The 56,367-nt window shown below is 71.4% G+C and carries 52 protein-coding genes (1 of these 52 running past the window's edge); 17 read left to right on the top strand and 35 right to left on the bottom strand.

From position 1 onward, the window contains the following. Together AB0I42_RS19910 and AB0I42_RS19905 are read right to left on the bottom strand one after the other, a co-directional pair. On the bottom strand, positions 1-128 hold the start of the coding sequence (locus AB0I42_RS19910; protein WP_357539012.1) for a GNAT family N-acetyltransferase. The gene continues 634 nt to the left of window position 1, outside the view; the window shows 128 of its 762 coding nt (coding positions 1-128); the start codon lies at positions 126-128; its stop codon lies off the left edge, out of view. Between the two features lie 403 nt (positions 129-531). After that, positions 532-1,431 (bottom strand): hypothetical protein, encoded by a 900-nt coding sequence (locus AB0I42_RS19905; RefSeq protein WP_357539011.1) that lies wholly within the window; start codon positions 1,429-1,431, stop codon positions 532-534. A gap of 258 nt (positions 1,432-1,689) precedes the next feature. Between AB0I42_RS19905 and AB0I42_RS19900 the strand changes: the two genes are divergently transcribed. Beyond that, a complete protein-coding gene (locus tag AB0I42_RS19900) occupies positions 1,690-2,364 on the top strand; it encodes a cytidylate kinase family protein (RefSeq protein ID WP_357539010.1) in 675 nt (224 codons plus the stop codon). Positions 2,365-2,455: 91 nt separating this feature from the next. Here the strand turns inward: AB0I42_RS19900 and AB0I42_RS19895 are convergent, their stop codons facing one another. After that, on the bottom strand, positions 2,456-3,340 hold the full coding sequence (locus tag AB0I42_RS19895) for a LysR substrate-binding domain-containing protein (protein ID WP_357539009.1): 885 nt from the start codon (positions 3,338-3,340) through the stop codon (positions 2,456-2,458). A 101-nt stretch (positions 3,341-3,441) separates the two neighbouring features. Between AB0I42_RS19895 and AB0I42_RS19890 the strand changes: the two genes are divergently transcribed. Both AB0I42_RS19890 and AB0I42_RS19885 read left to right on the top strand, forming a co-directional pair. After that, positions 3,442-3,807, top strand: a complete 366-nt coding sequence (locus AB0I42_RS19890) for a nuclear transport factor 2 family protein (protein ID WP_357539008.1) — start codon at positions 3,442-3,444, stop codon at positions 3,805-3,807. 114 nt (positions 3,808-3,921) lie between these two features. Then, positions 3,922-4,599 carry an HAD-IA family hydrolase gene (locus AB0I42_RS19885; RefSeq protein WP_357539007.1) on the top strand — a complete coding sequence of 226 codons (678 nt, stop codon included), beginning with the start codon at positions 3,922-3,924 and terminating at the stop codon, positions 4,597-4,599. A gap of 238 nt (positions 4,600-4,837) precedes the next feature. Here AB0I42_RS19885 and AB0I42_RS19880 read toward each other — a convergent pair whose 3' ends face one another. Continuing rightward, a complete protein-coding gene (locus AB0I42_RS19880; protein ID WP_357539006.1) occupies positions 4,838-5,518 on the bottom strand; it encodes a hypothetical protein in 681 nt (226 codons plus the stop codon). An 84-nt stretch (positions 5,519-5,602) separates the two neighbouring features. After that, positions 5,603-6,013, bottom strand: a complete 411-nt coding sequence (locus tag AB0I42_RS19875; RefSeq protein WP_357539005.1) for a hypothetical protein — start codon at positions 6,011-6,013, stop codon at positions 5,603-5,605. Between the two features lie 748 nt (positions 6,014-6,761). Here AB0I42_RS19875 and AB0I42_RS19870 point away from each other — a divergent pair. From AB0I42_RS19870 to AB0I42_RS19860, 3 genes are read left to right on the top strand one after another with little or no spacing between them, the layout of a single operon-like run. Further along, positions 6,762-7,121 (top strand): GntR family transcriptional regulator, encoded by a 360-nt coding sequence (locus AB0I42_RS19870; protein ID WP_357539004.1) that lies wholly within the window; start codon positions 6,762-6,764, stop codon positions 7,119-7,121. Continuing rightward, a complete protein-coding gene (locus AB0I42_RS19865) occupies positions 7,118-8,023 on the top strand; it encodes an ABC transporter ATP-binding protein (protein WP_357539003.1) in 906 nt (301 codons plus the stop codon). Before AB0I42_RS19870 ends, AB0I42_RS19865 begins: the two co-directional genes overlap by 4 nt. Beyond that, positions 8,020-8,712, top strand: a complete 693-nt coding sequence (locus AB0I42_RS19860; protein ID WP_357539002.1) for an ABC transporter permease — start codon at positions 8,020-8,022, stop codon at positions 8,710-8,712. Before AB0I42_RS19865 ends, AB0I42_RS19860 begins: the two co-directional genes overlap by 4 nt. 79 nt (positions 8,713-8,791) lie before the next feature. On the opposite strand, the gene AB0I42_RS19855 is transcribed toward AB0I42_RS19860, so the two are convergent. Both AB0I42_RS19855 and AB0I42_RS19850 read right to left on the bottom strand, forming a co-directional pair. Then, the gene (locus AB0I42_RS19855; RefSeq protein ID WP_357539001.1) at positions 8,792-9,121 is read right to left on the bottom strand and encodes a TraR/DksA C4-type zinc finger protein; all 330 of its coding nucleotides are present in this window, start codon (positions 9,119-9,121) and stop codon (positions 8,792-8,794) included. A 299-nt stretch (positions 9,122-9,420) separates the two neighbouring features. Next, positions 9,421-9,864 carry a MarR family transcriptional regulator gene (locus AB0I42_RS19850; RefSeq protein ID WP_357539000.1) on the bottom strand — a complete coding sequence of 148 codons (444 nt, stop codon included), beginning with the start codon at positions 9,862-9,864 and terminating at the stop codon, positions 9,421-9,423. Positions 9,865-9,939: 75 nt separating this feature from the next. Between AB0I42_RS19850 and AB0I42_RS19845 the strand changes: the two genes are divergently transcribed. Beyond that, on the top strand, positions 9,940-10,482 hold the full coding sequence (locus AB0I42_RS19845) for a hypothetical protein (RefSeq protein WP_357538999.1): 543 nt from the start codon (positions 9,940-9,942) through the stop codon (positions 10,480-10,482). Positions 10,483-10,625: 143 nt separating this feature from the next. Here AB0I42_RS19845 and AB0I42_RS19840 read toward each other — a convergent pair whose 3' ends face one another. From AB0I42_RS19840 to AB0I42_RS19810, 7 genes are all read right to left on the bottom strand, one after another. After that, entirely contained in the window at positions 10,626-12,710 is a 2,085-nt protein-coding gene (locus AB0I42_RS19840) for a hypothetical protein (RefSeq protein WP_357538998.1), read from the bottom strand. A gap of 95 nt (positions 12,711-12,805) precedes the next feature. Continuing rightward, positions 12,806-13,753, bottom strand: a complete 948-nt coding sequence (locus AB0I42_RS19835; protein WP_357538997.1) for a carbohydrate ABC transporter permease — start codon at positions 13,751-13,753, stop codon at positions 12,806-12,808. Beyond that, positions 13,750-14,691, bottom strand: a complete 942-nt coding sequence (locus AB0I42_RS19830) for an ABC transporter permease subunit (protein WP_357538996.1) — start codon at positions 14,689-14,691, stop codon at positions 13,750-13,752. Before AB0I42_RS19830 ends, AB0I42_RS19835 begins: the two co-directional genes overlap by 4 nt. A gap of 8 nt (positions 14,692-14,699) precedes the next feature. Continuing rightward, complete coding sequence (locus AB0I42_RS19825; RefSeq protein ID WP_357539065.1) at positions 14,700-16,310, bottom strand: extracellular solute-binding protein; 1,611 nt, start codon at positions 16,308-16,310, stop codon at positions 14,700-14,702. A 5-nt stretch (positions 16,311-16,315) separates the two neighbouring features. Continuing rightward, complete coding sequence (locus AB0I42_RS19820; RefSeq protein ID WP_357538995.1) at positions 16,316-19,771, bottom strand: hypothetical protein; 3,456 nt, start codon at positions 19,769-19,771, stop codon at positions 16,316-16,318. A gap of 6 nt (positions 19,772-19,777) precedes the next feature. Next, the gene (locus AB0I42_RS19815; protein ID WP_212817712.1) at positions 19,778-21,307 is read right to left on the bottom strand and encodes an FAD-dependent oxidoreductase; all 1,530 of its coding nucleotides are present in this window, start codon (positions 21,305-21,307) and stop codon (positions 19,778-19,780) included. Between the two features lie 34 nt (positions 21,308-21,341). Next, complete coding sequence (locus tag AB0I42_RS19810) at positions 21,342-23,030, bottom strand: FAD-dependent oxidoreductase (RefSeq protein WP_357538994.1); 1,689 nt, start codon at positions 23,028-23,030, stop codon at positions 21,342-21,344. Positions 23,031-23,286: 256 nt separating this feature from the next. Between AB0I42_RS19810 and AB0I42_RS19805 the strand changes: the two genes are divergently transcribed. Continuing rightward, complete coding sequence (locus tag AB0I42_RS19805; protein WP_357538993.1) at positions 23,287-24,843, top strand: FAD-dependent oxidoreductase; 1,557 nt, start codon at positions 23,287-23,289, stop codon at positions 24,841-24,843. A 17-nt stretch (positions 24,844-24,860) separates the two neighbouring features. After that, complete coding sequence (locus tag AB0I42_RS19800; RefSeq protein ID WP_357538992.1) at positions 24,861-25,922, top strand: LacI family DNA-binding transcriptional regulator; 1,062 nt, start codon at positions 24,861-24,863, stop codon at positions 25,920-25,922. Positions 25,923-26,045: 123 nt separating this feature from the next. On the opposite strand, the gene AB0I42_RS19795 is transcribed toward AB0I42_RS19800, so the two are convergent. The 18 genes from AB0I42_RS19795 to AB0I42_RS19710 all read right to left on the bottom strand — a co-directional run bounded on the left by AB0I42_RS19795 (position 26,046) and on the right by AB0I42_RS19710 (position 44,304). Then, positions 26,046-26,912 (bottom strand): CoA ester lyase, encoded by an 867-nt coding sequence (locus AB0I42_RS19795; protein WP_357538991.1) that lies wholly within the window; start codon positions 26,910-26,912, stop codon positions 26,046-26,048. 5 nt (positions 26,913-26,917) lie between these two features. After that, on the bottom strand, positions 26,918-28,378 hold the full coding sequence (locus AB0I42_RS19790) for a dihydroorotase family protein (RefSeq protein ID WP_357538990.1): 1,461 nt from the start codon (positions 28,376-28,378) through the stop codon (positions 26,918-26,920). Next, positions 28,375-29,811 (bottom strand): MmgE/PrpD family protein, encoded by a 1,437-nt coding sequence (locus tag AB0I42_RS19785; protein WP_357538989.1) that lies wholly within the window; start codon positions 29,809-29,811, stop codon positions 28,375-28,377. The genes AB0I42_RS19790 and AB0I42_RS19785 overlap by 4 nt, the downstream gene beginning before the upstream one ends. Further along, entirely contained in the window at positions 29,804-30,649 is an 846-nt protein-coding gene (locus tag AB0I42_RS19780; RefSeq protein WP_357538988.1) for a cyclase family protein, read from the bottom strand. The genes AB0I42_RS19785 and AB0I42_RS19780 overlap by 8 nt, the downstream gene beginning before the upstream one ends. A 105-nt stretch (positions 30,650-30,754) precedes the next feature. Continuing rightward, a complete protein-coding gene (locus AB0I42_RS19775) occupies positions 30,755-31,969 on the bottom strand; it encodes a CoA transferase (protein ID WP_357538987.1) in 1,215 nt (404 codons plus the stop codon). Between the two features lie 81 nt (positions 31,970-32,050). After that, positions 32,051-32,911, bottom strand: coding sequence for an IclR family transcriptional regulator (locus AB0I42_RS19770; RefSeq protein ID WP_357538986.1), 861 nt, complete (start codon positions 32,909-32,911; stop codon positions 32,051-32,053). A gap of 49 nt (positions 32,912-32,960) precedes the next feature. Then, positions 32,961-33,941, bottom strand: a complete 981-nt coding sequence (locus AB0I42_RS19765) for an EamA family transporter (protein WP_357538985.1) — start codon at positions 33,939-33,941, stop codon at positions 32,961-32,963. Continuing rightward, on the bottom strand, positions 33,928-34,392 hold the full coding sequence (locus AB0I42_RS19760) for an Ohr family peroxiredoxin (protein ID WP_357538984.1): 465 nt from the start codon (positions 34,390-34,392) through the stop codon (positions 33,928-33,930). Before AB0I42_RS19760 ends, AB0I42_RS19765 begins: the two co-directional genes overlap by 14 nt. A 135-nt stretch (positions 34,393-34,527) precedes the next feature. Next, complete coding sequence (locus AB0I42_RS19755; RefSeq protein ID WP_357538983.1) at positions 34,528-35,358, bottom strand: alpha/beta fold hydrolase; 831 nt, start codon at positions 35,356-35,358, stop codon at positions 34,528-34,530. Continuing rightward, on the bottom strand, positions 35,355-36,716 hold the full coding sequence (locus tag AB0I42_RS19750) for a M20/M25/M40 family metallo-hydrolase (protein ID WP_357538982.1): 1,362 nt from the start codon (positions 36,714-36,716) through the stop codon (positions 35,355-35,357). The genes AB0I42_RS19755 and AB0I42_RS19750 overlap by 4 nt, the downstream gene beginning before the upstream one ends. Positions 36,717-36,740: 24 nt before the next feature. Next, positions 36,741-37,547 carry an SDR family oxidoreductase gene (locus AB0I42_RS19745; protein WP_357538981.1) on the bottom strand — a complete coding sequence of 269 codons (807 nt, stop codon included), beginning with the start codon at positions 37,545-37,547 and terminating at the stop codon, positions 36,741-36,743. Beyond that, positions 37,544-38,410, bottom strand: a complete 867-nt coding sequence (locus tag AB0I42_RS19740; RefSeq protein WP_357538980.1) for an ABC transporter permease — start codon at positions 38,408-38,410, stop codon at positions 37,544-37,546. The genes AB0I42_RS19745 and AB0I42_RS19740 overlap by 4 nt, the downstream gene beginning before the upstream one ends. 12 nt (positions 38,411-38,422) lie before the next feature. Beyond that, positions 38,423-39,247 (bottom strand): ABC transporter ATP-binding protein, encoded by an 825-nt coding sequence (locus tag AB0I42_RS19735; RefSeq protein WP_357538979.1) that lies wholly within the window; start codon positions 39,245-39,247, stop codon positions 38,423-38,425. Between the two features lie 26 nt (positions 39,248-39,273). Then, complete coding sequence (locus tag AB0I42_RS19730) at positions 39,274-40,386, bottom strand: ABC transporter substrate-binding protein (RefSeq protein ID WP_357538978.1); 1,113 nt, start codon at positions 40,384-40,386, stop codon at positions 39,274-39,276. Positions 40,387-40,400: 14 nt separating this feature from the next. Beyond that, positions 40,401-40,796 carry a nuclear transport factor 2 family protein gene (locus AB0I42_RS19725; protein ID WP_212817729.1) on the bottom strand — a complete coding sequence of 132 codons (396 nt, stop codon included), beginning with the start codon at positions 40,794-40,796 and terminating at the stop codon, positions 40,401-40,403. Next, complete coding sequence (locus tag AB0I42_RS19720) at positions 40,796-41,107, bottom strand: hypothetical protein (RefSeq protein WP_357538977.1); 312 nt, start codon at positions 41,105-41,107, stop codon at positions 40,796-40,798. Before AB0I42_RS19720 ends, AB0I42_RS19725 begins: the two co-directional genes overlap by 1 nt. Beyond that, positions 41,107-42,180, bottom strand: a complete 1,074-nt coding sequence (locus AB0I42_RS19715) for a class I SAM-dependent methyltransferase (protein ID WP_357538976.1) — start codon at positions 42,178-42,180, stop codon at positions 41,107-41,109. The genes AB0I42_RS19720 and AB0I42_RS19715 overlap by 1 nt, the downstream gene beginning before the upstream one ends. Before the next feature lie 99 nt (positions 42,181-42,279). Then, entirely contained in the window at positions 42,280-44,304 is a 2,025-nt protein-coding gene (locus AB0I42_RS19710) for an FAD-dependent oxidoreductase (protein ID WP_357538975.1), read from the bottom strand. A 606-nt stretch (positions 44,305-44,910) separates the two neighbouring features. Here AB0I42_RS19710 and AB0I42_RS19705 point away from each other — a divergent pair. From AB0I42_RS19705 to AB0I42_RS19695, 3 genes are all read left to right on the top strand, one after another. Further along, positions 44,911-46,116 carry a S8 family peptidase gene (locus tag AB0I42_RS19705; protein ID WP_357538974.1) on the top strand — a complete coding sequence of 402 codons (1,206 nt, stop codon included), beginning with the start codon at positions 44,911-44,913 and terminating at the stop codon, positions 46,114-46,116. Between the two features lie 214 nt (positions 46,117-46,330). Then, positions 46,331-47,314, top strand: a complete 984-nt coding sequence (locus AB0I42_RS19700) for an SRPBCC family protein (protein ID WP_357538973.1) — start codon at positions 46,331-46,333, stop codon at positions 47,312-47,314. 17 nt (positions 47,315-47,331) lie between these two features. Next, a complete protein-coding gene (locus AB0I42_RS19695) occupies positions 47,332-48,507 on the top strand; it encodes a zinc-dependent alcohol dehydrogenase (protein WP_357538972.1) in 1,176 nt (391 codons plus the stop codon). Between the two features lie 51 nt (positions 48,508-48,558). Here AB0I42_RS19695 and AB0I42_RS19690 read toward each other — a convergent pair whose 3' ends face one another. Then, positions 48,559-50,184 carry a glycoside hydrolase family 43 protein gene (locus AB0I42_RS19690; RefSeq protein WP_357538971.1) on the bottom strand — a complete coding sequence of 542 codons (1,626 nt, stop codon included), beginning with the start codon at positions 50,182-50,184 and terminating at the stop codon, positions 48,559-48,561. A gap of 260 nt (positions 50,185-50,444) precedes the next feature. Between AB0I42_RS19690 and AB0I42_RS19685 the strand changes: the two genes are divergently transcribed. From AB0I42_RS19685 to AB0I42_RS19665, 5 genes are all read left to right on the top strand, one after another. After that, on the top strand, positions 50,445-51,728 hold the full coding sequence (locus AB0I42_RS19685; RefSeq protein WP_357538970.1) for an extracellular solute-binding protein: 1,284 nt from the start codon (positions 50,445-50,447) through the stop codon (positions 51,726-51,728). Positions 51,729-51,785: 57 nt separating this feature from the next. Further along, positions 51,786-52,781 (top strand): sugar ABC transporter permease, encoded by a 996-nt coding sequence (locus tag AB0I42_RS19680; RefSeq protein WP_357538969.1) that lies wholly within the window; start codon positions 51,786-51,788, stop codon positions 52,779-52,781. After that, positions 52,778-53,608, top strand: coding sequence for a carbohydrate ABC transporter permease (locus AB0I42_RS19675; RefSeq protein WP_357538968.1), 831 nt, complete (start codon positions 52,778-52,780; stop codon positions 53,606-53,608). The genes AB0I42_RS19680 and AB0I42_RS19675 overlap by 4 nt, the downstream gene beginning before the upstream one ends. Positions 53,609-53,709: 101 nt before the next feature. Further along, on the top strand, positions 53,710-54,777 hold the full coding sequence (locus tag AB0I42_RS19670; RefSeq protein WP_357538967.1) for a LacI family DNA-binding transcriptional regulator: 1,068 nt from the start codon (positions 53,710-53,712) through the stop codon (positions 54,775-54,777). 150 nt (positions 54,778-54,927) lie between these two features. After that, the gene (locus AB0I42_RS19665; protein WP_357538966.1) at positions 54,928-55,224 is read left to right on the top strand and encodes a hypothetical protein; all 297 of its coding nucleotides are present in this window, start codon (positions 54,928-54,930) and stop codon (positions 55,222-55,224) included. 196 nt (positions 55,225-55,420) lie between these two features. Here the strand turns inward: AB0I42_RS19665 and AB0I42_RS19660 are convergent, their stop codons facing one another. Together AB0I42_RS19660 and AB0I42_RS19655 are read right to left on the bottom strand one after the other, a co-directional pair. Further along, the gene (locus tag AB0I42_RS19660) at positions 55,421-55,639 is read right to left on the bottom strand and encodes a hypothetical protein (RefSeq protein ID WP_357538965.1); all 219 of its coding nucleotides are present in this window, start codon (positions 55,637-55,639) and stop codon (positions 55,421-55,423) included. 54 nt (positions 55,640-55,693) lie between these two features. Beyond that, on the bottom strand, positions 55,694-56,221 hold the full coding sequence (locus AB0I42_RS19655; RefSeq protein WP_357538964.1) for a deaminase: 528 nt from the start codon (positions 56,219-56,221) through the stop codon (positions 55,694-55,696). Positions 56,222-56,367: the final 146 nt, after the last annotated feature.

Here is a 56,367-nt window from a genome sequence, read left to right as displayed (position 1 = left end):
GGTGCGACGTTGAGCAGGTCGTCGACCGCGTCGGCGCGCTGTGCGGGAGTCGCGTCAGGCGCAATGTGCAGGGATACTTCCGCAGGCTGATCGGACGCTTCGGACCACCACACATCCGCGAACCCCACGAGGGGATCACCCCAGGCGAGGGTGGCATCAGGAACCACACTGCCGTCCCCACGGGCGTGGGCCCAAGCGACATTGCCGACGTGCAGACGCTGCCGAGGGTTCCACGTTCGTTGGACGCAAGCCAGACGTTCATCGAGATCGGTCCTGTTCACGCAGCAAGTTGGCCCGGGTGGGAATCGTGTAGTCAAGCAGATTTATCCGTACGGCGACGAGGTTTCCACGAGCCGATCGAGCGTCACCTCGGCCTGAACGAATCCGGCCCGGAGCGGGTCGGCCCCACGCCGACGGCGGAAGCCCCTGGACCCCGTTCTTCCGATCACGGATTCGCGGTACGGCCCGCCACCGGGGGCAGCTCCAGATCGGATCGAGCCGGCGAGCGGACGGCAGCATCGGCGCGCCGGCCTACTCGATCGACGTGCCCGTCGCCCTGCGCCCGGGCTTTGCCGCCGGCGCGGTCTGGTTCGTCGCCGGTATGTCCCAGCCGGTGATGTCGCACTGACCGTGCTGGTTGTTGCCGGCGGCGACGACTGTTCCGTCCGCGCGTAGTCCGAGGGTGTGGGTGGACCCGGCCGCAACAGCGACGACATCCCGCCAGTCGGCCACGTCGCACTGGCCCAGATCCGTACTTCCCACGGCCACGACCCGGCCGGTCGCGGTGACGCCCACGGTGTGATAGCTCCCGGCCGCCACCGCCACGACGTCGCGCCAGGCACTGACGTCACAGGCTCCCGCCGATTGATCCCCCACCGCGAAGACGCGCCCGCCGTTGGTGAGACCGACCGTGTGAAGGTAACCGGCAGCAATGGCGGCCATGTCACACCAGGCGGCAACCGCGCACTGCCCGCGGCGATCGTTCCCGACCGCAACGGCAGTCCCGTCGGCTCTGAGGCCGACGGAATGCCAGTCACCACAAGCCAACGCGACAATCTCACGCCACTGGCCTACGTCGCATGCTCCCTCGCGAAGCCGTCCCGTCGCCAGCACGGTGCCGTCACCAACCAGCCCCAGGGTGCGGCGCCAACCCGCGGCGACAGAGGTCACGTCGCGCCAGGACGCGACGTCACACTGCCCGTCACCGTTCCACCCCGTCGCGATCACGGTTCCATCCGCGCGCAGGCCGATGCTGTGGGACCGCCCGGTGTTCGACGCCGCATGCACGTTGCCCGCCGCCACGGCGACCACGTCGACCCAGTCCTCGACGCGACACTCGCCAGAGGTCCCGTTGCCGGCCGCGACGACGGTGCCGTCGGCACACAGCCCCAACGAGTGCCGTCGTCCAGCGGCGATGACAGGACCCCTCATGAGCACATCATTCCGGATCACCTGCCCCCGGGCAGGTCCAGCCCGCTCCATGCCCCTAGCTGATGAGCGTCACCCCTGAAGCCGTCGAGAGCCCGGCGCCGCAGAACGCACCCATCGACATGCTGATAATTGTTCGGTCATGGCTGAGGATCAACCGAGCGCGGTTCGGCGCAGACTTCCAGAGGGAACGCGGGTCGCGGAAGCGGTCATCAGGTATCCCGCGGGTGTCGGCCGAGTGGGTGTAGGACGGGGCAGGACATGGACCAGGGGACTCGCGACGAGTTGCTCGGCCGGCTGGCTGAGGCGGTCGGGTCCGTCACCGTCACACACCCGACGCGGGTTGCCATCGACGGAGCGCCCGCCGCCGGCAAGACCACGCTCGCCGACGAACTGGCGGTCGTCTTGCGCACACAGGGCCGCGACGTCATCCGCGCCACGATCGACGATTTCCTCTTCCCCCGGGCACAGCGCTACCCGCGCGGCGAGTACTCGGCCGAAGGCTGCTACTTCGACACCCACGACCACGACGCGCTGAACCGGGTCCTGCTCGATCCGCTCGGCCCGGGCGGAGATCGACGCTTCCAGCACGCGGTCTACGACCGCACGGCGGATACCGCGCTGTCCCCGCCGGTCATGACTGCCCCCGCCGACGCCGTGCTGGTCTTCGACGGCGTCTTCCTCATGCGTCCGGAACTGATTGACCGGTGGGACCTGCGCATCTTCGTGTCGACCGCGCTCGAGAAGACCGTGGATCGTGCCGTGATCCGAGAGCGCCGGGTGTCATCCAGGGCCGAAGTCGAACGGCGCTGGCGCGAGCGTTACATCCCCTCCCAGCAGCTCTACTTCGCTACGGTCCGCCCGACCGATCACGTCGACATCATCGTGCACAACGACGAGCCCCAGCAGCCGGTCTGGGCGACCCAAACACACTGACCGCACCGGCCCGGGAGCGTCGCTACAGCCGCTGTGGGCCGGTCACCTGCTGGGCCCAGAGGAGTCAGTCGGCGGGTGGTCGGACGTCGGCTCAGGTGCCCCCGCCGAAGGCCGTGCGCCCGTAGCGGACGAGTTCCTGCAGTGCCGGATTCGTCGTGGTCGGCCAGATCAGGGCCAGTACGGCAGGCGTCTCCACGTCGTCGATCATCAGTACGGACAGGCGCTCCCGGTGCGGTACGGCCATGGACTCGCTGAGGATCGCGACCCCGAGGCCACGCGCGGCGAGGTCCATGATGGCGCCCGGCGCGCTGGCCTGCAGGGCGATGTCGGGCTTCACCCCACCGTCGGCGCAGGCCTGGTCGAACACCGTCCGGATGCCGGTTCCCGGTGGCAGGCACACGATGGGGAACTCGGCGATCTCGGCCAGGGAGGCTCCGCGGCGCCCTGCCAGCGGATGGCCGTCGGCCACGATCGCGATGAGCCGCTCGCTGACGATCGGCATGGCCCGGACACCGTCCGGAGTGCCGGCGGCCGTGCCCACGAGGGCCAGATCGGCGCTGCCGGTAAGTACCCCCTCGATGAGCCGGTCGGAGTTGTCCTCGAACAGGACCAGTTCGACACCCGGGTGCGCGAGGTGGAACGCCGCGAGGGCGTCGAAGAACGGCGTGACCGTGCACGCGGTGACCATGCCCACCACGAGCCGGCCGCGGATCAGCCCGTTCACGTCGTCGACCGCCCGTCGCAGCGCCTGCGCGGAGGAGAGGACGGCCCTGGCGTGTTCGAGCACGACCGCACCGGCAGCGGTCACGGTCGCGCGGCGTCCCGACCGGTCGATAAGAGTGGCGCCGAGGTCGTGCTCGAGTTGACGGATCTGGGCACTGACGCCCGACTGGCTGATCCGTACCCGTTCGGCGGCGCGGGTGAAGTTGGCTTCCTCGGCCACCGCTACGAAGTACTCGAGCTGCCTCAGTTCCATAAGCAGAAACTCTAGCTACGAGTAGTAGAAGCTGTTGGACTTCTAGTTCGTCGTCGTGCAGGCTGAGGAGAGCTGCCCGACTTGATGCAAAAGGGATACTTATGTCCGCCAATGAGAAAGCAACGAAGCCTGAAGACCTGACTCGCCTCTTCGTAGAGTGCGCCAACGCCGGGGACGCGGCCGGCATTGCCGCGCTCTACGAGGAGGAGGCGGTCATGGCCTACCCGCCGGGCCAACAGACGGTCGGCCGGGAAGCCATCCGGGCGCTGTGGGAGAAGATGCTGGCGAGCGCGCCGCGCTTCGAACCGGAGCCGCCACTGCCGACCCTGACCAGCGGCGACATCGCGCTCACCTCCACCCCGCCCAAGGACGGCGCCGGAGCCCGAGCGCAGGTGGTTCGCCGACAGGCCGACGGCAGCTGGCTACGCCTGCTCGACCAGCCCGAGTTCGTCACGCCGAAGCACTGACCGGCCCGGCTGTCTCGTTCGAGAAGTGGCCACGTGCCGGACCGCCCGACGGATCCGGGCGTTGACCGATCCGCCAGCCGCCGGCCGCGGAGACCGGGTTGGGATACTGCCGCGATGACGGTCAAGGCTCTCATCTTCGACTTCGACGGCCTGCTGATGGACACGGAGACCACGCTGCTGGAGAGTTGGCGTTGGGAGTGGCGGCGGCACGGCCTGGAACTCGATCCGGTCGGGTTCTTCGCCGACCATGGCGGTGATGCGAACGAACCGCGGTATGCCGCGCTTGCCGCGACGGTCGGATCGGCGTACGACCGCGAGTCCAGCCACGCGTTGCGGATGGCGCACCGGGCGGAGCTGAACGCGGCGCTGGAGCCGGCGCCGGGCATCGTCGGCTGGTTGGACCGGGCCGCGGAGTTGGGGCTGCGGTTGGCGGTGGCGAGCAGTTCCCCGGTCACCCATGTGGGGGCGATGCTCGATCAGGCCGGGCTGCGGGGGCGGTTCGAGGTGTTGGCGACCGGCGAGGAGGTGGACGCGCACAAGCCGGATCCGGCCGTGTATCTGCTGACGTTGCGGCGGCTCGGGCTGGCGGCGGGGGAGGCGGTCGCGTTCGAGGACACCGCGCACGGGGTGGCGGCGGCGCACGCGGCCGGGCTGCGGTGCGTGGCGGTGCCGAACCCGCACGCGGACAGCGCCCGCTTCACGGCTGCGGACCTGCTGCTTACCAGTGCCGCGGACCTGTCCCTGGACGCGGTCATGGCCGTACTGACCGGGCACGCGGGCCACCGCCGTTGAGCGGATGCGGCGGAGGCCGGCCGTGTTTTCCGTGGGCAGCCCGCAGCCGGATACGCCAGATCGGCCAGGGATCGTCCTCATGCGACGATTCCGCGCGGCACCTGCTGAAGGCGGGAGTGACCGAGTCGCACCCTGACCGGAGTGCCCGTGCCACTTGGCTGTCGATGGTGTACGCCAGCCCACGAGCGCGCGTCGGCGGCCTGGGCGTGCACCTTATCGAGCGCGGTCGTCGAGTCGGTCAGGGGAGAAGGCGGCGTCCCTCCCAGGTTCCGTGTTCGGACAGTGGGCGGAACCGCATGAACGCGGATTCGTGGTGGAAGTTCCGGCGGTGCTGTTCGGCCATGGCGACAGTGTGTGTATGGGTCTGTGGGACGGGGCTGCGGCCGTGGACCATGTCGGTCATCGCGCGGACGCTGTGCCAGATCGTGAAGGTGGAGAATGTGCGGGGCGGGCGTATCGCCGCGGTGGCGAAGGTGGTGCCGGGGTGGTGGGCGACCAGGCGTTCGACCGGCCGTCCCCATTTGAGGAACCGGGGGAGTTCGGGGAGTTTGAGCCGGGCGAGGGTGACGGCCACGATCGGCTCGTCCGGATCCCACTCGCCCGCCTGCACCGGCAGGCCGGCGAGTGCGGCCACCTCGCCGTAACGTCGCAGGTACTGCAGTCGCACATGCCAGCCGTCGTTGAGCCGTCGTCCTAGATCGTCGTCTGCGAGGAACCGTTCCAGCGCCGATTCGTCGTCCCATTCGGCGAACATCGCGAGGCGTCGCAGCTGCATCCGTTCCACCGACAGTGCCGGGGAGCCGAGTCGCATGAGCGCGAGGCATTCGGCGTGCCGTAGCCCAGCCGCCTGAGGCCGGCGACGCAGTGTGCGCATGGTCATGGCCGGCGGAAGCAGTGCGAGATGGAACGAATGCAGCATCGGCCCATCATCCCAGTTGCCCATGCCCGCGACGTGGCAGCCTTTGTCACCACCGTCGCCGTCTGACGCGTGCTCGGCCAGGTGCTATTCGCCTTCCAGCCGACCGGGGTTGCCGCGGTACGGCCGTCCTCCGTCGGTCGTCGGTAGGGCTGCGATTCTCGCAGCCCAGTGGTCGACGTAGGTCTTCACGCCGTCGGCATTGCGCGGAATGCTCAACCAGTCCCAGGCAGCGTCGCGAATCTCCCGTTGGGCGATCATCTCGGTGCCGTCGCCGTAGTGGAACGGGTAGCCGTCGACGATGTCCGACAGGTCCGCGTAGATGCCGTACAGCCCGCCGGCATTGCCCACGTCGTCCCTGAGGAGCAGTTCGACCAGTGCGGACTTCAGTTCCTCGACGACCCCCACCGGATCTTCTCCGCCGTTCAGCACCCGATGCATGTATCCATCGATGAGGTCGATCACGGCAGTCAAGGAAGCCGATACGGCGTTGGTCACCCTCCCATGGTCGCTCGCCGTGTCACCCGCGCCGCTCCGGCCCCGGCAGCGGGAAACGTAGTAGAGCAACGGCTGCCTAAACCGTCGCGCTCTCCAGCCTCCGGACCGGCCGGGCGGCCAGCGGCGCGAGAGCCGCCACGGCGAACGCGATTCCGCACCACAGCGCCACGGTCGTGCCACCCCACCGTGCCGCCAGCGGACCGACCAGCACCTGGCCGACCGGGATCGCCGCGAACGACAGCAGGTCGTCGATCGACGAGACCCGGGCGAGCGCGGCCTTGTCGACATGCCGTTGCAGCGTGGTATCCCAGGTGATCCCGGAGGCCGCGAAGCCGACACCACAGAGGAACGCGAACGCCGCGAGCCAGTACGTGTCGAGCCCCAGCCCGAGCGCGATCAGTGAACTGGCGCCGAGGGCGCCGGCGAGCCGGCCGAAGCGCAGGGATGGCGGACGACGAGCCGGTACATGACCGCGCTCATCAGCAGCAGCCCGACGGCACGCAGGCTCAGCACGACACCCCAGGCGGCCTCGCCGTCGCGCCGCCCGGTCAGCGCCGGCCCGAGGATCTGTCTACCGCCTCACCGGACGGGGTGAGGGGCTACTCGACCTTCTCGATCGCACCCCGTCCGCGTCGCCGTAGCCGGTGCAGCCGGCTTGACAGGGGAGCCTCATTGCCTCCATGGTTAGTTGCATGAGTAATGAACCAGCGAACCTGGATCGGTCGGATCCCGGGGGCCGGTGCCGGTGATGGACGACGGTCGGCCGATCTTTCTCCAGATCGCCGAGCTGCTGGAGAACTCGATACTCGACGGCTCGCTGGTCGAGGACACCCAGGTGCCGTCGACGAACGAACTGGCCGCCTTCCACCGGATCAACCCGGCGACCGCGGCCAAGGGCGTCAACCAACTGGTCGACGACGGAACGCTCTACAAGAAACGAGGGATCGGGATGTTCGTCGCCCCGGGCGCCCGCGAACGGCTACGGGGCCGACGCCGTGAAGAGTTCGCCCGCCAGTACGTCCAGCCGCTGCTCGCCGAGGCCCGCAAGCTCGGCATCGACCCGACCGAACTGAAGAAGATGATCGACACCTGGGAGGGGCGGCGGTGAACACCATCGTCACGGTCACCGACCTCGGCAAGCGCTACCGGGGCGTGACCGCGCTGGACGGGGTCAGCTTCGGCCTGACCGAGAACCGGATCTACGGCCTGCTCGGCCGCAACGGGGCGGGCAAGACGACGCTGATGCAGTTGCTCACCGCGCAGAACATGGCCACCTCCGGCGACATCGCCGTGTTCGGCGAGCACCCGTACGAGAACGACCGGGTCCTCGCCCGCACCTGTTTCGTCAAGGAGAGCCAGACCTACCCGCAGAGCATGAGGGTCGGGCACGCGCTGCAGGCGGCCCGGCTGCTCCATCCCAACTGGGACCAGCGGTTCGCCGACTCCCTGCTGGAGGAGTTCCAGCTTCCGCCGCAGCGGATGGTCAAGAAGCTCTCCCGGGGCATGCTCTCGGCCCTGGGCATCATCATCGGGCTCGCCTCCCGGGCACCGCTGACCTTCTTCGACGAGCCGTACCTGGGGCTCGACGCGGTCGCCCGCCAGCTCTTCTACGACCACCTGCTGGCCGACTTCGCCGAGCATCCCCGCACCGTGGTCCTGTCCACCCACCTCATCGACGAGGTCAGCGACCTGATCGAGCACGTCCTGCTGATCGACCACGGTCGGCTCCTGCTCGACCAGGACGTCGACGAGCTGCGCGGCGACGTCGTCACCGTCTCCGGGCCCGTCGCCGCGGTGCACGACATCACCGTCGGCCGTACCGAACTGCACGGCAATCTGCTCGGCGGCACCGCCCGGGTGACCGTCCGGGGGCGGCTGACCGAGGCGGAGCAGGTCCAGGCCCGCGTCCTCGGTCTCTCCGTGGAGGCCGTCTCGCTCCAGGAACTCGTCGTACGCCTGACCACCGGCGCCGGGAGGACCTCGCCGACCACCAAGGAGCCCGTCCGATGAACCGTGTCCTGCCCGCCGCCCGACTCCAACTCGTCACCTGGCACAGCATGGTCGGCTGGCCCTGGGGCATGCTGGCGGCCGCCTTCGCCGTCAACGTCGCCTTCTACGCGAGCATGGGTGACCTGGGGCGGACGACGGTCACCGGCGGCCTGGTCACCATCTACATGGTGGTGCTGGCCGCCCTGGTCCAGTCGGTGACCCAGTGGTTCCCGTTCGCGCTCGGGCTCGGCGTGACCCGGCGGGCCTTCTACCTGTCGCACCTGCTGCTGCTGGCGGCCCAGGCGCTGCTCTACGCCGTGGTGCTCCATCTGCTGAGCATCGTCGAGGAGCTGACCGACGGCTGGTGGATCAAGCTGCGCTTCTTCGGCATCCCGGCCCTGTTCCTGGACAACCCGGTGCTCCAGCTTCTCGGCTACGCGGTCCCGTTCCTGCTGCTGGGCATGCTCGGTACGGCCGTCGGGGTGGTCTTCAAGCGCTGGGGGAGCACCGGCCTGCTCCTCCTGGGTCTGGTCGGCATCCTGGTCGGCGGCGCGCTGGCGACCCTGCTCACCTGGCAGGGCTGGTGGAGCGCGATCGGCTCCTGGTTCGCCGGCCAGGGCGCGACCGCGCTGATCCTCGGCTGGCCGGCCCTGCTGGCCCTGCTGCTCGCCGTCGCCGTCTATCCGGTTATTCGCCGGGCCACCCCGTGAGTCGTCGTCCGGTCTGATGTGGAGCGGGCGGATCCGGGCCGTCGTGCCGCGGCGCGCGACGCGACGGCCCGGACCGGGGTCAGCCGGCGCGGCCGTGCTTCTCCTGGCACGGCACGCAGAACCGGGCGTGCGGCAGGATCTGCAACCGCTCGGCCGGGATCTGCTTGCCACAGTGGACGCAGCGGCCGTAGGTGCCGGCGTCGATCCGGCCGAGCGCGGCGCTGATCTGCTCCAGGCTCTGCCGGGTGGCGGCGATGAGCGCGGCCCGGGTGGGTTCCTGCGCCGGATCTCCGGTGTCCGCGGTGAGTTGGGTGAGCCTGGTCGTCTGTGCATCGAACTCGCCGGTCAGGTTGGTTCGCAGGTCGCCGAGCCAGTCCCGGCCCGAGACGTCGTGCAGGTCGGTACTCATTGGTCGCTCCTCAAAAAGAAAAGGGCCGAAGCTGGATAGCTTCGCCCTGGTGGCCGTTCGTCGGGTGAGGAGCGGCACCGGAGGGCTACGACCGGTTGGCGCGGGGATCACGGCCCGGTTGCCGCGCGGGGTGCGGACGTGCGCCCCGACCGGCCGGGGCGCGGCAGTCGGGCACGTAGGGGTCGGCCGTGCCGTCGACAGGCTGACGGCACCGCCCACCTGACGCCCGGCCGGATGCATCAGGCCACCGTAGGCGGCCCTGCTACCGGAAGCAACCAGGCTTCGGGTGGTGGCGCGGCTCAGTCCTCTTCGGCGAGTCGGGCGGTCTGGGTCTTGAGGACCCGGATGGTGTTGGTGATGTAGTCGACCACCGCGGCCATCTCGCGCTCGTCGTAGCGGCCCATGAAGGCGCCCATCTCCCGGCCGAGGTCGGCGAAGATGCCGGTGAGGTCGGGGGTTCGGGTCGGGTCCGCGGCGACGAGGACCCGGCGCCGGTCGGCGGGATCGGGCTCGCGGCGTACGTATCCGGCCCGCTCCAGCCGGTCGACGATCCCGGTGACCGCGCTGGCCCCGACACCGAGCAGCGGCGCGAGCGCGCCGGTGGGCAGGGGGCCGGAGCGGATGATCATCCCCAATGCCTTGTGCTCGGCGGCGTTGAGTCCGAGGCGGCGCGCGATCGCCTCGTGGAACAGCACGACCGCGGTGCTCAGTTCCCAGCCGAGATCTGTCGGGTTCCCGCCCATTGCTTCCTCCCGGTGAATAGTTCACTATCGAGGATAGTTCACTAAAGTGAAGTATAACGGCAGGAGGTTGGATCGATGCGCACGGGGCTGGCACTCAGCGTGGCGGCGGCACGGTGGGCCACGCACTTTTACGCCAGGCACTTCTGGCTGGTTTTCGGACTCTCGATGATCCCGACGGTGCAGCGGTTCGTCGCGGTCCGGTACGGCGACGACCTGCCGGCCGCCGTCGGCGTCGGTGGTGAGATCGTCACCGGACTGTCCCGGCTGCTCCTGGTCTACGCCGTCCTGCGGATGGTGTTCCGGGAACCCGACCTGTCCGGCCTGACGCCCGGGCAGCGGTGGCGGCGCCTGGCGGCCGGGATCGACGCCGACGTCCGCGCCTTCTGGACCCAGTTCCTGGTGCTGGCGGTGGCCTTCGTGCTGCTGGACGTCGTGCCGAACACCGCCATCGCCGTACTCGTGCCGGACGGGCGGCAGGAACTGGTGACCTCGGTACTGGTCAGCGTGAAGAACCCGACCGTGATCGCCTTCACCGTCCTGTGGATGGTCGGTGTCGGGCGGACCCTCATGGTCGAGGGCCGACGGGTCGGCGCCGTCGGTGAGTCGGCCGCGGTCTGACGCGCGGGCCGGCGAGCCCACGGACCAGGCCCGCCCGGTCCCACCAGCCGCGCCCGGCCGGGAGTACGACGGAAGGGACGCCCCGGCCGGGGCGCGGGCGTACCCGCTGGTCGAGCGGCGCTGATCGACCAGCGGGGCGACGGTCAGCTCACCAACTGGTAGCCGAACTGGACCTCGAGGTCGGTCACGCCCGACGCGCCGAGCACCCTGGCCCGGAGCCGGCGCGGACCGCCGACCCCGTCCACTGTGAACGGGGTGACGAGGCTGGTGGTCAGCACGGCGGTGGTGGCCGTGACGGCGGTGCCACCGGCGCTCGCGCCGTCGGCGTCCAGCCGTACGTCGCAGGTGCCGGAACCCACGACGCGGGTCACCCGGACCACCCGGATCCGCTGCGAGTCGAGGTAGAGCAGATTGCCGAAGTCGAACAGGCCGTCGGCCACCGGACCGGACACCCGGGCGGTCAACCAGCCGTCGATCTGCTCGACGCCCTTGTTGCCGGTGATCCGGGTCTGCGCGGTCGGGGTGCCGGTCAGCTGGTACGGGCCGACGGTGTTGCCGTTCAGGTCGTTGTCGCTGATCAGTACGTCGGCGGCGGCGTTGACGATGCCGTGATCCTGGCGGTTGATGCCGTCGGCGAGACCGCCGATGGCGTTGCCGACGATGACGACCCGGCTGGCGGTGTCCCGGATGTTGATGCCGGCGCCGTGGCGGTAGCCGGTGCCGCCGCCGGCGTAGCCGTTCGCGAAGGCGACGGCGGGCAGGTCGAAGGTGTCCTCGTCGACGACCTCGATCACCCACTTCCCGTTCGCCTCGGTGGTGCCGGTGACGCCCTGGATGGAGATCCGGTCGCCGGTCTCCCAGCCGTGGGCGGCGCCGGTGGTGATCCGTACCCGGCCGGCGCCGTTGGCGGCCGCGCCGGTGACCGTACGGGCGAAGGCCGGGTGCGCGGTCCGGCCGTTGTTGCCGATGAGGCAGCCGGTGACCGTGATCCGGGTCGAGGCGATGTCGATGCCGTTGCGGCCGCAGCCGCGGATGACGCTGTTGGTGAAGGTGGCGGTGCCGGTGAAACCGGGGCCGATGCGGACGTTGTCGTCCTCGTTGTCGGCGGAGATGTAGGTGTTGGTGAACTGGGCCTGGGCGCCGGCCTCCAGCAGGACGGGTACGCCGTGGCCGTTCTCGAAGCCGCCGCCCTCGAAGTAGAGGAACTTGGGGATCGAGGCGCCCGGGGTGTTCTTCATCCAGATGCCGTGCCGGCCGAAGAGGATCGCGGTCGCGATGAACTTGATGGAACCGCCGAGGCCGTCGATGACGAGGTTGTCGGTGTTCCGGTTGGCGCTGCCGGCGGCGATACCACATTGGACGAACTCGACCGGGTCGGCGCGGGAGTCGTTGTTGACGCCGTTGAGCAGGATCACCTGCTGGCCGTTGAAGCCGTTCCAGACGCAGTTGACGAACCGTACGGTGTTGGCGCCGCGCAGGGTGATGCCGTTGTAGCCGTCCTTGAACCGGACGTTGGCGAACGTCAGCATGTAGTTGCCGTCGGTGCCGTTGCGGCTGGTCATGATGATGCTGCCGCCGGTCAGGCCGGAACCGCGCACCTGGAGGTCGCGCAGCCCGCCGCCGCGTACGCCGGACAGGTGGAAGCCGTCGTCGGCGCCGGTCGCGACGACGTACTGGGTGGAGTATTCGTCGTTGTCGGTGACCCCGGCACCGGCGAAGACGATCGGCACACCGACGACCTGGACGGTGTCCTCGAGGCGTACCTTGCCGGGGCCGGCCTCGATGGTGCCGCCGGCCGGCAGCGCGCCGATCGCGGCCTGCACCTTCGGCGAGTCGTTCCCGGTGCCGGTGCCGGTCCAGCCGAACCAGGCCAGGTCGATCCGGGTCGCGTACGGGCGCTTCCAGCGGCCGGTGGCGACGCCGGTGACGGCGAAGACGGTGCCGCCGTTGTCGGGCTCGGTCGCGTCGGCGTCCCAATAGAGGACGCCGCCGCCGACGCCGGGTGTGCCGGCGTGGTAGCCGAGCAGGTGGATCTGGTCGCCGTCGGCGGTGCCGGCGGTGCCGCGCAGGTCGGCGACGCTCTCGGTGGTGCCGGTGAGGGTGAGTCGGCGGCCGGGGCGGGCCTGCGCGGCGGTGGCGACGGCCTGCGAGCCGGCCACCGCCAGCCCGGCCAGGCCGATGGCGGTCAGGGCGCGGCGGCGCGCGTTGCCGGTGGTCCTCTCTTCCATGGGGGTGCTCCTGTTCGACGGCAGCCGGCGACGCCGCGCCGGCCGGTGCGGGGGATGGGGGGACGGTGCGGGGGATGGGGCACGGAACGGGGGAATCAGCCCTTGACGGCGCCGATGACGACGCCCTTGGCGAAGTGCCGTTGGAGGAACGGGTAGACCATGCAGATCGGGATCAGCGAGACGACCAGGATCGCCATCTGCAGTGACTGCTGCGGTGGCACGACCTCGCCGGGCAGGTCGGTGCCGATCTGGGTGTTGTCGACGACGTACGTGCGCAGCACCAGTTGCAGCGGCCACTTCTCGGTGGAGTTGATGTAGAGAACGGCGTTGAAGAACGCGCTCCAGTAGGCGACCGCGTTGAACAGGCCGATGACCGCGATCACCGCCTTGGACAGCGGCAGCATGATCCGGGTGAGGATCTGCAGTTCGCTGGCGCCGTCGATCCGGGCGGCGTCGACGATCTCCTTGGGAACCTCCATGAAGAAGGCCCGCATGATGATGACCTGGAACGCGGAGGTGAGCCCGGGCAGGATCAGCGCCCAGTACGAGTCGATCAGCCCGAGTTCCTTGATCAGCAGGTAGTTCGGGATCATCCCGGCGTTGAACAGCATGGTCAGCAGCACCATGATCAGGATCGGCCGGTGTCCCCAGGTGCCGGGCCGCGACAGCGAGTACGCCAGCAGCGCCACGACCGCGACCGACAGTGCCGAGCCGACCAGGGTGATGCCGATCGAGACCAGCGTCGCCCGGGTCACGACCCCGCCGCGGAAGATCGCCGCGTACGCGTCGAAGGACGGGTTGGTCGGCCAGAGCACGTACCCGCCGGCGGCGGTGATCTGCTCCTGATCGGCGAGCGACGTCGAGACGACGGCGACGAACGGGAGCAGCACCACCGCGCAGCACAGGAAGAGCACGATGCCCTTGATGCCCCGGACGGCGACGTTCGGTACCGGGGCGCCGTTGACCGTACGCCGGCGTCGCTGCCGGGCCACCCCGGGCAGCAGTGGCGAGGACCGCTTCGGGCGAGGTTTGGTGTCGGTCACCATTTCGAGTAGATCCCTCTCTCCCCGAACAGGTGCGCCACCTTGTTCGCGCCCAGCACGAGGATCGCTCCGACGAGTCCCTTGACCAGCCCCACCGCCGCCGATACGCCCCAGTTGCCGCCGACGATGCCGTAGTTGTAGACGTACGTGTCGAGCACTTCCGAGGTCTCCAGGCCGACCTGGTTCTGTTGCAGCACGATCTGTTCGAAGCCGACGGTGAGCACGTCGCCGAGCTTGAGGATGAGCAGCAGCACGACGACCGAGCGGATCGCGGGCAGGGTGACGTGCCAGAGCTGGCGCAGCCGCCCGCCGCCGTCGACCGCGACCGCCTCGAACAGTTCCAGGTCGACCCGGGAGATCGCGGCCAGGAAGATGATCGTGCCCCAGCCGGCGTCCTTCCAGACCGCCTGCGAGGTGATCAGGGCGAAGAACAGGTCGGGGTCGCCGATGATGTTCAACTGCGGGAAGTCGTGCTGGCGGGCCCAGTTGTTGTAGATGCCGGCGTTGCCCAGCATGTGCTGGAACAGCGCGACGACGATGACCCAGGACATGAAGTGCGGCAGGTAGAGGATCGACTGCACGACCCGTTTGATCTTCTCGCTGAGCAGGCTGTTGAGCAGCAGGGCGAGCGCGATCGGGATCGGGAACACCACGACGATCTGCAGGAACGAGATGATCAGGGTGTTCTTGAGTGCGTTGAGGAACGCCGGGTCACCGTTGAAGATGACCTCGAAGTTGGCGAACCCGACCCACGGCGACTCCGCGATCGTCAGATACGGCTGGTAGTCCTTGAACGCGATGACGTTGCCGAGCATCGGCACGTACTGGAACAGCAGCACCAGGGCGACGCCGGGCAGCGCGAGCAGCAGCAGGAAACGGTCCCGCTTGAAGCGCTGCCAGCCGGACGCGCGTTTCCCGGCCGATGCGGGTGACGCCATGCCTCCCCCTACTTCTGCTCGGCCAGGGCCGCCTCGTACTCGGCGCGGATCTGGTCACCGCCGGCCGTCTTCCACTGCGCGACCGCCTCGTCCCAGGCGCTGATCGGCTTGCGGCCGGAGACGATGTCCAGCTCGACCGTGTCGATGATCTTCGTGAGTTCGCCGGACTTGGCGACCGACGTCTCCGAGACGAGGCCCTCGGACGGGTTGCGGAGCAGGTTCGGAATGACCTTCTCCTGGTACGCCCGCTGCGCGTCGACCCGGGCCCGGTCGGTGGGGCCGAGGATGTGCGGTGAGTCGCTGATGTACTCCAGCGGCAGCTTGACCTCGACGTTGCCGGCGTCGGTGCGGACCGGTACGCCGTCCTGCCAGTTCCAGTGCCGGCCCTCGACGCCGAACTTGCGGAACATGTACTCGCTGGTGCCCAGCGGGGCCGCCAGCCAGTCGCAGATCCGCAGCAGCTTCTCCAGCCGCGCCTTGTCGGTCTTGCGGAAGGCGGTCAGCGCGAACGACGGGGTGCCGGAGCGGTGTACCGGCGTGCCGCCGTCGTAGCCGGGGGCGGGGATGCCGCCGAACTGGACCCTGTGGGTGTCGGCCAGGATGTCCCAGGCGGCGTACCCCTCGGCGTTCAGCGCGATGGTGCCGTTGCCGAGCAGGTCGCGCAGTTGCAGCCGGCCGCCGATCGCGTCCGGGTGGAACAGCCCGGCCTTATACATCTCGGCGACCCGGGCGACCGCCTCCTTACGCTCCGGGGTCTCCATCTCGGAGGTGAACTTGCCGCCCTCCTCGCGCCAGACGTTCGGCACCCGCAGCATGTTGCCGACGTAGGCGATGACCTGCTTGGCGCTGCCGAACGCCCACCGGTTGTTTCGCGCGTCGGTCAGCCCCTGCGCCAGCGCGACGAATTCGGCGTAGCTGCCCGGGGCGGCGTTCAGGCCGCGCTGGGCGATCAGGTCGGTCCGGGCGAACATGATCGTCCCGACGATCGCCCGGGAGATCGGGATGGCGTAGATGCCGCCGCCGTACGCCGTCGACAGCCACGAGTCGCGGGGGATGTTCGCCAGGAACGGGAAGTTCGCGGAGTTCGAGCCGCCGATCAGCTCCGACAGGTCGGCGCAGAGCCGGGTGAGTACGTCGGCGCGCCGGGCCAGCCGGGCCGAGATGAGCATGATGTCGGGCAGGTCGCCGCTGGCGACGGTGGTGGACAGCTTGTTGAGATAGTCGGCCGACGGGGTCATCGTGATGTCGAGGTTGGCCCCGACCCGGTTGTTCAGCTCCTGCCAGAACTGGTTGCCGCCCAGCGCCGGCGGCACCGGGTTGAACATGTTGGTGAGGATGCTGACGTCGCCGAGCCCCTCGCCGGGCTTGGTGCCGAACGCGTCGACCAACTGCCTCGGGTACTGGTAGTAGCCGGCCATCACCCCCTCGGCGGTCGGCGGCAGGTCCGGCCGGACCAGTTCGGACGGGATGTAGTCGGGCAGCGCCGCGCTTCCGGCGCCGTCCGGGGTGGTCGGGGCGGGGGAACTGCCGCAGGCGGACAGGACGCCGGCGCCGGCCGCCGCGATCGCGGTGCCGCCGGCGAGCGTCAGGAACCGGCGGCGGCTCAGGCTGTTATGCATCGTGGTCACACTCCGGTGTGATGGGGGTGGAGGATCAGTGAGACGACCTGCCATGCGCCGAGGCTGATCGGGACGGTGCCGGCGGCGTCCGCGGTCTGTTCCGCGATCGGCCGCTCGTCGGCGTGGCAGGGCTCGGCCCGGCCACCGGGGCCGGCCGGATGCCGCAGGGGGAAGCGGCTGTCCCGGCCGGACAGGTTCTGGAGCCGGACGAGGATTCCGGCGCCGGACCGGGCCGGGGCGACGGTGGCGTGCACCGACTCCGGCAGCCCGAGGTCCAGCAGCGCCGCGGCGGGTTCATCGAGCGGGCGTGGCTCGACGTCGAACTTGTCGAGCCGGTTGACCTCGGAGACGGTGCCGGCCGCCCGTACCTCGCGGCCGAACCGGCCGGCCGCCACCGGGTCGAAGGTGGGCAGCGGGGTGAAGGCGTACCGCAGGCTCAGCCGGCCGTCCTGTTCCGGCGGGGTGTTCGTCGGCCAGTAGTTGTTGAGTACCCAGGAGAAGACGGCGCCGCCGGCCGGGGTGAACTGCTCGTGCCAGTCGCCGCGCCAGATGTCGCCGGCGGTGAACAGCGGGGCGTCCGCCGAGGTCCAGGCGATCGCCGGGCCGTCCGGCCGGTCCTGCAGGACGACGCCGTACGTGGTGGTGAACCAGTCGTGGCAGGCGCCCGGGGCGTGGTCGGTCGCCGGATCGATCCAGCCCTGCTGGCGGTCGTAGCGGAAGGTGGGTTCGGTGGCCGCGAACGGGAAGGCGACGTACACCGACTCCTTGGCCAGCACCCGCTCCTTGTCGAAGCCGACGAGTACATCGACCCGGTCGTCGGTGTCCCGCAGCAGGATGTCGACCTCGATCCGGGGCAGGCTCGGCGCGCTGCCGACGGTCCGCAGCCGCCAGCCGTCGTAGGTGCGGCGCAGCCCGACCGGCCGCATCGCCGCCGGTACGACGGTCAACTGTGGACGGTTCTGGTCCGGGCGGCGGCCGAGCAGGGTGCTGCGCGGGTACGGGTCGTGGTGGTGCGGCTGGCCGCTGTGGTGCGAATGTTCGTGACCGTCTCCTCGGGTCAGTGACTCGGGGCCGTCGACGACGTACAGCACCTGGCCGAGCGTGCCGTGTGCCGGGTCGAGCAGGTCCCGGCCGGTCGCCCGGTGCCGCAGCCCGCGGACCGCGCCGGTGGCCGGGTCGAGGGTGACCTCCCACCGGTCGGTGACCAGAGCCGGCGGGACCGGTCGCCAGTCGTCGGCGCCGGCCGGTCCGGCGCCGGTCGCCGGGGCGCCGTCCTCCTCGCCCGGGGTCAGCGTGCGGGCCGCGTCCATCGGCAGGGCCCGGTAGCCGAAGCCGGGCACGTCCGGCACGGTGACCCGCAGCGTCCGCAGCCCGTTGCACTCGGCCAGCACCTCGGCCGGCAGCGGATTCCCGTCCGGTCCGGCCGGATCGGCCCGGACCGTCTCCACCTCGACCTCGATGTCCCGGGCCCAGGCCAGCGGGTTGTGCACCAGCAGGGTCGGCCCGGTCGTGGTGACGAGTTCACCGAGCTGGCTCATCGCCCGCCGGACCTCGTCCAGCGCGCCCCGGTGCGCGGAATGCACCTGGTGCCGCTTCCAGTCGAGCTGGTCGTCGACCTGGTGGCCGTGCGGGTGCGCGGTGCCGTGCGCCCACGTCCAGGTGTGCTCGCAGCCGAACAGCGCCCCCTCCCAGGCGGCGTCGAGCGCGGCCCGGTTGGGCCGGTAGACCGGGTCGACCAGGCCGACGAGGGCGGCCAGCGCCTCGGCGGCCGGCAGCACGGCCTGCACCCTGCGGTGCTCGGCGGTGACGGTGGCGCCGGTGCCGACGCCGTCCTCCCAGTAGCTGCCGCCGTCGCCGCGCCACACCGGCAACCGGTCGGCGAGCGGCCGGACGGTGCCGAGATATTCCTCCATCGTGGACACCCGCAGGCGCGGGTACGCGTACACCGCGTTCCAGCGGGCGGCGAAGCCGGCGTCACCGTCGGCCAGGTCCTCGTTGTCGGCGTGCGTGCCGATCACCGCCAGGTCCGCCGGCAGGTAGTCGGGCCGGTCGTAGCGGGCCAGCAACCGGCCGAACGAGTGCGCGCCGCCGACGACCGTCTGCGGGTCGCCGACCATGAACCGCAGCTGCGAGTACGTGTCGGAGAAGTGGGTCAGCACCCGCGACCCGTCCACCCCCTCCCACAGCACCGGGCTGGCCAGGTGCTGCGCGTCGCTGTCGGCGTTGCCGCCCCGGTGGTGGTTCTCGATGCCGACGAACGAGTCGATGCCCAGCGCCCGCAGCATCGACGGCACCGCCGCGCTGTACGACGGCACGTCGGTCAGGTTCGCGTACGTCACCGGCACGCCGTGCCGGTCCCGCAACCGGCCGGCCAGGTACGCCGCCCGGTAGACCTCCTCCAGCGAGGCGACCCCGGACAGGAACAGGCTGTGGAACGCGTTCATCGCCAGCCGGCCGGAACGCAGCGCGGCGAGCACCCGCTCGGCCCGTTCCGGCGAGCGGGTCGCCAGGTACTGGTCGACGACCAGCGACCCGTCGACCGAGAACGCGAAGCCCTCGTCACGGTCGAGCGCGTCCAGCGCCCGGTCCAGGTTGCGGCTGTGCAGCTCGAGGACCTTGCCCTGCACGTCGGTGTAGCCGACGTCGAGGTGCACGTGCGGGACCAGGTGCAGCGTCCACCGCCGGGCCGCGACGAGTTCGACGACCCGCTCCGGCAGGCCGTCGACGGCCACCGTCGCGGTCGCGGTGTCGAAGGCGGGCACCGCGAACCTGACCCGTACCTGACCGAACTCCCGGCCGGGGCGGCGCAGGTCGAGGTCGTACGTGTGGTCGCCGACGGTGACCCGGGCGGCCCGCGGCCAGGCCGGCGTGCCGGCCGGCACGGACACGGTCAGCTCGACCAGTTCGTGCAGGCTCCCGTCACGGTCCAGGTAGAGCGGGGTCGGGACGAGGTCGACGCCGGCTGTCGCCGGCCCGGCACCCTCGTCGAGGGTGAGCCGGTGCCAGGTGATGCCGCTGCCGAAGTGGTTGCCGAACTGCTCCCGGTGCCGGCGCCGCTCGCCGGCCGGCGGCTCGACCGGGCCGAGTGCCGCCGCCGCGTCGACCGTCGTGGTCACCGCGATCGTGTGCTCGCCCGCCGGCAGCCAGTCGGCCGGCAGCGGCACCTCCAGCAGCACGTCACCGGCGATCGGTCCGTGCCGGTACGTCTCCGACCGGTCGTCGCGGCGCACCGCCGGGTGGAAAAACCCCCGGTGCACGCCGTCGACCTCGAGCACGAGGTCGGGGCAGGGCCCGTGCCCGGCGGCGAACTCCAGCCGCAGCAGGTAGCCGGCGGCGGGCGGGTCGCCGACCCGGAACGGCAGCTCGATCCGGTGCGGCCGCCAGCCGGTGGACGCGTTGAGCGGTCCCGGCTGGAACGCCGGCAGGTCTTCGCCGGGTACGGCGAGAATCAGCGGGCGCATGGCCGGTCAGTCCAGCCCCGGCAGGGACAGCACGGCGCCGTGCTCGACCAGGGCGGCGGCCAGCTCCGGGTAGTCGTACTCCTGGACCGGCCGGCCGGTCGACAGCGACTGGGCGGCGAGTTCGCCGCACGCCTCGCCGAGCATGCCGTAGTTCGGTTCCATCCGGGGCGAGGTGTAGCCGACGTGGCTGGCCGAGAAGCAGATCGAGACGGTGATGTTCTCGATCCCGCCGCGGGCGGGGAAGAGCACCTCGGCCGGCATCTGGTAGAGGTCGACCGGTGGGTTGGTCTCGTCGCCGCTGAGCGTTCCCTCGCCGACGACGGTGTCGTCGCCCTCCGGGTAGTACTGGACGAGGTGGCTGTCCATGCCGTACTTCCAGCAGCAGACCGGGTGCGTCTTGGTGTTGTTGGGCTTGAGCAGGTCGTGCTGGGTGAGCACCTGCGCGCCGACCATCCGGCGGGCCTCGCGGATGTAGAGGGCGTGCGGGAAGCCCTGCCCGTACGGGCTGTCGACGAACTCGTCCGGCGGCAGGCCGAAGGTCCGCGCGTCGGCCCGGAACGACTCCGGCAGCGACGGGTCGTTGGCCAGCCAGTAGAGCTGCCCCTGGTGCCAGGCCACCTGCTCGGCGATGATCTCCTCGCGGCGCCGCCAGCTGCCGTCCGGGTAGTCCCAGTTGACGCCGGGCAGGTCGAAGCCGAAGTAGAGCGCCTGGTTGGTCTGGTACTTGCCGTTCGGTAGCAGTGCGGTGTGGGTGACGATCGACGACAGGCCGGGGATGTTCCGCTGCCGCAGCAGCTGGCCCAGATAGGTGTAGCGGGCCGGGTCGTAGTCGTCCGGCTTCGGGAACGGGATCCGGTCGGCGTTGGTCGACAGCACGCCCCGGAAGTTGTACGCCTGCGTCTTGTCGTCGCCCTCACCGGCCGCCATCGCCGGCACGTCCCGGACCGGGTAGAGCGTGTTCGGGGTGAAGCCGTGCTTGCGGTACGCCTGCACCGGCTGGAAGCCGGCGAACGGTTCGTCGTACTTCGCGCGGGGTTCGCGGCCGAACGTGTACGGCACCCCGGCGGCGGCCATCAGGTCACCCTCGTACGAGGCGTCGACGAAGAACCGGGCCCGGCGCCAGCCCTGCGTGGTCCGTACGCCCCGGATCCGCCGGCCCTGGACGTCGACGTCGTCGGGGCCGTGGATCCGCTGGTGCAGCAGCACCGTCGCCTTCGACTCGTCGAGCAGGTGCCGGGCGACCTTCTCGGCCACCTTCGGCTCGAACCGGTACTCGGGGCCGTCGAGGCCGTACTCGGCGCCGATGCCGTCGAAGAACCGGGTCTTGGTGAGGCCGGCGAGCGCTTCGGGCACGTTGGGGGTGTCGGACTTGACCAGGCCACCGGCGACGATGCCGCCGACGTGGCCGGTCGGCTCCAGGATCAGGCTGCTCAGACCGCGTAGCCGCAGCCGCAGTGCCGCCATGATCCCGGCGAGGCTGGCGCCGTAGATGATGACGTCGTAGCCGTCGTCGACGGTCGGTTCGGGGGATGCCATGTCCGCGAGGTCCTTTCGGGGGCGATGCGGCGGGTCAGGAGGTCGGGGTCATGGTCGGGACGCTGCGCTGGCGCGGCTTGGCGAGGACCGGGGTGGCGCCGGACACGGCCTGCGACGGTCGGGTGCGGCGGATGTCGTCCGGCCACGCGACCGGGATGCCGAGCTTGCCGGTCAGCAGCCGCTGTACGTCGGCGGTACGCTCCGCCGAGTCGGCGACGGCGTGCGGTTCGGTCCGTTCGGTGACGCAGTACGCGGCCAGCGCGCCGATCGCCTCGCCGATGCTCCACTCCACCGGGTGCAACCGGTAGCAGCCGTTGGTGATGTGCGTGGTGCCGATGTTCTTGTTGGCCGGCAGCAGGTTGCGGGCCCGGACCGGCACCAGGGCGCCGAGCGGGATCTGGAACGGATAGCACTCCAGGTTGACGTAGTTGACGCCGGCGGTGCTCGGGTGCAGGTCGATGTTGTAGTGGCCGATGCCGACCGAGTCGGCGAACTGGACGGCGCCTTCGCCGTCGGGGCGGTCGACGACGGCCACGTGCTGTTCGAGCACCGTGAACCGGGCCCGGATCCGGCGGGACTCCCGGATGTAGGCGGACTTGGCCAGGCCGTCTTCGGTGCCGGTGAGGTCGGGCCGCAGGCGCAGGCCGGGATAGCCGTGTCCGCCGTCCGGCCGGGGCGCCTCGGTCTGCATCCAGTGCAGGTACGACAGCGACAGCTCACGGCAGCGGCGCAGCGCGGTCCGCCGGGCCTCCTCGTCGATGCCGGCGCCGACCAGCGGCGTCTCCCAGTAGTCGACGTTGGGCCAGTTGACCAGGGTGATGTCGGTGTCGACCAGGGCCGGGTCGAACTGGCTGCGGGCCCGGATCCGCCGGAAGTGCCACAGGTCGGGCACGTGCACCGCGTCCAGGTCGGTCTCGAAGATGCGGTTGGTCCGGCCCTTCATGGTGTGGATGTCGATCTTCTCCCAGGACAGCTGCGGCCCGGGCCAGAACGGGTCGACGTGGGTCTTCCAGTGGTCGTACGACGCCGGCCGGTCCACGACGTGTTCCTCACCGGGGCGGTACTCCAGCGGGAAGCACCAGGTGATCGCCTGCTGGTCGGTCGGGTCGGCGACCGGCGAGGCGTACGGCTCACCGGTCTCGGCCTGCGACTCGGCGCCGACGACGTGCTCGACGCCGGCGAGTTCCAGCAGGTCGCCGAGTTCGGTGGCGTCGGCGACGAACGGCGCGGTGACCGTGGTCCGGGTGCCGGCCCGGCGGTTCTCCAGGGTGACCGCGGTGATCCGGTCGCCGTCGGTGGCGGCGGCGACCGGGACGTGTTCGTACAGAACAGTGATCCGGCCGGCGGAGCGGTAACCGGCCAGCAGTTCGTCGATGACGGCGACGCCGACCCGGGGCTCGTGGCAGAGCCGGCTGACGTTGCCGAGGCCGGGGTTGAGGGTGGCGATGTCGAGGGCTTCCGGCCGCAGCGGGTAGTTGCGCCGGTAGTAGTCCCGGATCCGGGTGCGCAGCTCGTGGTATCCGGGCGAGGTGTGCCCGGACTCGATCCAGGGGTGTTCGTCGGACGGGACGGACTGGGCGGTGAGTTGCCCACCCAGCCAGTCGGTCTCCTCGGTCAGCACGACCCGCAGCCCCAACCTGGCGGCGGTCAGCGCGGCGGCGACGCCGCCGAGTCCGCCGCCGACCACCAGAAGGTCGGTCTGCCGTTCGTGTGTGCTGCCCATCGTCTGCGCTCCTCGGCTCGACTTCGGGGATGCCCGCCGCGTCCGCTGCTCCGGGTGGGCCGGGCGCCGGGTCGTACGGCGGTTGCTAATATTTGCCGGTCGATTTGCCGGCGATCGATTGCGGCTACGTTACATCTGATCGTCATTCCGGTGTCAAGACATGCCTGGCCAGGAATTCTGGTGACGATGCGGTAACGAGGTATTACTAACTATTAGCAATTCACAACTTCGTCGTGGCGTGCTAGAAACCGAATCCATGACACGAGCACCAGCGCTGCCCGGGCTGCACCACCATCTCCCGCCGCCCGTCGTGGCCGACGACGCCGAGCCGGTCCACGCCGACCTGGTCGTCTACGGCGCGACGTCCGGCGGCGTCACCGCCGCCGTCCGCGCCGCCCACGAGGGCCTTTCCGTGGTGCTGCTCGCCTTCGACGACCACCTCGGCGGGATGAGCGCCGCCGGGCTCGGCACCACCGACGTCGGCCGCCCCGACACCGTCGGCGGGCTCGCCCGCCGCTTCTACGCCGACGTCGCCGCCGCATACCACGCCGCCGATCCACACTGGAGCGTCGAGGCGCACGTCGCCGAGGAGATCTTCGCCCGCTGGCTCGACGAGGCCGGTGTCGCCGTCCGCCACCACCAGCACCTGAGCGACGTCACCCTGGCGGCCGGCCGGATCGTCGAACTGCGCACCGACGACGGAAACCGCTACCGCGCCCCGGTCTACGTCGACGCGTCGTACGAGGGCGACCTCATGGCGGCGGCCGGGGTGTCGTACACCGTCGGGCGGGAGTCCCGCGACACGTACGGGGAGCCGCTGGCCGGTGTCCAGCACAGCGTCAACCACCAGTTCGAACTCGCCGTCGACCCCTGGGTCGAGCCCGGCCGGCCGGCCAGCGGCCTGCTGCCCGGCATCAGCCCCGACCCCTACGGCGAGGTCGGCGACGGCGACCGGCGGGTCCAGGCGTACAACTTCCGGCTGCACGTCACCACGTCGGCGCGGCGGCTGCCGTTCCCCGAACCCGACGGCTACGACCCGGACCGCTACGAACTGCTCCGCCGCTACGTCGAGGCCGGCGGCTACGAACTGTTCGGCCGCACCACCGAGGTCCGCCCCGGCGTGTTCGACATGAACAACCACGGCGCGTTCTCCTCCGACCACATCGGCGCCAACTACGACTGGCCCCAGGCCCACCACGCCCGCCGCGAGGAGATCTTCCAGGACCACGTCCGCTACCAGGCCGGACTGCTGTTCTTCCTGGCCAACGACCCCCGGCTGCCCGACAAGATCCGCACCGCCACCCGGGAGTACGGGCTCGCGCCGGCCGAGTTCCGGGGCACCTCGCACTGGCCGCACCAGCTATACGTGCGCGAGGCCCGCCGGATGGTCGCCGACCACGTCGTCACCCAGCACGACGCCGCCGGCCGGGCGACCGCCCACGACCCGCTCGCCCTCGCCTCGTACGTGATGGACTCGCACAACGCCAAGCGGGTCCTGGTCGACGGGCAGCCGCGCAACGAGGGCAACGTGCAGCACCCGGTCACCGTCCCGTTCGGAGTGCCGTACCGGGCGATCGTGCCGCGCCGCGGCGAGTGTGCCAATCTGCTCGTCACGTGGGCGGTGTCGGCGTCGCACATCGCGTTCGCCTCGGTACGGATGGAACCGGTGTTCATGATGGTGGGGGAGGCGGCCGGCTGCGCGGCGGCGCAGGCGGTGGCCGGATCGGTCGCGGTGCAGGACGTCGACTATGAGACCCTGCGCAAGGCTCTGCTGCGCGGCGGCGCGGTGTTGACATGGCCACCGTCGGCATGACCGGAGGGGAAAAGGGCGTGACGAAGCGACGGGGGAACGGTTCGCGTCAGTCCGACATCGCCCGCGAGGCGGGCGTGTCGCAGTCCACTGTGTCCATGGTCCTGCGCGGCTCCGGCGACCTGAGCCGGATCTCGCCGGAGACCCAGCGCCGGGTGATCAGTGCCGCCCGCCGCCTGCGCTACCCGACGAACGCCCCGCAGCAGCGCGACGGGGCCGAGCGGCGGGCCACGCCGTACCTGCTCGGCGTGCACACCTTCGAGCCGATCTTCCCGACCAGCGCCTGGGACTACTACTTCGAGTTCCTGCAGGGCATCGAGGAACAGGCCGGCCTGGAGGGCTGCAACCTCGTGCTGTTCACCGCGTCCCGCGACGAGGACGGCGTCCGCCGGATCTACCGCGACGGGGTCAGCACGCTGCGCCAGGCCGCCGGCAGCGTACTGCTCGGCCACCACGCCAACCGTGACGACCTGGTGCAGCTCGCCCAGGACGGCCACCCGTACGTCTACATAGGACGGCGGGAGATTCCCGAGGCCGACCTGTGTTACGTCGGCGGCGACTACCGGTCGGCGACCGGCCGGATCGTCGACGACCTAGTGGCGATGGGCCACCGCGGCTTCGCCTACCTCGGCGAGGCGATCCGCCACGAACCGCAGGTGGACCGGTGGGACGGGTTCTCGGCGACGCTCGACCGCTTCGGGCTGCCGGTGCCCACCCCCGCGTTCGTCCACCCCGACCAGCTGACCGCCCAGTGGCTGGACGCGGCGCTGGCCGGCGGGGCGACCGCGATCCTGGTCGAGTCGGTCGGCCTGCTGCGGGTCCTCGCCGCGATGGCCGGCCTGCGCGGGCTGACGATCCCGGCCGACGTCTCCGTCGTGCTGCTCGTCGACGACCAGGGCGGCGAGTTCAGCCCCGGACAGTGGGCGTCACTCCGGGTCCCGCGCAACGCGATGGGCCGGCGCGCGGTGCGCATGCTGGCCGGCCTGCTCGCCGACCCGACCGGGGAGCACGAACGGCAGGTCCTGCTGCCGTGCGCGCACCACCTGGCGCCCACCGCCGCCCCGCCCCGGCCGAAGACCTGACCCGGCGAGCGAAGATCCGCGTGATCAGGGAGTACGCCGCGCGTGTCGTCGGCGGGGCGGGCCGGAATTTCCCTGATCACGCGGATCATGGCGCGGCAGGACCACGCCGTCCGGCAGCGCCGGTCAGCCCCGGTCCGGCCCCTCCGGCACGGCCCGGCGGAGCACCTCGCGGGCGGCGCGGACCACGGCCCGGTCCAGCATCTGGCCGCTGGCCTGGGTGGCGATTCCGGTCCCCTGCCGCTCCGCCGCGGCCAGCGCGTCGACCACCTCGCGGGCCGCGGCGATCTCGGCCGCCGAGGGGGTGAAGACCTCGTTGATCGTGGCGAGCTGATCGGGATGCACGGCTGTCCGGGCCCGGAAGCCCTGCCGCAGCAGCGCCCGGGTGGTGCCGGCCAGCCGGTCCGGGTCCCGCAGCACCGTCTCGACCGGCCCGACCGGGGCGGTGATGCCGGCCGCGGCCGAGGCGACGACCACCTGGGACCGGATCGGGGCCAGCTCCGCCCCGTCCGGTCCCGGCTGGACGCCGATCTCGCCGGCCAGGTCCGCCTCGCCGAGCCCGAGCCGGAGCACCCGGGGCGCCGACGTGATCTGCTCCAGCCGGAGCACGCCCCGGGCGGTCTCGATCAGGGCGACCACGCCGAACGTACGGTCGGCCAGGCCGAGCCGCCGCTCCGCCGCGGACAGCGCCGCGTCGACGGTGGCGAGCAGTTCCGGTTCCGCCTTCGGCACCCAGACCCCGGTCAGCGCCGGGCCGGCCACCGCGGCCACGTCCTGCTCGACGCGGTCGCTGTTGATCCGTACCCAGAACCGCCCGTCGGGCGGCGCCGCCAGGTACGCGGCGGCGGCGGCCCGGGCCGTGTCCTTGTTCGCCGGGGTGACCGCGTCCTCGAGGTCGAGGACGAGGGCGTCGGCCCCCCGGCCGTGCGCCTTGGCGAGCAGCTTCTCCCGGTCGGCCGGGACGTAGAGATAGCTGCGGGCGACCGGGTCCACCGTGGCTACCGGCCCGACCGGGAGACGTACCGGCCGGTGGGTTCGCCGACCACCCGGCCGGCGGCGAGCACCTGCCGGCCGCGCAGGAACGTGTCGGTGACGCGGGCGGTCATCTTGAAGCCCTCGAACGGGGTGTACTCCTGCGTCGACTCGGAGTCCTGGGCCCGGACGACCCACGGGGTGCCCTCCTCGACCAGGCAGAGGTCGGCGTCGTAGCCCTCGGCGAGCGCGCCCTTGGCGGTCAGGCCGAACCGTCGCGCCGGGTTCCACGACGTCAACTGCGCGACCCGCTGGTGCGACAGGCCGCGCCGGGCCGCCTCGGTGAGCAGGCCGGGCAGCAGGTATTCGGCACCGCCGAAGCCGGACTTGGCCACGAAGATGTCGTCCCGGGGCTCGCCGAACTTCTGCTCGTCGCGGCAGCAGGCGTGGTCGCTGACCACCCAGTCGATCTCGCCGTCGAGTACGTGTGTCCACAGTGCCTCGACGTCCTCGCGTGGCCGTAGCGGCGGGTTGACCTTGCCGCCGAGCCCGTGTGCGGTGGTGATGTCGGCGACCAGGTGCCCGATGGTGACCTCCCGCCGGAAGTCGATGTGCGGGAACGCCTTCGCCATCCGCAGCGCCGCGTCGACCGCCTTCGCCGACGACAGGTGCAGCAGGTTGATGTTCGGCAGGCCGGTCTCGTGCGCCAGGTAGGCGGCGATCGACACCGCCAGCCCTTCGGAGTGCGGCGGCCGGGAGGCGTGGTAGGCGGCCAGCCCGGACAGCGTGCCCTCCTCCTCGACCATCTTCGTGTAGGCGCTCATGATCTCGGCGGTTTCGCAGTGCAGCGACAGCGAGATCTGGTCGGCGAGGTCGGGGAACCGTTCCCGGACCGCCTGTACGCCCCGCATGACGAACTCGAAGTGCGCGTAGTCGTAGCGCTCGCCCTCGGGGATCATCAGGAACGAGTTCTGGTCGGCGGAGCGGCCGTGCAGGCCGTGGCTGCCGTAGAACATGAAGATCTTGAACGAGGTGACCCCGGACTCGACCAGGTGGGGGAGTTCGGTGATGTGTTCGCGCGACATCGGCGCGAGGTGGAAGGCGTAGTCGACGTACGACCGGCCCTCCGCCGCCCCCAACACCTCGGGAAAGAAGTCGGCGTACGCGCCGCCCCGGTTCAGGTAGTACTGGCCGGTCCGCATGTAGTTCAGCGCGGTCGTCACGCCGCCCTGCGCACTGGCGCGGCTCTCCGACGCGGTGTCCTCCGGCAGCGGGTTGTAGATCCCCCAGTGCTGGTGGGCGTCGACGACGCCGGGGAAGGCGAGTTTGCCGCCGCCGTCCACCACCGACCTCGCGGTGGCGGGATCGATCCCGGGCGCGATCCGCGCGATCCGGCCGTCGACCACGCCGATGTCGGTCAGCTCGGGTTCGGCGCTGTCGTGCCGGACCACCCGTACGTTGCGCAGCAGCAGATCGAACGCCGTCATGGTGTCTCCTCAAGGTCGATGCCCGGGGCCGCCGTGGCGGCCAGGGCCATCAGTACGTCGATTCCGGCCGCCCGGTCGAGCCGGGCGACCTCCGCCTCGATCAGGTCGACGGTGGCGGCCGGCAGCCGGTCGCGTGCGTTGTCCCGGAACTTCGTCGCCAGTTCCGCGTCGGACAGCGGCCGGTCCGGACCGCCCCGGTTGGTCAGCACCTCCTCGACCCATTCCTCGCCGTCGCGGGTGCGGACCCGCAGTACGGCCGGGAACTGGTTCGGGAAGATGGCGTCGCACCGCTCGTCGGGTACCACCTCGACCCGGGCCATCAACGCCCGGCGGCGCGGATCCCGGGCCAGCTCGTCGGTGAAGTCACCGAGCCCGACACCCAGCCCGCCGCCGCCGAGCAGCCCGGCGACGACCGCGTACGGGCCGCTGAACTGCGCCTGGTAGCCGGTCGCCGGCGCCCGCTTGACCTCGATCGGCTGTCCGATCGTGCGGATCACCGCGGTCGGCGCGCCGAGCGTGATCGACTCGATGTCGTCGACGTCCAGACCCCGGGCGCGCAGCGCCGCCGCGGCGTCGATCGCCGCGTGCGTGAAGTGGTTCGCCGGGTACGGCTTGAAGAAGATCCCGGGCACCGACCAGTCGGTGCCGAGCCCGTCGGTGACCGCCGCCGGGTCGTACTCGCCGCGCAGGAACGCCTCGAAGAAGCCGAACCGCCCCTCCAGCACCGTCGGCGGGCCGGTGATCCCGTGCCGGGCCAGCAGCGCGGCGCTCACCGCCGAGTGCGCCGACCATCCGCAGTGGATGCGCTTCACGGTGCCGCCGGTACGGTTCGCCTCGATCAGCCCGGACGCCATCGACGCGGCGACGCCGAGCGAATCCAGGATGCCGTCGGCGGAGAGCCCGAGCAGCCGGCCCGCGGCGACCGCGCCGCCGAGCGCCCCGCAGATCGAGGTGGCGTGCTGCCCGTGCTCGAAGAAGACCGAGTTGCCGGCCTTGAGGTCGTAGCCGGCCATGCCGAGGCGTACGCAGACCTCCAGGCCGACCGCGACCGCCGCGACGGTGTCCCGGCCGGACGCGCCGGCCAGTTCGGCGGCGGCGAGCGCGGCCGGTATCACCGCCGCGCTCGGGTGCAGCACCGACGGCAGGTGGGTGTCGTCGTAGTCCAGCGAGTGCGCGAGCACCCCGTTGCCGAACGCGGCCAGCGGCGCCGGCACCGGTTCGGCCAGCCCGATCACCCGGGCCTGCCCGCGCCCGCCCTGCTCGGCGACGTACGCCAGCGCGGCCCGGCTGGTCGGCAGCGGACCGGCCGCGACGCACAGGCCGAGGATGTCCAGGATCCGCTTGCGGACGCTGTCGACGACCGGCTCGGGCAGCGCGTCGTACCCGGTGCCGGCGGCGAAGTCGGCGACCCTTCGGGCCAGGGTCTCAGCCACGCGAGACCACCGCCAGCGGCCGGACCGGCGAGCCGGTGGCACCGAACAGCGGTAGCGGCGCCATGACGAAGGTGAACTCGTGCACCCCGGCGGCGGCGATCCCGTCGAGGTCCATCGCCTCGATCAGGTAGATGCCGTGCTCGACCAGCAGGATCCGGTGCGCCGGCAGCGCGCTGTGTCCGGCGCCGGGAGCCAGCCGCTCGAAGGCGATCGTGTCGGCACCGGCGGCGTGCACCCGCCGGTCGGCGAGCCACCGGGCGCCGTCCGCGCCGACCCCGGGTACGCCGGAGTCGTGCCCGACGTACCTGGTCCGGTCCGGATCGTCGAAGTGCCGGCCCCAGCCGGTGCGGATCAGCGCCACGTCGCCGGCCCCGACGGGCGTGCCCTGGCGGGCCACCGTCGCGTCGAGGTCGTCGGGGGTGATCTCGTACCCGGCCGGGCTGAACTCCTGCCCGAGCGCGGCCGGTACGTCCAGCAGCACGCCCCGGCGGACCATCGGCGCGATCGTGTGCGCGCCGAGTTCGACGTACCGGCCGCCGGCTCCGGCCGCCGCCGCGTCGGCGCCGCCGTGCAGCCGGCCGTCCTGCGAGACGTGGGCCAGCGCGTCGACGTGCGTGCCGACGTGGGTGCCCATCACGAGCAGGTCGTTGGCCGCGGAACCGCCGTCGGCGCGCACCATGTCGCCGTGCCGGCGGGGCAGGGTGAGCAGGAACGCCGGATGGTTCGGCGACTGCGGCATGCCGAAGAAGAGCCGCCGGCCGAGGTCGTAGACCTCGACCCCGTCCTGGACGGCGGCGAGCAGGCGGTCGGTCGTGGTGGTGTGGCTGGTCGCGGTCACGGTTCCTCGCGTTTCTGTACGTCGCGTCGCCGACGGCTGGATCGCCGCCGCCGCCACGCGACCGGTGGGTCGGCTGTCGCCGCGTCGGGACAGGGGTCCGCGTCGCTAGGCGACGATCTGACGGCTGCGGAGGTCGGCGATCTCGGACGGGTCACACCCGAGCTCGTCGACCAGCAGTGATTCGGTGTCGGCGCCGGGCGCCCGGCCGGTGAACCTGATCCGGCCCGGTGTCCGCGCCATCCGCCACATGACGTTGTGCATCCGCATCGGACCGAGGTCGGGATCGTCCACCGTGGTGATCATCTCGGTGGCCTGGACGTGCGGGTCCTCGACGATGTCCCTGGCGGTGTAGACCGGCGCGACGGCCGCGCCCGCGGTGGCGAAGGCGTCGGCGACCTCGTCGCGGGTTCGCTCGCCGATCCAGGCGCCGACGTACCCGTCGAGTTCGTCGGCGTGCGCGGCCCGCCCGGCGCCGGTGCGGAACCACGGTTCATCGATCACCTCGGGGTGGCCGACCAGGTGCAGCACCCGTTCGGCGATGGTCTGCGCGCTGGTCGAGATGGCGACCCAGGCACCGTCCTTGGTCCGGTAGGTGTTGCGGGGCGCGTTGTTGACCGACCGGTTGCCGTTGCGGGTGCCGACGACGCCGAGCTGGTCGTAGACGGTCGGGCCGGGTCCGACGGCGGTCATGATCGGTTCGAGCAGGTTCATGTCGATGACCTGCCCGGTGCCGGCGGTGTCGCCGTCGACGGGGCGGTCCCGGTGCCACAGCGCCATCATCACCGCCGACGAGGCGGCGATCCCGCAGATGCTGTCCGCCAGCCCGAACGCCGGCAGGGTCGGCGGCCCGTCCGGCGCGCCGGTCAGGTGGGCGAAGCCGCTCATCGCCTCGGCCAGGGTGCCGAATCCGGCCCGGGCGGCGTACGGCCCGGTCTGCCCGAATCCGGTGATCCGCACGATCACCAGGCGCGGGTTCACCTTGTGCAGCTCGGCCGGGCCGATGCCCCAACGCTCCAGCGTGCCCGGCCGGAAGTTCTCCACCAGTACGTCGGCCCGCTCGGCCAGGCGCAGCAGCAGCGCCGCGCCGTCGGGTGCCGAGAGGTTGAGGCCGATCGTCCGCTTGTTGCGGGAGATCTCCTTCCACCACAGTGGATGGCCGTCCTTGGCGCTGCCGTGCCCACGCATGCTGTCGCCGGCCACCGGGTGCTCCACCTTGACCACGTCGGCGCCGAAGTCGCCGAGGATCTGGCAGCAGAGCGGCCCGGCGAGGATCGTCGAGATGTCGAGAACCCGGAGTCCCTCGAGCGGTCCGTCACCCACGGGTACCTCCCACACGGTCAGTCTGTTCGGCTGAGCGAAACGCCATTCCGCTGAACAGAATCATCGTCATCCTAAACACGCTCACGTTCGAAGGACCAGGGGTTGCGGGTCCGAAACCGCCCCGCCACGGGCCCCGGCCTGCCGCGGCGCCGTACGGAAGCCGATCTCGGCCGAGATCTCGGCCGCGGCCTCCGCGACCAGCGCCCCGTGCGCCGCACACGTCCGCGGATCGAACCGGTCCTGCGGCCCGCACAGCGACAACGAACCGAACACCTGCCCGGTCGAATACCGCACCGCGGCCGCCACACTGCCCGCCCCGGACTGCCGCTCACCGAGACTGACCGCGAAACCCTGCTCGCGGATCCGGACGATCTCCTCGCGCAGCCGGGTGACCGAGGTGATCGTCGCCGGCGTCACCCGCTCCAGCCCGTGGTTGTCGAGGTAGTCCTCGATCTCCGCGTCCGGCAGGGCCGCCAGGATCGCCTTCGACGACGAACCCGAGTGCAGCGGATGACTCGTCCCCAGCGACACCGACATCCGCACCTCGTGCGGCGACAGCACCTGGTCGACGTACACCCGCGACCAGCCCTGCCGCATCGACAGCGTCGCCGTCTCCCCGGTGGTCCGGACCAGCCGCACCATGTAACGCCGGGCGATGTCCGGCACGTTCAGCGCCCGCAACGCGGCCAGCCCCACCGCCAGCGCCCCCGGACCGAGCCGGTACTGCTTGGTCTCCTCGTCGAAGCCGAGGAAACCGTCGCCGACCAGCTCCTTGAGGATCCGGTGCGCCACCGCCTTGGGCAGCTCCAGCTCACGCGCGATCGTCGACACGCCCAGCGTCTGCGGCGAACGTTCGGCGATCATGTTGATCACCGCGAGCGCCCGGCCCAGGCCGGAACGGGTACGGCTGTCCTCGCTGTCGATGGCAGTTGAGATGGTCATCGAGATCCTCGCTGTCTGTCCGATGTGTGCCAGGCCGGCAAACCGGAGCCTAGGTGGGTGCCGCCGGTGGAGGGGGCGACGAGGGCGACCGCGGCCGGGGACGTTCCACCGCCACGACCAGGGCCACCGAGGCGAGTACGAACACCCCGGCGAGCGCCTGCCGGCCGGTCAACCGCTCATCGAGCACCATCATCCCCAACCCGACCGCGACGACCGGATTGACGTACGCGTACGTCGCGACGAGCTGCAACGGCGCGTTGCGCAGCAGCCAGGCGTAGACGCTGTACCCGACGACCGTGCCGACCACCAGCAGATAGCCCCACGCCAGCCACGACCGCCCGGTCACCTCGGCCGGCCGCAACCGACCCAGCTCACCGGAGAGCACGGCGACCAGCGCCACCGCCAGTCCACCGACCAGCATCTGCCAGGCGATGCCGACCAGCGGATCCGCCGGCTGCGCCAGCCGCTGCGACAGCCACGAGCCGACCGCCCAGATCCCGCTGCCCAGCAGCACCGTCAGCGTGCCGGCCAGGTGGATCCCGGTGCCCGGCGCGACCAGCAGCACGGACAGCCCGGCCACCCCGCCCAGCACCCCGACCAGCACCAGCGCCGCCGGCCGCTCACCCGAACCGATCCGCAGCCCCAGCACCCACAGCGGCACGGCGGCCACCACCAGCGACGCCAGCCCCGAGTCGATGTACTGCTGGCCGACCGCCAGCAGCGTGCTGCCGGCCCCGATCAGCAGGATCCCGGTCACCGCCACGCCGACGAACTCGGCCCGACCCGGCACCAGCCGCGCCGGGTTCCGCCGCAGCCGGGAGATCAGGAGCAGGACCACCGCGGCGAGCAGGAACCGGCCCGCGGTCATCACCATCGGCGGCAGGCTCTCCAGCGCCACCCGGTTGCCCAGGTAGGTCGAACCCCACAGCGTGTAGATCAGGGCGAGCCCCGTCGCCAACGCCGCGCGTCCCCCGCCCCGGCCACCGCCGACGGCGGTGGCCGGGCCCGGAAGGTACTCAGTCCTGACCATCGACCCGGATCGTCACCGGAGTGTTGCCGCGAACGGCGTTCGAGTACGGGCACAGCAGGTGCGCCGCGGCCACCGCGCGCGCAAGGTCCGCCTGCGGACACGACGGCGCGCTCACCTCCAGCAGCACGGCGATCGCGTACCCGCCGCCGTCGGTGGTGCCCAGCGACACCGAGGCGGTCACCTCGGTCGGCCCCAACGTGATCCGCTCCCGCCGGCCGACCGCCGCGAGCGCGCTGTCGAAGCAGGCCGCGTAGCCGGCGGCGAACAACTCCTCCGGATCGGTGCCCGGGGCATCCGGACCACGCTCCGCCGGCCGGGTCAGCGTCGCCCGGAACGAGCCGGTGAGCGACTCCGCCCGCCCGCCCCGACCACCGGAGACCCGCACCGACGCGGTGTAGACCGTGTCCCGCGGTGCCGCCGTCGCCGCCCCGGCCGGAATCTCCGTGGTCACGGCGTCACCTCGCTGCGCTCGGCACCGCCGTGCTCAGACCTGTGCCTGATGGTTCGCTTGCTGCGCTCGCTCACGGCGTCACCTCGCTGCGCTCGGCACCGCCGTGCTCAGACCTGTGCCTGATGGTTCGCTCGCTCACGGTGCCACCACGCCGAGGACCTGGGCGGCGACCGCGTCGGCGAACGCCTCCGGCTGCTCGTCGGCGACGAAGTCCGTACCGCCGGGGATCGTGACCAGCGGCGCGTGCGGCAGCGCCGCCGTCACGACCGGCGTCATCCGGTCCACCAGGTCGTCGCCGCCGTGCAGCAACACCGTCGGGATCGCCGCCAACGCGTCCGTGTCCATCCGGTGCGCGAAGACCGCCCGGTACGCGGTCGCGTAGTCCGGACCGGTCATCAGGTACTCCGCCACCTGCCGGTCCGCCTCCGCCGGGGTCAGCCGCGGGTACAGCCCGTAGACCCGGTCCCAGATCACCCGCAGGTGGCTGCCGTCGCGGTCCGGCACGTACCCCGGCGCGTACGACTCCACCTTGGACTTCCGCTCGGTCTCGTCGTACAGCGGCAGGCCCTGGAGGATCAGCCGGTGCACCCGGCCGGGTGCCAGCAGCGCCGCCTGCGCCCCGATGACCGCCCCGGTGTGCTGCCCGAGCAGATGCACCGCGGTCAGGCCCAGGGCGTCGGCGATCTGCCACACCGCGTCGGCGTACTCCGGGATCGACCACGGTCGCGGCGGCGGATCCGACATCCCGAACCCGGGGGTGTCGACGGCGACCGTCCGTACCCCGCGCTCGGCCAGCGGTTCCAGCACCGCGTCGTACGTCGCCGACGACAGCGGCGACTGGTGCAGCACCAGCAGCACCGGCTGGTCCGGCGTGCCGCCGTGCCGGTAGTGCACCTGCCCCCACGGCAGGTCCACGTATCCCCGACGACCGTTCCCCCTGATCCGGCTCACGCCCCGGCCGCTCACGCCCCGCCTCCCATCGCCGCCATGACCTCGATCACGTGCCTGATGCCGTCCCGGTAGTCGTCGAGCCGGATCTGTTCGTTCGGACCGTCCACACCGGAATCCGCGCGGGACACCCCCACGCCGACGATCGGCCGACCGGCCACCACCCCCTGGTTGCCGATCCACTGCGTGTACGGCTCGACCACCGGCTCGGTGCCGTACACCCGGCGGGCCGCGTCGGCGACCAGGGTGACGAACGGGTCGCGGTGGTCGGTCAGGTTCGGTCGGCTGGTCGCCATCACCTCGACGTCGACGTCGGAGAAGCCGCTGTCGGCCAGGTGCTTGCGTATCGCGTCCAGCACCCGTCCCGGATCCTGGCCGGCGATCAGCCGGATCTCGACCTTGGCCCGGGCCAGCGACGGGATGCCCAGCGTCACGTCGTCGCGCATGTCGCCGCCCTCGAACCCGGCCACCGTCAGCGTCGGCACGGTGCGGATCGCCACCGCCGCCTGCCGGTCGTCGAGCCCGCCGAGGAAGCCGGTCACCCCGGCCCGGCCCCGCAGGAAGTCACCGTCGAACGCGACCTCCGCCAGCAGGTCACGTTCGGCGTCGGTCACCGGCCGCGCCCCGTCGGCGAAACCGGGTACGAGTACCGTTCCGTCCGGGCGCTGCAACGCCGCCAGCGCGGCCGCCAGCCGTGTCGTGGCCGACGCCAGCAGGATCGTGTTCTGGCTGGTCAGGTCGCGCGGCAGGGTACGCACCGACAGCCGCAGGTAGAGCACGCCCTTCTCGCTGAGCTTCAGCAGCGGCCGGCCGTCCGCGTCGATCCAGGAGTTCTCCCACAGGGTGCCGTCGCTGGTCAGCCGGTCGGCGTGCGCCTCGACGAACGAGCCGAGGCCGGGGGAGTGCAGCCACTGCTTGCCCTCGATCAGGTAGCGGCTGGTCACCGGTGGCGTCAGTCCGGCCAGCCGCCATGCCGCGGCGGCGTGGATCCGGGACATCAGCGCACCCTTGTCGTCGGCGACGCCGCGGGCGTAGAGCTTCCCGTCGTGGATCTCCGCCGCGTACGGCGGGCTGATCCAGTCGGCGTCGTCGCCGGCCGGCTCGACCTCCACGTCGTAGTGGTTGAAGTGCAGCAGCGACCGCTGTCCGCCGGCGATCTCGCCGAGGACGTACGGGTGTGAGTCGGACCACGGCACGATGTCGGCGGTGCCGCCCCAGCGGCGTACCGATCCGGCGATGAACTCGGCGGCGGCCGCCATCTGCTCCGGCTCCTGCCGCCGGCTGCGGATCCGGCACAACTGTTGCAGCTCGTCGACGAAGGTGTCGAAGTGCGCGTCGACCGCGTCGAGGACCGCCCTGGTGTCCGGCGATGACATGGTTGCTCCTTCGCAGGGGTGTGGTCAGTGGATGGTGACGCCGCCGTCGACGAAGACCGTCTGGCCGGTCGTCATGGCCGCGGCGTCACTGAGCAGGAACGCGACGGCGTTCGCGACGTCCTGCTCGCCGGCCATCCGACCGAGCGGGATGGTGGCCAGCTTGGCCGTCAGATAGTCCGGATCGTCACGTAGGTCGCTGGTCATGTCGGTGGGGACGATGGTGGGGCCGACCGCGTTGACCCGGATCCGGTCGGGTGCCCATTCCAGCGCCAGCACCCGGGCCATGTGCATGACCCCGGCCTTGCTGACGCAGTAGCCGAGCGTGTCGAGCACCGCGATGTGTCCGTTGGTCGAGCCGATGTTGACCACCGACCCGCCGCCGGCACACAGGGCCGGGTACGCGGCCCGGCACATCCGGAACGTGCCGGTCAGGTTGACGTCGAGGACGTCGGTGAAGTCCTGCTCCGACATCGTGGCGGCCGGCCCACGGCGGACCACGCCGGCGTTGTTGACCAGCAGGTCGAGCCGCCCGTGCCGGTCGAGTACGGCGGCCACCAGGTCGGCGCACGAGGCGGCCGACCGGACGTCGACGACGTGCCGGCTGTGCGGGCCGGGCAACTCGTCGGCGGGCCACCCGGTCGGGTCGAGCACGTCGGCCCGGGCAACAGTCGCGCCGCGCTCGGCCAGCGTCGCCGCGATCCGCGCCCCGATGCCCCGGGCCGCGCCGGTGACCAGCGCGACCCGCCCGTCGAAGCGGTTGGGATCCCCGCCGGGCTGAGCGCCGGGCCGGGCCGGTGCGGTGCCGGCCCCGGCCGGCCCGACGCCGCTCATGCCCCGATCACCTTCGTGTCCTCGGCCCAGAACGCGACCTTGCGCTGGACCAGCCGGATCACGAAGTGCGCCAGCAGACCCATCACCGACAGCACGACCAGCACCGCGAACATCCCGGCGATGTCGAAGTTGTAGTTGGTCTGCAGGAGCAGGTAGCCCAGCCCCTCCTTGGCACCGATGAACTCACCGACGACCGCGCCGAGGATCGCGAAGACGATGCCGATGTCGAGCCCGGCGAAGATGAACGGCAGGGCGCTGGGCAGCCGGACCATCCGGAAGATCTGCATCTTGTTGGCACCGAAGACGGTCAGCATCTGGATCTTGTCGGCGTCGGCGGCCCGCAGTCCCTCGATCACGTTGACCAGCATCGGGAAGAACGAGATCACCGCGGCCATCACGATCTTGCTGGTCAGGCCGAAGCCGAACCAGACCACGAACAGCGGCGCCAGCGCGACCTTCGGCACCGTCTGGAAGGCCACGATGTACGGCATCAGGGTGGCCTCGACGATCTTGATCTGGGAGATGAACGTGCCCAGCAGGACCGCGGCACCCACCCCGATGGCGAAACCGACCAGCGCCTCCTGGGTGGTCACCCACAGGTGCCCCCAGAACAGGTCGTTGGTGAGCTGCAACCACAGCGCGTCGACGATCTGCGTCGGGCGCGGCAGCACGTACTCGTCGACGCCGAACACCTGGACGCCGTACTCCCAGAGCAGGACGACCACGACGAAGACCGTCGGGACGAGCCAGAGCTGCGGGCGTTCCCGCAGGTCGAGCCGCCGGGTCCTGGCCGGCTCCGGCGCGGGCGGCACGGGCCCGGTACGCGGGCGGTCCGGTGCCTTCACAGGATTCGTTGTTGCCATGACGACACCCCGTCAGTCGATAACGCCGGCGGCGTTGAAGTGGCGGCGGATGCGTTCCACGTAGACCCCGGCGCGGTCCGAGGACATCACGCCGAGTTCCCGTGGCCGCTCCAGGTCGATGGAGATGATCTCGGCGATCCGGCCGGGACGCGGGCTGAGCACGACGACCCGGTCGGAGAGGAAGACCGCCTCCGGGATCGAGTGGGTGACCAGCACCGCCGTCTGCCCGCTCTCCCGCCAGATCCGCAACAGCTCCACGTTCATGTACTCGCGGGTCATCGCGTCCAGGGCGCCGAACGGCTCGTCCATCAGCAGTACGGCGGGGTCGTGCACCAGGGCCCGGCAGATCCCGGCCCGCTGCTGCATGCCGCCGCTCAGTTCGTGCGGGTACTTCCGCTCGAACCCGTCCAGGCCCACCATCTCCAGCAGTTCCTGGGCCCGCTTGCGGTGCCGGGCCGGGTCGAGCTTCTGCACCTCGGCCGGCACCATCACGTTGTCGAAGATGGTCCGCCAGGGCAGCAGGGTCGGTGCCTGGAAGACCATCCCGACCTGGGGCAGCGGCTTGGTCACCTCCTGCCCGGCGATCCGGACCGTGCCCTGGGACTTCGGGCTCAGCCCGGCCAGGATCTTCAGCAGGGTGGTCTTGCCGCACCCGGAGGGCCCGACGACCGAGATGAACTCGCCGCGCCGTACGGTGAAACTGACGTCGCTCAGCGCGAGAGTCGGTTCGGACTTGCGGGGCTGATACAGCTTGTGCAGGCCGTCGACCTCGATCCAGGAGCTTTCGTCGACCGTGGCGGGCGTCGGCAACTGGCGGGTCGCAGTTCGGTAGGCCATCGGGTTTCCCTCCGGGTGTCGGTCGGCTAGTTCGCGGTGTAGCTGCCGGCCTGCTGCAGCACCGCGGCCTTGTCGAACTCGTTGGCGCCGCTGAGCAGGCTCGGATCCCACACCTCGCCCAGGTCGACGTCACCGGTGATCTGACCGGCCTCCTTGGTGTAGGCCATGGTCTTGTTCCACTCCTGGTCGCTGATCGCGCCCCAGTCCGGGAACTCCTCCGGCGTACCGGTCGCCGGGGTGGCCGTCTTCAGCCACGCCACGAGGCTCTTGGTGTCGGCCTCTATCCGCGACTCGACCGACTGCCCGCCGAGGATCTGCGGGAACACCTTGTAGCCGATCCGCATCGCCGCCTCGGGGTTCTTCGCCGAGAAGAGCATCGCCTTGTACGAGGCCCGCAGGAACCGGGTGTTGGCGTCGCTGTTCTCGTCGAACGAGCGCGCGCTGACCGCCCACGACAGCGACCGGATGCCGGTCAGCGAGTCGGGGTTGGTCAGGTACTTCAGCTGGGTCCCGGTGCTCTCCATGACCGCGTACGCCTGCGTGTAGAGCGCCAGCGCGTCGACCTGGCCGCCGCTGAGCGCCGTCGCGGCCGGCGCGCCGACCCCGACCGGGAGCAGTTCGACGTCCTTCTCCGGGTCCAGGCCGGCCGCCCGGACGTACGCCCGCGCGTACGGCGCGGAGCCGGACGCCAGGCTGATCACGCCGATCTTCTTGCCGCGCAGGTCGGCGCCGCTGGCGATCGGGCTGTCCGGCTTGACCGCCATCACCCAGGGCCAGTTCTGCACCAGCCCGCCGACCGCCTTGACCGGTACGTTCTTCTCGACCGCGCCGAGGACCGAGCCGCTGTCGGCGGCGGTGACGCTGGCGCTGCCGGACGCGACCGCCTGCAGCGCGGCCACCGAGCCGTCGGTGTTGATCGTCTCCACCGTCAGGTTCTCCTCGGCGTAGTAGCCGAGTTCCTGGGCGACCGCGTACGCGGCCACCTCCTCCTTCGGTCCGATCACCGCGGAGGCGATGGCGAAGGTCAGCTTGGCCGGGCTTCCGTCGGCGCCGCCGGTGCCGGAGTCGCCGCTGTTGCAGCCGGTCAGTACGAGGGTGGCGGCGAGGGCCCCCACGAACACCCGTATTCCATGTCTCATCTCGAAATACCTCGTCACGAGTCGGGATCGGCGGTGGCCGGTCGTTCGACGGCCAGGTCGTTGTAGACGTGCTGTTCGGTGATCAGCCCGTCCTGGAGGAGGAACACGTCCGCGTAGCGGATGCGGTCGAAGGGCTCCCCGTCGTTGCCCTCCCCGTAGAGCGTCCCGAGCGAGGTGACACAGATCCGGTCGCCCTCGGTCCCGACCAGGTACCGGTCGCGGTGCTTGCGCACCCAGCGGTACCGTCCGGTCGCGGCGGCGGCCATCTCGGTCAGCGAACCGAAGACCCGGCCGCCCGGAAAGACGATCAGCGCACCGGGGGCGAGCAGCCGCCCGGCCTCGGTCAGCTCGCGGTCCTCGCAGAGCTGTAGATAGCGGTCGATCAGGCCGGCCGGGTCCTCGGTGCCCATCAGCGGGCGCGGCTGTCGATCGCGGCTTCCCACTGGTTGCGCAGCGGGTGCTCGGCCGGCCCGTCCTCGGTGAGGATGCGGATCAGCCGGGCCTGCAACCCGTCGCGGTCGGCGTCGAACGCCACCCGCTCGGCGCCGGTCGGCGCGAACCCGTCGACGGCGTCGGCGTCGAGATGGCCGGCGCGCACCAGCAGCGTCTCCAGCGCCCGCACCCGCTGGCGGGTGACGTGCAGGTCGGTGGCGAGCTGGAGGACCAGGTCGAACAGCTTGCTGGTCTTCGGGTCGCCCAGGTAGTCGAACTCGGTGCTCATCATGCCTCCGGCTTCGTGGCGGAAAGGACCGCCCAGGGGAAGTGCCACTCGACCCGGTCGCCCCAGCCCTCCGGCCGTACGCCGTGGGTGCGCTCGTCGAAGGGGGTCCAGGAGGCGTCGGTGAGACCGGCCTGCGCGCAGATCTCCAGCAGGTCGCTGCCGAACAGCGCGTGGAAGAAGGGTTCGTTGTTGCGTTCGGCGTGCTCGTACACCGTCGCGTCGCGCAGCGGGTCGCCGGTGAGCTGGAACTCCAGGAACCGCAGGGCGCCGCCGGGCTTGAGCAGGCGGGCCGCCTCGACGATGGTTTCCCGGATCGCCTCGGCCGGCATCTCGTGCAGGACCATCGTCCCGGTCACCACGTCGCAGCTGCCCGCCTCGATGCCGGTGGCGCGGCCGTCGGCCTGCCGGAAGTCGATCGCCAGGCCGGCTGCCTCGGCCTCGGCGTGCGCCAGCCGCAGCCCGGGGGCGGCGAAGTCGACGCCGATCACCTCCGCGCCCGGGTACTTGCCGACCAGCGGGCGGGTGCTCTTGCCGAATCCGCAGCCGATGTCGACGACCCGGGTCGCGCCGGGTACGTCCGGCAGCGCCGTGTCGGTGAACAAGGTGTGGAACTTGTAGCCGTCGTTGTCGCGCAGCATCACGATCCGGGCGCCGAACTCGTACACGTACGCCGACAGGTCGTCCGAGAAGAATCCGCCGGGCTGGATGTGGATGTCGTAGTCGGTGTACCAGGACGGCAGGTCCAGGCCGGCGTCGAGCGCCAGGTTGCCCTTCGGTCGCTCCGGTCGGGTGAGCTGGTCGACCAGCTCGTCGGCGCGGCGCAGGACCGCGTCGCCAGCCAGCTTCCACAGCATCTTCTGCTGCACCCGCTCCAGATGGCTGAACCACGGATAGAGCGGCAGGTCGCGCAGCCGGGTCCCGGCGTCGCCGATGGTGGCCGCCGGCTCGCCGGTGGCGCGGTACTCCTGCGTGAGCGCCGGGTAGACGGTGTCGGCCCAGCGCTTGCGCAGATTCAGTACGAAGTCGACGGCGGAACGCTCGTCCAGGGTGAGCCGTTCCTCGATATCGAACATGTCGGGTCTCCTGTCTGGTCGGTCGGTCTGGTCATCTCGGTCGGGGCGCGACCGGCCCGGTCGGGGCCGCGACGCCGCCGGCCGGTGCGGGGCGCCCGGTCAGTGGGCGAGCAGCACCCGGTGGGCCGGGCCGGTGTCGTGGCGGCCGAGGAACGCACCGGCCAGGCGTCCCTCGTAGACGGCTTCGAAGGCGGTGCGGGGCGCGTTGGCGTCACCGACCAGGTGGACCCGTGGCCCGTCCGGCCGGGACTCCAGCGCCCGGTAGAGGTCGTCGTCGGCGGTCGCGGCGCCGGCGTCGACGACGGCGGTGACGCCGGCCAGCGGCTCCGCCTCTCCGGTCATCGGGTCGACAAGTTCCACGGTGGACGGTCCGGCGCCGCGCGCCGTACGCATCAGGTGCAGTCGTACGCCGAGCTGACGGAACCGGTCGAGGAGGGCGAGTTTGGAGTAGGTGGTGATCCGGGCGCTGACGCCGGCGGTCGGCGAGACCAGGTGCACCCGGGCGCCGAGCCGGGCGAGCTGCTCGGCGACCGAGGCCGCCGCCCAGGTGCCCTCGTCGTCGAGCACCACCACGTCGCCGGTGAGCGGCGCGGCCGGCTCGACCAGCTCGGCGACGGCGGTGGCGAGGTCGAGCACCGGCGGGCCGCCGGGCAGTTCCCGCCGCGCCGGGCGGGCGCCGGTCGCCACGATCACGTCCTGGAAGTCGCCGGCGAGCACGCCGGCGGCGTCGATCCGCTCGCCGAGGCGTACCTCGACGCCGGCGGCCGTCACGGCGCGGGCCAGGTCGTCGGTGAGCAGGCCGAGCCGTTCCCGGCCGGGTACGCGGGCGGCCAGGGTGACCTGGCCGCCGAGCCGGTCGCCGGCCTCGGCCAGGGTCACCCGGTGGCCGGCGCGGGCGGCGCTCAGCGCCGCCTCCAGCCCGGCCGGCCCGCCGCCGACGACGAGTACCCGGCGGGCGGTGCGCGCGGACCGGTCCGACCAGGCGTCCGCCCATTCACGTTCGGCGCCGACCTCCGGGTTGACCACGCAGGAGATCGGTAGGCTGCTCTCCAGCCGTCCGATGCAGCCCTGGTTGCAGGCCAGGCAGGAGCGGACCTCGTGGTGCCGGCCGGCCATCGCCTTGCGCACCAGGTGCGGGTCGGCGATGTGCGGGCGGGCCAGGCCGACCAGGTCGGCGTCGCCGGCGGCGACCAGTTCGGCCGCCTCGGGCAGGCTGTCGAGCCGGCAGACGGCGAGCACCGGCAGGTCCGGGAACTCGCGTTTGAACAGTGCCGCGTGGTGGCGGAACGGGGCGTGCCCGAAGCTCATGTCGGCCATCTGCGTCGCCAGCGAGTAGCTGCCGTGGTAGGCGGAGTGGCTGACGTGGACGAACGCCAGCGGGAACTCGGCGCGCAGCGTCGCCACGATCTCCACCACGGCGTGCGGGTCGAGGCCGCCGGGCAGGAACTCGTCGGCGCTGACCCGCAGGCCGACCGGCAGGTCGCCGGCGGCCGCGAACACCGCGGTCAGCACCTCGCGGGTCAGCCGCAGCCGGTTGGCCGGGCTGCCGCCGTACGCGTCGTCGCGCAGGTTGGTCTTCGGAGAGAGGAACTGTTGCAGCAGGTGGCCGTGTCCGGCGTGGACCTCCAGCCCGTCGTACCCGGCTTCGCGCATCCGGCGGGCGGCGGCGGCGAACGCGGCGACGACCACCGCGATGTCGGCGCGGCCCATCGCGTGCGGCACGTGGGCGCCGGTGGCCCACGGCAGCGGCGAGGCGGACCAGGCCGCGGTGCGGGTCGCGTCGCCGTTGGCCTGCCGCCCGGCGTGCATGATCTGGGCGAAGAGGGCCGCCCCGTGTTCGTGTACGGCGTCGGCGACGGCGGCGTACGCGGGGATCGACGCGTCGTCGAAGCTGCCGAGGCTGATGTGCCGCCCGGCGCTGGTCGGGTGGACGCGGATCGCCTCGGTGACGATCAGGCCGACGCCGCCCGCGGCCCGTTCGGCGTGGTAGGCGGCGTGCCGTCGGGTGGGTTCGTTGGCGCGCCCGAAGTTGGTTGTGTGTCCTGGTACGAAGACCCGGTTGCGTAACGCCACCCGGCCAAGTTGGACCGGCGTGAAGAGCCGGTGCAGATCATCGACGGCCATGTCCGGACCCCCTCTCGAGGCTGTCCCGCTTGACCGAGCGGCGCTGGCGGTGTTCCGATCCGCCGTACGCCGTTCGATTGAGGGGAACGCTAGAACGGGGTCTGATGGCCAGTCAACAGTTCGTCGATTATTAACTTTGTGTAGCGGCCCGGTGGCTGGAGCCTGCCGCCCTGGTTGCCGTGCGTGATGTTTCGCCCTGGTCAAGGGCGTGCTGCCGGCAGGTTCCAAAGTGCCGGTCGGGGTGTCGCCGCAGCCGGGGTTGATCCCGGAGGGGGCGGCGGCGTCTGCTGACCGGCGTTCGGCCTGGAGGTCCGCGGTGTCGATTCCGTACCCGTGTCGCCCGGTCGGTGGAGGACCCCGGTCCCGAATTCACATCGTTTTGTTTGAATTGCTTCTGTCATTTGATTTACGAATGGAGCAGGCTACTCAAGAAAGGGCTACCAATCGGCAACGGCCAATTTATCGATGGCTTCTAGCGTTCTTTCTGCGCCGGAAACGGCGCCCGTGCGGCGGCCGCCGCGACGGGCGACCACCCCGGCCCGACCCACCCAGCAGCGCCCGATCCGACCGTCCACCGGGCCGGACGGGCCCGAAGGAGGAACGCGCATGTCAGCCCACCCCACCACCGCCCGGCGTCTCGGTGCCGTGGCCGCGGCCCTGATCGCCGGCGCGGTCGCCGCCACCGTCACCGGGTCACCGGCCGCGGCCGCGCCGCCCACCGCCGAGATTCTCGGCGCGGCCAGCGCCGACGCGATCAGCGGCAGCTACATCGTCGTGTTGAAGGACGGCCAGCGCGTCGACGCCACCGGCGCCGCCCGGCTCACCGCCCGCTACGGCGGCAGCGTCGACCGGGTCTACGGCCGTACCGTCAACGGCTACGCGGCCACCCTCGACGAGCGAAGCGCCCGACGGCTCGCCGCCGACGCCGCGGTCGCCTACGTCGAGCAGAACCAGCGCGTACGGTCCACCGCCACCCAGACCAACCCGCCGTCGTGGGGGCTGGACCGCATCGACCAGCGCAACCTGCCGCTGAACAACTCCTTCACCTACGGCCCCAGCACCGGCGTGCGCATCTACGTCGCCGACACCGGAATCCGGATCACCCACCAGGACTTCGGCGGCCGGGCGTCGTACGGCTACGACGCGGTCGACGGCGACCTCATCGCCTCCGACGGCAACGGTCACGGCACGTTCGTGGCCGGCGTCGCCGCCGGTACGTCGTACGGCGTGGCGAAGAACGCCCAGGTCGTCGCGGTTCGGGTGCTGGACAACAACGGCTCCGGCACCACCGCCGGGGTCATCGCCGGCGTCGACTGGATCACGGCGAACGCGGTCCGTCCGGCGGTCGCCAACCTCAGCCTCGGCGGCGGGGCCAGCACCGCGCTCGACAACGCCGTCCGGCGCTCGATCAACGCCGGGATCACGTACACCATCGCGGCCGGCAACTCCGGCGTCCCGGCGGCCAACACCTCCCCGGCCCGGGTCACCCAGGCCCTCACCGTCGGCGCGACCAACCGCACCGACACCCGCCCCACCTGGTCCAACTACGGCACGGTGCTCGACCTGTTCGCCCCCGGCGTCGACATCACCTCGGTCGGGCGGACCAGCAACACCGCGACCTACACCGGCAGCGGCACCTCGTTCGCCGCACCGTACGTCGCCGGGGCCGCCGCGATCTATCTCAGTGGCAACCCGACGGCCGCGCCGGCCACGGTCAACTCGGCCGTCGTGTCGGCGGCGACCACCGGCGTCGTGATCAACCCGGGTGCCGGCTCGCCCAACCGCCTCCTCTACATCCCCCCGCTCGGCTGATCCGCGGCGGGCCGCGACCCGGTCCCGCCCGCACCGGTCCCATCCCGACGGCCCCGGCACCGCGTGCCGGGGCCGTCCCGCGCGCCGGCCGCCGCTGCGCCCGCGCCGGCAGGCGTGAACCGCGCCGGCAGGCGTGAACCGCGCGTTTGCGGGAATGCGCGCCGCGCCGCCGGTGACCGGCGGCAGCACCGTCGGACCGAGGAGAGGCGAACGGGTGGTAAGAACCATGGGCGGTAAAGACTCGATGGACGTCCGCTCGGTGACGGACGCCCTCGGCATCCAGCGGGAATCCGAGGACCGCGAACCCCAGTCGATGGCGCGCGTTCTGGGCTGGTTCAGCCTCGGCCTGGGCGTCGCCGCCCTCGCCGCGCAGCCGGCGGTCAGCCGGCTCTGCGGTGTCGACGACTCCCCGACGGCGCGGACCGTGCTGCGGCTCGCGGGCGCCCGGGAACTCGGCACCGCGGCGGCGCTGCTGATCCCGCGCCGGGCCCGGTGGGGGATCTGGGCGCGGGTCGCCGGCGACGCCGCCGACCTGGCCGCGTGCGCCATGGCGATGCGAAACCGGCAGGGGGACCGGCGGCAGCGCCTGACGTACGCGACGCTGGCGGTCGCCGGCATCACCGCCGTCGACCTCTACACGGCCGTACGCACCACCCGGGGTGCCCGGCGCACGACCGGGGACCGCGTCCGCGCTTCGGTGACGGTCAACCGCAGCGTCGAGGACACGTACCGCTTCTGGCACGACTTCGAGAACCTGCCGCGCTTCATGTACCACCTCGAGTCGGTGCGGATGGACGGTGACCGCAGGTCGCACTGGACGGCGAAGGCGCCGGCCGGGCAGACCGTCGACTGGGAGGCGGAGATCGTCGACGACCGACCCAACGAGCTGATCATGTGGCGGTCGGTCGCCGGCGGCGGGCTGCCGAACTCGGGCTGCGTGCGTTTCGTCCCGGTCGGCGGCGGGCGCGGCACCGAGGTACGGGTCGAACTCGGGTTCACCGCGCCGGGCGGCAGGTTCGGCGCGCGGATCGCCAAGCTCTTCGGCGAGAACCCGCACCAGCAGATCTGCGACGACCTGCGGCGGTTCAAGCAGGTCATCGAGACCGGCGAGATCACCCGGTCCGACGGCAGCCCGGAGGGGACCAGCCTGCGACAGCAGTTGATGCAGCGCCCGGCGCAGCCGCTCGCGACGCGTTGACCGGAAGGTGGGGGAACATGAAAGCGAACTGCTGGGTCGCCCCGAACAACGTGGCGGTCGAGGACGTGCCCGATCCGCGGATCATCAACCCGCGCGACGCCGTCGTACGGATCACCTCGTCGGCGATCTGCGGATCCGACCTGCACCTGTTGCAGGGCTACCTCCCGGCGATGAGAAGGGGTGACGTGCTCGGCCACGAGTTCATGGGCGAGATCGTCGAGCTGGGCAACGGCGTACGCGACGGGCTGCGCGTCGGCGACCGCGTCGTCGTCGCGTTCCCGATCGCCTGCGGGAACTGCACCTCCTGCGAGCGCGGTCTCTACTCGCTGTGCGAGAACTCCAACCCCAACGCGGCGGTCGCCGAGCTGGCCATGGGGCACTCACCGGCCGGCATCTTCGGCTACTCGCACCTGTTGGGCGGCTACGCCGGCGGGCAGGCGCAGTACGCGCGGGTGCCCTTCGCCGACGTCGGCGCGTTGAAGATCGAGGACGACCTGCCGGACGAGAAGGTGCTGTTCCTGTCGGACGTGCTGCCCACCGGCTACATGGCCGCCGAGATGTGCGACATCAAACGCGGCGACGTGGTCGCCGTCTGGGGCGCGGGGCCGGTCGGCTACTTCTCCGCCGTGAGCGCGTTCCTGCTGGGCGCGGAGCGGGTCATCGTCATCGACCGGTTCCCGTACCGCCTGCGGCTGGCCCGGGAACGGGCGGGCGCCGAGACCATCAACTACGAGGACACCGACGTCATGGACGCGCTGCGGGAGATGACCGCCGGGCGGGGGCCGGACGCCTGCATCGACGCGGTCGGGATGGAGGGCCATCACGCGTCGGCGGCGCTGCACGCGTACGACAAGACCAAGCAGACGGTGAAGGCGGAGACCGACCGGCCGCACGCGTTGCGCGAGGCGGTGCTGAGCTGCCGCAACGGGGGCACGATCTCGGCGATCGGCGCTTACACCGGCTTCATCGACAAGTTCCCGATGGGGTCGTTCATGAACCGGTCCCTGACCATGCGGTCGGGGCAGGCGCACGTGCAGCGCTACATGCGTCCGCTGCTGGACCGCATCCGCAAGGGCGAGATCGATCCGAGCGCCATCATCACCCACACCATGCGACTGGACGACGCGCCGCACGGCTACGACATCTTCAAGAACAAGCGGGAGGACTGCGTCAAGGTCGTCCTCAAGCCGTGACCGGGGGTGGCGCGGGGCCGGCCGCACCGGCCCCCGCCGGGCGGTCCGGCCTCAGTGCTCCCGGTAGGTGGCGTGGTCGAAGTCGGCGTACGCGCCGTCGGCGCCCAGGTCCTGCACCCACAGGCCGAGGAAGGCGCCGGTGAAGCCCCAGGCGGCCGGCTCGCCGTCGACCATGATCGCGGCGTGCTCGTCGGACAGCGTGGTGGCGTCGAACCGGGCCGGCAACTCGTCCCAGCCGTCACCGAGGTCGTACGCGAAGTGCAGCACCGGACCGTCGAAGGTCACCCGCAGCCCCACCGGGCCGGCGGTGTCGGCGTCGACGCGCAGCCCGGGGTGGGCGGTCAGCCGGCCGCTGTCGCAACTGAGCACCTCGAGCACCCGCCGGCCGTCGTCGGCCCGGGTGAGGTAGGCGTAGTACCAGTTGGCGGTGTTGTAGTAGCCGGTCACGCCGGCGAGTTTCCGGTGGTCGGCGGGGTCGAACTCCAGCACCGTCTCCAGTGAGCAGTGCGTGGCGCCGACCCGACGGGCGACCAGGCTCGGTGCCTGCCGGCCGACAGGCGACTGCCCGCCGTGTATCCGCAGGTGGGAGGGGCGGCTGGTCAGGTCGACCCAGTCCGGGGTAGCCGGCCGGCGCAGCGTGGACCAGGCGGTGCGTAGGCGTGGCTCGTCGAAGTCGTCGCTCGCCGGCTCCGCCGGCCAGGGGTGTGCGGGCAGGTCGGGGGCGGCGATCTCGTCGGCGGGAACCCCGCCCGCGACGGCGGGCCAGTCGCCGGCCGGCCAGTCGACGGGCTGGAGCGCGGTCTCCCGCCCGAGCACGCAGTTGCCCAGCGGGCTGTACGGCCGCCCGACGAGGTGGGCCAGATACCACTGCCCGCTCTGGGTGCGCACCAGGCTGCCGTGGCCGGCCTTCTGCAACCGCAGGTGGGGGCGGCCGGCGGAGGTCAGCAGCGGGCCGGCCGGGTCGGTCAGGTACGGCCCGAGCAGGTTCCGGGACCGGGCGACGGTCACCTGGTGTTCCCAGCTCGTGCCGCCCTCGGCGGTGACCAGGTAGTACCAGCCGTCGTGCCGGTAGAGGCGCGGCCCCTCGGTGACGCCGGCCTCGGTGCCGGCGAAGATGAGCCGGGCCTGGCCGACGAGGCGGCGCGCGGCCCGGTCGTAGCGCTGGATCTCGATGCCGCCGAAGCGGTCGCGGCCGGGGCGCCAGTCGGCGCTCAGGGCCAGCAGCCAGCTCGTGCCGTCGTCGTCGTGGAAGAGCGAGGCGTCGAACCCGTGGGCGTGCAGCCGGACCGGGTCCGACCAGGGGCCGCCGATGTCGGGCGCGGTGACGAGGTAGTTCTGCGGGTCCCAGTAGCCGCTGGCGAAGCTGGCCACGTCGCTGTACACCAGGTGGAACAAGCCATCCACATAGGACAGGTCGGGTGCCCATACGCCGTTGGAGTCGCCGGCGCCGCGCAGGTCGAGCAGGCGCCGCTCGGTGATGATGCCGCCCAGTGCCCGCCAGTGCACCAGGTCGCGCGAGTGGTGCACCCGCACCCCGGGATACCACTCGAAGGTCGAGGTGGCCAGGTAGTAGTCGTCGCCCACCCGCAGGATGGACGGGTCGGGATGGAAGCCGCTCAGGATCGGATTGCGGATCGACGTGGCGGCCGTCGCCACCCCCGCGATGTCGGTCGACATGTTTCGGCCCTCCAGGTGTGCCGCTTCCGGCGACTTTCCGAAAGTTTTGATCAGTAGCGCTCAGGTCTTGGCACACGGTATCCGTCTTGTTCTATGCAGGACAGCCCTTGACCCGTGCTGTATTGGCGTCGTAACGTGCCGGTCATCGATGGAAGCTGCTGACTCCGGTCTGAAAGTTTCGGCCATTCTCCCCGTATGTTCCGGCGCTGAGCCGGCATCCGAGTGCCCTGCAACCACCCCCGAAGGGACGGATCAAGACAATGCGCCTCTCCCGTAGATCCCTCATGGGCCTCGCCGGTGCCAGCGCCGGCGCGCTCCTCCTCGGCGCCTGCAGCGACGACGCCGCCGACCCCGACGGTGCCCAGACCGTCAACTGGTGGCACATCCAGAACACCGAGCCGATGCTCTCCGTCTGGGCGGCGATGGCCAGGGAGTACGAGGCGGCCCGGGGCAACCTGAAGGTCGAGATCCAGCCGCTGGAGAACGAGGCGTTCAAGGCCAAGCTCACCACCGCCACGCAGGCCGGATCCCCACCCGACCTGTTCCAGTCGTGGGGCGGGGGAGTGCTGCGGCAGCAGGTCGAGGCCGGCCTGGTCAAGGACCTCACCGCCGACGTACAGCCGTGGATCGGCAACCTGCTGCCGGTGTCGGTCGAGCCGTTCACCATCGACGGCAAGATCTACGGCATCCCGTTCGACGTCGGCATGGTCGGCTTCTGGTACAACAAGGACCTCTTCACCCGGGCCGGCGTCGCGGCCGTACCGACCACCTGGACCGAATTCCTCGCCGCCGTCAGCCGGATCAAGGCCGCCGGGATCACCCCGATCGCGCTCGCCGGCAAGGAGAAGTGGCCCGCCCACTTCTACTGGTCCTACCTGGCCATGCGGATCGGCGGCCCGACCGCCCTGCAGCAGGCCGGCACCGACGCCAACTTCGACACCCCCGACCTCGTCGCCGCCGGCACCCGCTTCAAGGAACTGGTCGACCTCGCCCCGTTCCAGAAGGACTTCCTCGGCGCCGACTACAGCTCACCGGACGGCCAGGCCGCCACCATGGTCAACGGTGGTGCCGCGATGGAACTGATGGGCCAGTGGGCGCCGTCGGTGCAGGCATCGCTGTCCGCCGACAAGAAGGGCCTGGGCGACAAGCTCGGCTTCTTCCCGTTCCCGGCCGTCGACGGCGGCAAGGGCAAGGTGTCCGACGTGTTCGGCGGGGGCAACGGCTTCGCCGTGGGACGCGACGCCCCGTCCGCCACCGTCGACTTCCTGCGCGCCCTGCTCGAAGCGGGCAACCAGCGCAAGTCCGCGGCCACCGGCGCGGTGCTGCCGACCGTACGCGACGCGGTGGACGCGATCGCCGACCCCAACGGCAAGGCGGTCGCGGCGAGCCTGGCCGCGGCGACCGGCTTCCAGCTCTACCTCGACCAGGCCTACCCGCCCGCGCTCGGCCAGCAGGTCAACGACAGCGTCGCCGAACTGGTCGCCGGGTCCAAGACACCTGAGCAGGTCGTCAAGGACATCACCACGGTGGCGAAGAACCAGTGACGTGACCCGCCTTCCCGATCCCGCCATCCCCGGCGACCGGCGAGCGGAGCGGTCACGGTGACCCGATCCGTGACCGGCCCGCGCCCCGACACCGCGGCCACGCCCGCCCGGTCGAACCCGGCGGCCGCCCCACGGCCCGACCGCCGGCCCGGTCTACGCCGCCTGGGCACGATCCTCTTCTTCCTCGCCCCGGCCCTGGTGCTGTTCCTGCTCCTGGTGATCGTGCCGATCCTGGTCGCCGGCTACACCAGCCTGTTCAAGTGGAACGGCTTCAACCTGCCCGAGGACTTCGTCGGCCTGGACAACTTCAGCCGCGCCCTCGGCGACCCGATCTTCCAGGGCGACCTGCGGCGCGCACTCGTCCTCATCGTCCTGTCGGTCGTCATCCAGTTGCCGGTGTCGCTCGCCCTGGCCCTGCTGCTCAACCAGCCGCTACGGGGCCGGGCCGTCTACCGGCTGGTGTTCTTCGCCCCGTACGTGCTGTCCGAGGTGACCACGGCGGTCCTGTTCACGCTCGTCTTCTCACCCAGCCGGGGCCTGGGCAGCACCGTGCTGGGCTGGTTCGGCGCCGCCGAACTCGGCGGCTCGATCTTCGCCGACCCCGGCACCGTCCTCTACGCGGTGTTCTTCGTGATCTCCTGGAAGTACTTCGGCTTCCACATGATCCTCTACCTGGCCGGCCGGCAGGGGATACCCCGGGAACTGACCGAGGCCGCCACCACCGACGGGGCCAGCGGATGGCAGGTGTTCCGGCACGTCACGCTGCCACTGCTCGGACCGACGATCCGGATCAGCCTCTTCCTGTCGATCATCGGCACCATCCAGCTCTTCGACATGGTGTGGGTCCTCACCGGCGGCGGTCCGACCCACGCCTCCGAAACCCTCGCCGTGACGATGTTCCAGTACGGCTTCCGCCGCTTCGAGGTCGGCTACGCCAGCGCCATCAGCATCGTCATGTTCCTGCTCAGCCTCGTCTTCGCCCTGCTCTACCAACGCTTCGTCCTGCGCCGCGACCTTGAGGGCGCACTCACCACGAGGGGGGTCCAGAGGTGACCGGGACCCAGGCTCACCTGCGGAGAACCGTCCTGCACGTCGTCTCGATCGCCATCGGCGCGCTCATCGTCGTACCGATCGGGTTCGGTGTGCTCGGCGGGTTCAAGGACAACGGGCAACTCTCCACCAACCCCCTCGGCCTGCCCGACCCGTGGGTGCCGGAGAACTACCTCGGCATCCTCACCTCCGAGGTCTTCTGGCGGCAACTCGCCAACAGCACGCTGATCGCACTGGCCACGGTGGTCGTCGTCGTGGGGGCCTCGGCGATGGCCGCCTTCGTGTTCGCCCGGTTCACCTTCCGCGGCCGGGAAGCCGTGTTCACCCTCTTCGCGGCCGGGTTGATGTTCCCCTTCACGGTCGCGATCCTGCCGCTGTTCATCCTGCTGCGCAGCCTGGGGCTGCTCGACAACCCGCTCGGGGTCATCCTGCCCCAGGCCGCGTTCGGGCTACCGGTCACGATCATCATCCTGCGGTCGTTCTTCCGCGGCATCCCCGGCGAGGTGGAGGAGGCGGCGACCCTCGACGGCTGCGGCGCGTTCGCGTTCTTCTGGCGCATCCTGCTGCCGATGGCCCGTCCCGCCCTGGCCACCGTCTCGGTCCTGGCGATCGTGGCGAGCTGGAACAACTTCATGCTCCCGCTGGTCGTCTTCACCGACCAGAGCTGGTGGACCCTGCCGGTCGGCGTGCAGGCGTTCCAGGGCCAGTACGCCGACGACACCGCCCGCGTGCTGGCGTACGTCGTCCTGTCCATGGTGCCCGCCCTGGCCTTCTACGCGGTCGCCGAGCGGCAACTGGTCGCCGGGCTCGCCGGTAGCGTAAAGGGCTGACCCCCGACCACCGGTGGCCCCGACCTCACCTACGGTGCGGTAGGGGCCACCGCCCCCCAGGCCCCCACCCGTGCCTGCGCAGCGAGAAGGAGCAAGCCGCAGTGGACGACAACCGCAGGGTCACCATCGCCGTGATCGCCCGCGAGGCCGGCGTCTCGGTACCCACGGTGTCCCGGGTCATCAACGGCCGGTCCGACGTCTCCCCGCAGACCCGCGAACGCGTCGAGGAGGTGCTCAACCGCCACGGCTACCAGCGCCGGCCCACCGCCGTACGCAGCACCTCCGGCCTGATCGACCTCGTCTTCAACGACCTCGACAGCCCGTGGGCGGTGGAGATCATCCGGGGCGTCGAGGACGTGGCGCACGCCGCCGACGTCGGCACCGTCGTCTCCGCCATTCACCGCAAGACCTCGTCGGCCAAGCAGTGGCTGAACAACATGCGGGCCCGTACGACCGAGGGCGTCATCTTCGTGACCTCGGTGCTGGAGCCACCGCTCCAGGCCGAACTGCGCCGGCTCAACATCCCCGTCGTCATCGTCGACCCGGCCGGTCTGCCCACCCAGGGCGCCCCGACCATCGGCGCCGCCAACTGGACCGGCAGCCTGCGCGCCACCGAATACCTGATCGGGCTCGGCCACCGCCGGATCGGGTTCATCGCCGGCCCCGCGCAACTGCTGTGCAGCCGCGCCCGCCTCGACGGCTACCGCGCCGCCCTGGAGGCCGCCGGGCTGCCCATCGACGACGACCTCATCCGTCCCGGCAACTTCTACCACGAGGCCGGCTTCACCAGCGGCAACGAACTGCTCGACCAGCCCGACCCGCCCACCGCCATCTTCGCCTCCAGCGACCAGATGGCCCTCGGCGTCTACGAGGCCATCCGCCGGCGCGGCCTGCGGGTCGCCGACGACGTCAGCGTGGTCGGATTCGACGACCTGCCCGAGGTGCGCTGGTCGTCGCCCCCGCTCACCACGGTCCGCCAGCCGCTGGCCGAGATGGGCCTGCTGGCCGCCCGTACGGTGCTCCGCCTGGCCCGGCGCGAGAAGATCGAGAGCCCGCGGGTCGAACTCGCCACCGAACTCGTCATCCGCGACAGCACCGCACCCCCGCCGGGCAAGGCGCGCTCCACCGCCGGACCGGCCGCCGGGACGACCTCCGGCGGGCACCTCTGACGACGGCACCCGCCGCCGGATGACCTTCCTCGCCGTACCCGACATCGCGGATCACGGCAGGGCCGGGCTCCCGGCCGGTCGGCGGGAATGCCGGCGGCCCTGGTGGGAAGTCGCAGGACTGCCGGTCAACCGGGGAAAGGTGGGTGTTCGATGGGACGAGGACCGAAATCGGGCGGCAGCGCGCGGCTCGACGCGATACGCAACGGGACGAAACGGCGCCGGGTCGCGTTCGCGATGCGGGCCGAGGAACTGGCGGCGCAACTCGGCGTCCTGGTGGGGCGCAAGGCGGCCAAGGCCGGCCGTAAGCGGCCGCTGCGGACCGAGCGTGGCGGCCGGCACGCGACGCGCAGCGCCGGCGCGGTCACCCGCGGGGTGAAGGGGACGAGGATGAGCCGGCGCAACGGCCGCAAGCTCGGGCTCGGCCGCAAACGGGTCAGCCCGGTCTGAGGGCCGCAAGCGGGTCAGCCCGGTCTGAGGGCCGCAAGCGGGTCGGCCCGGTCTGAGGGCCGCAAGCGGGTCGGCCCGGTCTGAGGGCCGCAAGCGGGTCGGCCCGGTCTGAGGGCCGCAAGCGGGTCGGCCCGGCCTGAGGCGCCGGATCACGGGAACGCCGTCCCGCGTCAGGAGGCGCGGGACGGCCGCCCGGTCACCCGGTGCCCTGGCCGTGGACGCGGCCGTCCCGCCCGAGCTTGGACCGCCCCTGGTCGCGCTCGGTCGAGGCGGTGCCGGTCGCGGTCCGCTGGTGGCGGCCCTTCTCGGACTGCTCCACGGTCGCGCCCTGCCGGCCGCGGGCGCCGCTGCCCGGGTGGCGCCGGGCGCGGGCCGACTCCGTACGGTTCGCGTTTCTGCCGGTGTGACTGCTCATCGCGGGCTCCTCTCGGGGTGCCGGTCAGTCACCGCCTTCCCCACAGTCCCGGCGTCATTCCACCGGCGCCGGGGCAGCTCGTCCCGGCGGGTCCACCAGCGTCTGTATCCACCGGCGCATCGCGCTGTCCGGCACGGTCGCGCAGTAGCGGCGGAACAGGTCCCGGCTCTCCTCGCGGAGGATGCCGCCCACGATGCTCGGGGCCGAGAACCAGGCCAACTCGCGGTCCGGGCGCCAGTTCGCGGCGACCGCGACTCCACCGTCGTCCGGGGACTCCAGCGCGAAGTAGACCTCGTCGACCCGCAGCGCCATGGCCGTTCCCAGGCGCATCACGCACGGTTCGAGATTGACCGGCAGGCGTAGGGGGTGCGGCCGTCGGCGCCAGCCCAGTGCCTCGTCCGCCTCGATCATCGCCAGCAGGTCGGCGTGCACGAGCCGGCGCCCACGGGCCTTCTCCTGCGTGTAGGCCCGGCCGATGATCTCGTCGCCCATGACGACCACGGCCCCGATCGGCTGTTCGCCGGCGGCCAGACCCGCCTCGGCGACCTCCAGCGCGGCCCTGACCATCTCGTCCGGCGTCATCGGCTGAGTCTAGATCGGACAGTCCTGCCGGGACGGTATCCGAGGTCGTCGTGCACGGTGCGGCGGCGCGGTTCCCGTCGAGCTTGCGCCCGTCGAGACCGCGGAAGTCGCGGATACGCGGCAGCGCGATCGACAACAACCGGTCG

The organism is Polymorphospora sp. NPDC050346 (assembly GCF_040655695.1).
In the GTDB taxonomy this organism is placed as follows: domain Bacteria; phylum Actinomycetota; class Actinomycetes; order Mycobacteriales; family Micromonosporaceae; genus Polymorphospora; species Polymorphospora lycopeni.
This window is presented reverse-complemented; position numbering and strand designations above follow the sequence as displayed.

Bases quoted from the DNA above. Each gene is read 5' to 3' on its own strand.
- AB0I42_RS19905 (WP_357539011.1), bottom strand. From the start codon at position 1,431: ATGAGGGGTCCTGTCATCGCCGCTGGACGACGGCACTCGTTGGGGCTG.
- AB0I42_RS19900 (WP_357539010.1), top strand. From the start codon at position 1,690: ATGGACCAGGGGACTCGCGACGAGTTGCTCGGCCGGCTGGCTGAGGCG.
- AB0I42_RS19895 (WP_357539009.1), bottom strand. From the start codon at position 3,340: ATGGAACTGAGGCAGCTCGAGTACTTCGTAGCGGTGGCCGAGGAAGCC.
- AB0I42_RS19890 (WP_357539008.1), top strand. From the start codon at position 3,442: ATGTCCGCCAATGAGAAAGCAACGAAGCCTGAAGACCTGACTCGCCTC.
- AB0I42_RS19885 (WP_357539007.1), top strand. From the start codon at position 3,922: ATGACGGTCAAGGCTCTCATCTTCGACTTCGACGGCCTGCTGATGGAC.
- AB0I42_RS19880 (WP_357539006.1), bottom strand. From the start codon at position 5,518: ATGCTGCATTCGTTCCATCTCGCACTGCTTCCGCCGGCCATGACCATG.
- AB0I42_RS19870 (WP_357539004.1), top strand. From the start codon at position 6,762: ATGGACGACGGTCGGCCGATCTTTCTCCAGATCGCCGAGCTGCTGGAG.
- AB0I42_RS19860 (WP_357539002.1), top strand. From the start codon at position 8,020: ATGAACCGTGTCCTGCCCGCCGCCCGACTCCAACTCGTCACCTGGCAC.
- AB0I42_RS19855 (WP_357539001.1), bottom strand. From the start codon at position 9,121: ATGAGTACCGACCTGCACGACGTCTCGGGCCGGGACTGGCTCGGCGAC.
- AB0I42_RS19850 (WP_357539000.1), bottom strand. From the start codon at position 9,864: ATGGGCGGGAACCCGACAGATCTCGGCTGGGAACTGAGCACCGCGGTC.
- AB0I42_RS19845 (WP_357538999.1), top strand. From the start codon at position 9,940: ATGCGCACGGGGCTGGCACTCAGCGTGGCGGCGGCACGGTGGGCCACG.
- AB0I42_RS19840 (WP_357538998.1), bottom strand. From the start codon at position 12,710: ATGGAAGAGAGGACCACCGGCAACGCGCGCCGCCGCGCCCTGACCGCC.
- AB0I42_RS19830 (WP_357538996.1), bottom strand. From the start codon at position 14,691: ATGGCGTCACCCGCATCGGCCGGGAAACGCGCGTCCGGCTGGCAGCGC.
- AB0I42_RS19825 (WP_357539065.1), bottom strand. From the start codon at position 16,310: ATGCATAACAGCCTGAGCCGCCGCCGGTTCCTGACGCTCGCCGGCGGC.
- AB0I42_RS19820 (WP_357538995.1), bottom strand. From the start codon at position 19,771: ATGCGCCCGCTGATTCTCGCCGTACCCGGCGAAGACCTGCCGGCGTTC.
- AB0I42_RS19815 (WP_212817712.1), bottom strand. From the start codon at position 21,307: ATGGCATCCCCCGAACCGACCGTCGACGACGGCTACGACGTCATCATC.
- AB0I42_RS19810 (WP_357538994.1), bottom strand. From the start codon at position 23,030: ATGGGCAGCACACACGAACGGCAGACCGACCTTCTGGTGGTCGGCGGC.
- AB0I42_RS19805 (WP_357538993.1), top strand. From the start codon at position 23,287: ATGACACGAGCACCAGCGCTGCCCGGGCTGCACCACCATCTCCCGCCG.
- AB0I42_RS19790 (WP_357538990.1), bottom strand. From the start codon at position 28,378: ATGACGGCGTTCGATCTGCTGCTGCGCAACGTACGGGTGGTCCGGCAC.
- AB0I42_RS19770 (WP_357538986.1), bottom strand. From the start codon at position 32,911: ATGACCATCTCAACTGCCATCGACAGCGAGGACAGCCGTACCCGTTCC.
- AB0I42_RS19765 (WP_357538985.1), bottom strand. From the start codon at position 33,941: ATGGTCAGGACTGAGTACCTTCCGGGCCCGGCCACCGCCGTCGGCGGT.
- AB0I42_RS19750 (WP_357538982.1), bottom strand. From the start codon at position 36,716: ATGTCATCGCCGGACACCAGGGCGGTCCTCGACGCGGTCGACGCGCAC.
- AB0I42_RS19745 (WP_357538981.1), bottom strand. From the start codon at position 37,547: ATGAGCGGCGTCGGGCCGGCCGGGGCCGGCACCGCACCGGCCCGGCCC.
- AB0I42_RS19740 (WP_357538980.1), bottom strand. From the start codon at position 38,410: ATGGCAACAACGAATCCTGTGAAGGCACCGGACCGCCCGCGTACCGGG.
- AB0I42_RS19735 (WP_357538979.1), bottom strand. From the start codon at position 39,247: ATGGCCTACCGAACTGCGACCCGCCAGTTGCCGACGCCCGCCACGGTC.
- AB0I42_RS19730 (WP_357538978.1), bottom strand. From the start codon at position 40,386: ATGAGACATGGAATACGGGTGTTCGTGGGGGCCCTCGCCGCCACCCTC.
- AB0I42_RS19725 (WP_212817729.1), bottom strand. From the start codon at position 40,796: ATGGGCACCGAGGACCCGGCCGGCCTGATCGACCGCTATCTACAGCTC.
- AB0I42_RS19720 (WP_357538977.1), bottom strand. From the start codon at position 41,107: ATGAGCACCGAGTTCGACTACCTGGGCGACCCGAAGACCAGCAAGCTG.
- AB0I42_RS19715 (WP_357538976.1), bottom strand. From the start codon at position 42,180: ATGTTCGATATCGAGGAACGGCTCACCCTGGACGAGCGTTCCGCCGTC.
- AB0I42_RS19710 (WP_357538975.1), bottom strand. From the start codon at position 44,304: ATGGCCGTCGATGATCTGCACCGGCTCTTCACGCCGGTCCAACTTGGC.
- AB0I42_RS19705 (WP_357538974.1), top strand. From the start codon at position 44,911: ATGTCAGCCCACCCCACCACCGCCCGGCGTCTCGGTGCCGTGGCCGCG.
- AB0I42_RS19695 (WP_357538972.1), top strand. From the start codon at position 47,332: ATGAAAGCGAACTGCTGGGTCGCCCCGAACAACGTGGCGGTCGAGGAC.
- AB0I42_RS19690 (WP_357538971.1), bottom strand. From the start codon at position 50,184: ATGTCGACCGACATCGCGGGGGTGGCGACGGCCGCCACGTCGATCCGC.
- AB0I42_RS19685 (WP_357538970.1), top strand. From the start codon at position 50,445: ATGCGCCTCTCCCGTAGATCCCTCATGGGCCTCGCCGGTGCCAGCGCC.
- AB0I42_RS19665 (WP_357538966.1), top strand. From the start codon at position 54,928: ATGGGACGAGGACCGAAATCGGGCGGCAGCGCGCGGCTCGACGCGATA.
- AB0I42_RS19660 (WP_357538965.1), bottom strand. From the start codon at position 55,639: ATGAGCAGTCACACCGGCAGAAACGCGAACCGTACGGAGTCGGCCCGC.
- AB0I42_RS19655 (WP_357538964.1), bottom strand. From the start codon at position 56,221: ATGACGCCGGACGAGATGGTCAGGGCCGCGCTGGAGGTCGCCGAGGCG.